At 71.2% G+C, this 55,344-nt stretch carries 51 protein-coding genes and 1 pseudogene (2 of these 52 cut by a window edge); 27 read left to right on the forward strand and 25 right to left on the reverse strand.

Going from position 1 to position 55,344, the window contains the following annotated elements:
* The 3 genes from bioD to VZL07_RS20520 form a co-directional block, all read left to right on the forward strand.
* On the forward strand, positions 1-43 hold the final stretch of the coding sequence (gene bioD / locus VZL07_RS20510; protein ID WP_426749242.1) for a dethiobiotin synthase. 641 nt of this gene lie to the left of the window's left edge; 43 of the gene's 684 nt are visible here — the last part of the coding sequence; its start codon lies beyond the left edge, outside the window; its stop codon occupies positions 41-43.
* A gap of 132 nt (positions 44-175) precedes the next feature.
* Positions 176-454 (forward strand): hypothetical protein, encoded by a 279-nt coding sequence (locus tag VZL07_RS20515; protein ID WP_426749243.1) that lies wholly within the window; start codon positions 176-178, stop codon positions 452-454.
* Positions 451-1,617, forward strand: a complete 1,167-nt coding sequence (locus tag VZL07_RS20520) for a pyridoxal phosphate-dependent aminotransferase (protein ID WP_426749244.1) — start codon at positions 451-453, stop codon at positions 1,615-1,617. The genes VZL07_RS20515 and VZL07_RS20520 overlap by 4 nt, the downstream gene beginning before the upstream one ends.
* Positions 1,618-1,629: 12 nt before the next feature.
* Here the strand turns inward: VZL07_RS20520 and VZL07_RS20525 are convergent, their stop codons facing one another.
* The 3 genes from VZL07_RS20525 to VZL07_RS20535 form a co-directional block, all read right to left on the reverse strand.
* Complete coding sequence (locus VZL07_RS20525; protein WP_426749245.1) at positions 1,630-3,060, reverse strand: ABC transporter substrate-binding protein; 1,431 nt, start codon at positions 3,058-3,060, stop codon at positions 1,630-1,632.
* Positions 3,060-3,878, reverse strand: a complete 819-nt coding sequence (locus tag VZL07_RS20530; protein ID WP_426749246.1) for a tetratricopeptide repeat protein — start codon at positions 3,876-3,878, stop codon at positions 3,060-3,062. The genes VZL07_RS20525 and VZL07_RS20530 overlap by 1 nt, the downstream gene beginning before the upstream one ends.
* 143 nt (positions 3,879-4,021) lie before the next feature.
* Entirely contained in the window at positions 4,022-5,815 is a 1,794-nt protein-coding gene (locus tag VZL07_RS20535) for a phosphoenolpyruvate carboxykinase (GTP) (protein ID WP_426749247.1), read from the reverse strand.
* Between the two features lie 190 nt (positions 5,816-6,005).
* Between VZL07_RS20535 and VZL07_RS20540 the strand changes: the two genes are divergently transcribed.
* Positions 6,006-7,889, forward strand: a complete 1,884-nt coding sequence (locus VZL07_RS20540; protein WP_426757337.1) for an SLC13 family permease — start codon at positions 6,006-6,008, stop codon at positions 7,887-7,889.
* A gap of 3 nt (positions 7,890-7,892) precedes the next feature.
* On the opposite strand, the gene VZL07_RS20545 is transcribed toward VZL07_RS20540, so the two are convergent.
* The 6 genes from VZL07_RS20545 to gluQRS form a co-directional block, all read right to left on the reverse strand.
* Entirely contained in the window at positions 7,893-8,516 is a 624-nt protein-coding gene (locus VZL07_RS20545; RefSeq protein WP_426749248.1) for a tRNA-(ms[2]io[6]A)-hydroxylase, read from the reverse strand.
* Between the two features lie 28 nt (positions 8,517-8,544).
* Positions 8,545-9,381, reverse strand: coding sequence for a GNAT family N-acetyltransferase (locus VZL07_RS20550; protein WP_426749249.1), 837 nt, complete (start codon positions 9,379-9,381; stop codon positions 8,545-8,547).
* Between the two features lie 40 nt (positions 9,382-9,421).
* Positions 9,422-10,078, reverse strand: coding sequence for an AgmX/PglI C-terminal domain-containing protein (locus VZL07_RS20555; RefSeq protein WP_426749250.1), 657 nt, complete (start codon positions 10,076-10,078; stop codon positions 9,422-9,424).
* 28 nt (positions 10,079-10,106) lie between these two features.
* The gene (locus tag VZL07_RS20560) at positions 10,107-11,945 is read right to left on the reverse strand and encodes a patatin-like phospholipase family protein (protein WP_426749252.1); all 1,839 of its coding nucleotides are present in this window, start codon (positions 11,943-11,945) and stop codon (positions 10,107-10,109) included.
* 184 nt (positions 11,946-12,129) lie between these two features.
* Positions 12,130-13,089 carry a hypothetical protein gene (locus tag VZL07_RS20565; protein WP_426749255.1) on the reverse strand — a complete coding sequence of 320 codons (960 nt, stop codon included), beginning with the start codon at positions 13,087-13,089 and terminating at the stop codon, positions 12,130-12,132.
* Between the two features lie 141 nt (positions 13,090-13,230).
* Positions 13,231-14,178, reverse strand: a complete 948-nt coding sequence (gene gluQRS, locus VZL07_RS20570; RefSeq protein WP_426749257.1) for a tRNA glutamyl-Q(34) synthetase GluQRS — start codon at positions 14,176-14,178, stop codon at positions 13,231-13,233.
* 168 nt (positions 14,179-14,346) lie between these two features.
* On the opposite strand from gluQRS, the gene VZL07_RS20575 reads away from it, so the two are divergent.
* The gene (locus VZL07_RS20575; RefSeq protein ID WP_426749259.1) at positions 14,347-15,201 is read left to right on the forward strand and encodes a metallophosphoesterase family protein; all 855 of its coding nucleotides are present in this window, start codon (positions 14,347-14,349) and stop codon (positions 15,199-15,201) included.
* Between the two features lie 34 nt (positions 15,202-15,235).
* Entirely contained in the window at positions 15,236-16,855 is a 1,620-nt protein-coding gene (locus VZL07_RS20580; protein WP_426749261.1) for an adenylate/guanylate cyclase domain-containing protein, read from the forward strand.
* Here VZL07_RS20580 and VZL07_RS20585 read toward each other — a convergent pair.
* Together VZL07_RS20585 and rlmN are read right to left on the reverse strand one after the other, a co-directional pair.
* Positions 16,845-17,228 (reverse strand): hypothetical protein, encoded by a 384-nt coding sequence (locus VZL07_RS20585; RefSeq protein WP_426749262.1) that lies wholly within the window; start codon positions 17,226-17,228, stop codon positions 16,845-16,847. The two genes, VZL07_RS20580 and VZL07_RS20585, sit on opposite strands and share 11 nt — an antisense overlap.
* Before the next feature lie 390 nt (positions 17,229-17,618).
* Positions 17,619-18,698, reverse strand: coding sequence for a 23S rRNA (adenine(2503)-C(2))-methyltransferase RlmN (rlmN, locus tag VZL07_RS20590; protein ID WP_426757338.1), 1,080 nt, complete (start codon positions 18,696-18,698; stop codon positions 17,619-17,621).
* A gap of 170 nt (positions 18,699-18,868) precedes the next feature.
* On the opposite strand from rlmN, the gene VZL07_RS20595 reads away from it, so the two are divergent.
* The 3 genes from VZL07_RS20595 to VZL07_RS20605 all read left to right on the forward strand — a co-directional run bounded on the left by VZL07_RS20595 (position 18,869) and on the right by VZL07_RS20605 (position 22,830).
* On the forward strand, positions 18,869-20,356 hold the full coding sequence (locus VZL07_RS20595; protein WP_426749264.1) for a glutamate--cysteine ligase: 1,488 nt from the start codon (positions 18,869-18,871) through the stop codon (positions 20,354-20,356).
* Positions 20,357-20,446: 90 nt separating this feature from the next.
* Entirely contained in the window at positions 20,447-21,865 is a 1,419-nt protein-coding gene (locus VZL07_RS20600) for a hypothetical protein (RefSeq protein WP_426749266.1), read from the forward strand.
* 200 nt (positions 21,866-22,065) lie between these two features.
* A complete protein-coding gene (locus VZL07_RS20605; RefSeq protein WP_426749268.1) occupies positions 22,066-22,830 on the forward strand; it encodes a TolB family protein in 765 nt (254 codons plus the stop codon).
* Between the two features lie 119 nt (positions 22,831-22,949).
* Here the strand turns inward: VZL07_RS20605 and VZL07_RS20610 are convergent, their stop codons facing one another.
* From VZL07_RS20610 to hemG, 3 genes and pseudogenes are all read right to left on the reverse strand, one after another.
* The gene (locus VZL07_RS20610) at positions 22,950-23,720 is read right to left on the reverse strand and encodes a LytR/AlgR family response regulator transcription factor (RefSeq protein ID WP_426749271.1); all 771 of its coding nucleotides are present in this window, start codon (positions 23,718-23,720) and stop codon (positions 22,950-22,952) included.
* Entirely contained in the window at positions 23,717-24,778 is a 1,062-nt protein-coding gene (locus tag VZL07_RS20615) for a sensor histidine kinase (RefSeq protein WP_426749273.1), read from the reverse strand. Before VZL07_RS20615 ends, VZL07_RS20610 begins: the two co-directional genes overlap by 4 nt.
* A 266-nt stretch (positions 24,779-25,044) precedes the next feature.
* Positions 25,045-26,453, reverse strand: a pseudogene (gene hemG, locus VZL07_RS20620) (protoporphyrinogen oxidase).
* A 79-nt stretch (positions 26,454-26,532) separates the two neighbouring features.
* On the opposite strand from hemG, the gene VZL07_RS20625 reads away from it, so the two are divergent.
* Positions 26,533-27,222 carry an SDR family oxidoreductase gene (locus VZL07_RS20625; protein ID WP_426749275.1) on the forward strand — a complete coding sequence of 230 codons (690 nt, stop codon included), beginning with the start codon at positions 26,533-26,535 and terminating at the stop codon, positions 27,220-27,222.
* Positions 27,223-27,234: 12 nt separating this feature from the next.
* On the opposite strand, the gene pdxH is transcribed toward VZL07_RS20625, so the two are convergent.
* Positions 27,235-27,897 (reverse strand): pyridoxamine 5'-phosphate oxidase, encoded by a 663-nt coding sequence (gene pdxH / locus VZL07_RS20630; RefSeq protein ID WP_426749277.1) that lies wholly within the window; start codon positions 27,895-27,897, stop codon positions 27,235-27,237.
* Between pdxH and glgA the strand changes: the two genes are divergently transcribed.
* The 3 genes from glgA to VZL07_RS20645 are packed head-to-tail and all read left to right on the forward strand — an operon-like array spanning position 27,898 to position 30,765.
* On the forward strand, positions 27,898-29,331 hold the full coding sequence (gene glgA / locus VZL07_RS20635) for a glycogen synthase GlgA (RefSeq protein WP_426749279.1): 1,434 nt from the start codon (positions 27,898-27,900) through the stop codon (positions 29,329-29,331). It begins immediately after the preceding gene.
* A 35-nt stretch (positions 29,332-29,366) separates the two neighbouring features.
* Positions 29,367-30,284, forward strand: coding sequence for a serine/threonine protein kinase (locus VZL07_RS20640; RefSeq protein ID WP_426749281.1), 918 nt, complete (start codon positions 29,367-29,369; stop codon positions 30,282-30,284).
* Position 30,285: 1 nt separating this feature from the next.
* A complete protein-coding gene (locus VZL07_RS20645; RefSeq protein WP_426749283.1) occupies positions 30,286-30,765 on the forward strand; it encodes a hypothetical protein in 480 nt (159 codons plus the stop codon).
* A gap of 4 nt (positions 30,766-30,769) precedes the next feature.
* Here the strand turns inward: VZL07_RS20645 and VZL07_RS20650 are convergent, their stop codons facing one another.
* Positions 30,770-32,116 carry a hemolysin family protein gene (locus VZL07_RS20650; protein ID WP_426749285.1) on the reverse strand — a complete coding sequence of 449 codons (1,347 nt, stop codon included), beginning with the start codon at positions 32,114-32,116 and terminating at the stop codon, positions 30,770-30,772.
* 54 nt (positions 32,117-32,170) lie between these two features.
* Between VZL07_RS20650 and VZL07_RS20655 the strand changes: the two genes are divergently transcribed.
* The 6 genes from VZL07_RS20655 to VZL07_RS20680 all read left to right on the forward strand — a co-directional run bounded on the left by VZL07_RS20655 (position 32,171) and on the right by VZL07_RS20680 (position 36,526).
* The gene (locus VZL07_RS20655) at positions 32,171-32,950 is read left to right on the forward strand and encodes a pilus assembly protein N-terminal domain-containing protein (protein WP_426749287.1); all 780 of its coding nucleotides are present in this window, start codon (positions 32,171-32,173) and stop codon (positions 32,948-32,950) included.
* Between the two features lie 103 nt (positions 32,951-33,053).
* Complete coding sequence (locus tag VZL07_RS20660; protein ID WP_426749289.1) at positions 33,054-34,049, forward strand: hypothetical protein; 996 nt, start codon at positions 33,054-33,056, stop codon at positions 34,047-34,049.
* A 71-nt stretch (positions 34,050-34,120) separates the two neighbouring features.
* A complete protein-coding gene (locus VZL07_RS20665; protein WP_426749290.1) occupies positions 34,121-34,357 on the forward strand; it encodes a PAAR-like domain-containing protein in 237 nt (78 codons plus the stop codon).
* A 270-nt stretch (positions 34,358-34,627) separates the two neighbouring features.
* Positions 34,628-35,128, forward strand: coding sequence for an imm11 family protein (locus VZL07_RS20670; RefSeq protein WP_426749292.1), 501 nt, complete (start codon positions 34,628-34,630; stop codon positions 35,126-35,128).
* Positions 35,129-35,141: 13 nt separating this feature from the next.
* Entirely contained in the window at positions 35,142-35,726 is a 585-nt protein-coding gene (locus VZL07_RS20675) for an imm11 family protein (RefSeq protein ID WP_426749294.1), read from the forward strand.
* A gap of 17 nt (positions 35,727-35,743) precedes the next feature.
* Positions 35,744-36,526 (forward strand): hypothetical protein, encoded by a 783-nt coding sequence (locus VZL07_RS20680; protein WP_426749295.1) that lies wholly within the window; start codon positions 35,744-35,746, stop codon positions 36,524-36,526.
* Between the two features lie 49 nt (positions 36,527-36,575).
* Here VZL07_RS20680 and VZL07_RS20685 read toward each other — a convergent pair whose 3' ends face one another.
* The 3 genes from VZL07_RS20685 to VZL07_RS20695 form a co-directional block, all read right to left on the reverse strand.
* Positions 36,576-37,358: a hypothetical protein gene (locus tag VZL07_RS20685; RefSeq protein ID WP_426749296.1), complete on the reverse strand. Its 783-nt coding sequence runs from the start codon at positions 37,356-37,358 to the stop codon at positions 36,576-36,578.
* A 92-nt stretch (positions 37,359-37,450) separates the two neighbouring features.
* The gene (gene aat / locus VZL07_RS20690) at positions 37,451-38,155 is read right to left on the reverse strand and encodes a leucyl/phenylalanyl-tRNA--protein transferase (RefSeq protein ID WP_426749298.1); all 705 of its coding nucleotides are present in this window, start codon (positions 38,153-38,155) and stop codon (positions 37,451-37,453) included.
* Positions 38,156-38,167: 12 nt separating this feature from the next.
* Positions 38,168-38,998 carry an LEA type 2 family protein gene (locus VZL07_RS20695; protein WP_426749299.1) on the reverse strand — a complete coding sequence of 277 codons (831 nt, stop codon included), beginning with the start codon at positions 38,996-38,998 and terminating at the stop codon, positions 38,168-38,170.
* 68 nt (positions 38,999-39,066) lie between these two features.
* Between VZL07_RS20695 and VZL07_RS20700 the strand changes: the two genes are divergently transcribed.
* The 8 genes from VZL07_RS20700 to VZL07_RS20735 all read left to right on the forward strand — a co-directional run bounded on the left by VZL07_RS20700 (position 39,067) and on the right by VZL07_RS20735 (position 47,015).
* Positions 39,067-39,705 carry a hypothetical protein gene (locus tag VZL07_RS20700; RefSeq protein WP_426749300.1) on the forward strand — a complete coding sequence of 213 codons (639 nt, stop codon included), beginning with the start codon at positions 39,067-39,069 and terminating at the stop codon, positions 39,703-39,705.
* Between the two features lie 112 nt (positions 39,706-39,817).
* Positions 39,818-40,009: a hypothetical protein gene (locus VZL07_RS20705; RefSeq protein ID WP_426749302.1), complete on the forward strand. Its 192-nt coding sequence runs from the start codon at positions 39,818-39,820 to the stop codon at positions 40,007-40,009.
* Between the two features lie 260 nt (positions 40,010-40,269).
* The gene (locus VZL07_RS20710; RefSeq protein WP_426749303.1) at positions 40,270-42,405 is read left to right on the forward strand and encodes a TonB-dependent receptor domain-containing protein; all 2,136 of its coding nucleotides are present in this window, start codon (positions 40,270-40,272) and stop codon (positions 42,403-42,405) included.
* Between the two features lie 38 nt (positions 42,406-42,443).
* Positions 42,444-43,115 (forward strand): HmuY family protein, encoded by a 672-nt coding sequence (locus VZL07_RS20715; RefSeq protein WP_426749304.1) that lies wholly within the window; start codon positions 42,444-42,446, stop codon positions 43,113-43,115.
* 27 nt (positions 43,116-43,142) lie between these two features.
* Positions 43,143-44,231, forward strand: coding sequence for a hemin-degrading factor (locus VZL07_RS20720; protein WP_426749305.1), 1,089 nt, complete (start codon positions 43,143-43,145; stop codon positions 44,229-44,231).
* Positions 44,228-45,127, forward strand: a complete 900-nt coding sequence (locus VZL07_RS20725) for a heme/hemin ABC transporter substrate-binding protein (protein ID WP_426749306.1) — start codon at positions 44,228-44,230, stop codon at positions 45,125-45,127. Before VZL07_RS20720 ends, VZL07_RS20725 begins: the two co-directional genes overlap by 4 nt.
* On the forward strand, positions 45,124-46,215 hold the full coding sequence (locus tag VZL07_RS20730; RefSeq protein ID WP_426749307.1) for a FecCD family ABC transporter permease: 1,092 nt from the start codon (positions 45,124-45,126) through the stop codon (positions 46,213-46,215). Before VZL07_RS20725 ends, VZL07_RS20730 begins: the two co-directional genes overlap by 4 nt.
* On the forward strand, positions 46,212-47,015 hold the full coding sequence (locus VZL07_RS20735) for a heme ABC transporter ATP-binding protein (RefSeq protein ID WP_426749308.1): 804 nt from the start codon (positions 46,212-46,214) through the stop codon (positions 47,013-47,015). The genes VZL07_RS20730 and VZL07_RS20735 overlap by 4 nt, the downstream gene beginning before the upstream one ends.
* 312 nt (positions 47,016-47,327) lie before the next feature.
* Here VZL07_RS20735 and VZL07_RS20740 read toward each other — a convergent pair whose 3' ends face one another.
* The 6 genes in view from VZL07_RS20740 to VZL07_RS20765 are tightly spaced (each overlapping or abutting the next) and all read right to left on the reverse strand, a layout consistent with a single transcriptional unit that may run on beyond the window.
* Entirely contained in the window at positions 47,328-49,247 is a 1,920-nt protein-coding gene (locus VZL07_RS20740; RefSeq protein ID WP_426749310.1) for a tetratricopeptide repeat protein, read from the reverse strand.
* Positions 49,248-49,883, reverse strand: a complete 636-nt coding sequence (locus VZL07_RS20745) for a hypothetical protein (protein ID WP_426749311.1) — start codon at positions 49,881-49,883, stop codon at positions 49,248-49,250.
* Entirely contained in the window at positions 49,880-50,380 is a 501-nt protein-coding gene (locus VZL07_RS20750) for a hypothetical protein (RefSeq protein ID WP_426749312.1), read from the reverse strand. The genes VZL07_RS20745 and VZL07_RS20750 overlap by 4 nt, the downstream gene beginning before the upstream one ends.
* Positions 50,371-53,640, reverse strand: coding sequence for a tetratricopeptide repeat protein (locus VZL07_RS20755; protein WP_426749313.1), 3,270 nt, complete (start codon positions 53,638-53,640; stop codon positions 50,371-50,373). Before VZL07_RS20755 ends, VZL07_RS20750 begins: the two co-directional genes overlap by 10 nt.
* Positions 53,637-55,268: a tetratricopeptide repeat protein gene (locus tag VZL07_RS20760; protein ID WP_426749314.1), complete on the reverse strand. Its 1,632-nt coding sequence runs from the start codon at positions 55,266-55,268 to the stop codon at positions 53,637-53,639. Before VZL07_RS20760 ends, VZL07_RS20755 begins: the two co-directional genes overlap by 4 nt.
* Positions 55,265-55,344, reverse strand: partial view of an outer membrane beta-barrel domain-containing protein gene (locus tag VZL07_RS20765; RefSeq protein WP_426749315.1) — the final stretch only. It continues 556 nt past the right edge of the window; the window shows 80 of its 636 coding nt (coding positions 557-636); its start codon lies off the right edge, out of view; it ends in the stop codon at positions 55,265-55,267. Before VZL07_RS20765 ends, VZL07_RS20760 begins: the two co-directional genes overlap by 4 nt.

A 55,344-nucleotide genomic window follows, 5' to 3' on the forward strand; every position in this document is an offset into this window, starting at 1 on the left:
CCACGCCGCGTTCCGCCGCGCGCTGCGGCCGCTGGTGCCCTGAACGCGCGGAGGCCGGAAAATCGGCCTCCGGCGCGTTTGTGCTCCAGGGCCAGTGCTACAGGTCGCGCAAGTTTTCGGGTCATGCGGCCGTGAAATGGACGTGCCGTTTGATCCGCGCGAGAACGCCTCACGAATGGCGGACATCATCGATCTCACGTTCCTCGCGGACGTCCGGCGGCTCTTCAAGAAGCTCATCGACCAGAGGGGGCTTTCTTACTTCCTGCAAAAGGAGGGGCCTCGGCTCTTCCACATCGAGCCCTCCAAGGTGGAGCTGGTGCTCCGGACGGCTCTGCGCACGCGCGACCCACAACTTCCCCGTCCCCACGAGAAGGCCATCGAGCACTGCCGCAAGGAGCTTCGCCGCGACCTCATTCGCCGTGTCGCGAACGCCATGCTGCAAACGGGCCTGTGAGCCGCTTCTCGACGCGGACCGACTTCACCCGTACGCTCAACCCGCTGGCGCAGGCGCTCGAGAGGCACCGCGCCAGCGGCCTGCGACTGCTGGACCTCACCGAATCCAACCCCACGCGTGTGGGGCTGCCCACGCCGGACCCGGCCGTGCTGGCCACCGAGGGCGCCTTCACCTACGAGCCCGATCCCCTGGGGCTCGCCTCCGCGCGACAGGCGCTGGTCGCGGACTTCGCCGCGCGGGGCGCCCGGGTCTCCGAAGCGCACCTGGTGCTGAGCGCCAGCACCAGTGAAGCCTACGGCTGGCTCTTCAAGCTCCTGTGCGAGCCAGGGGACAACGTTCTTGTCCCGGCCCCCTGCTACCCCCTCTTCGAGCACCTCGCGCGCCTGGAAGGCGTCCAGACGCGCTCCTACCCCCTGCCGCGGGCCCATGGCTTCGGCCTGGACGCGCGCGTGGTGGGGGACGCGGTCAACGACCGCACCCGCGCGGTGCTGGTGGTGAATCCCGGCAACCCCACCGGCCACTTCCTGCACGAGGGCGAGCTGGCGGTGCTGGCGGACGTGTGCGCGAGCTGGCGGCTGCCGCTCATCTGCGACGAGGTCTTCGCCCCCTTCGCCTGGGACGCCGAGCCGGGGCGGGTGGCCACCGTAGCGGGGCGCCCGCTGCCGATGCTCACCTTCACGCTCTCCGGGCTCTCCAAGTCCGTGGGGCTGCCCGGCCTCAAGCTGGCGTGGACGCACGTGGGCGGGCCCGCGGACCTCCGGGACGAGGCGCTGGCCCGGCTGGAGTGGATGGCGGATGCGTCCCTGCCCGTGGGGACGCCGGTGCAGAAGGCCCTGCCGGCGCTGCTGGCGCACGCGCCCGTCTTCCAGGCGGCGGTGCGGGAGCGGGTGCGGGGCAACCGCCAGCGCCTGCTCGCCGCGCGCAGGCCGGGCGCGCTCTGGGACGTGGTACCGGCGGAGGGCGGGTGGAGCGCGGTGCTGCGGATTCCCAGGGCGCCCGGTGAGGAGGCCACCTGCCTTGCCCTGCTGGACGCGGGCGTCCTGGTGCAGCCGGGGTACTTCTACGACTTCGGCGGCGGCGCCTTCCTCGTGCTGTCGCTGCTGCCACAGCCCGAGGACTTCGCCGCCGCCGTCGAGGTGCTCGCGCGGACGCTGGGGCCCTGAGGGCCCTTCACGTCACTGCGCGGGCGGGGTGATGAGCTGCACCGTCACGAACTCGCCGTTCTCCACGCGGAACAGCTCGTACTCGGACGGCGCCTCGCCCGTGGCGTCGAAGTCGAGGTTGCCGCTGGCGCCCGTCACGTTGATGACCTGGCCGTTGCGGATGGCGGCGCGAGCGCCCGCGAAGCCGTCCGTGCCCAGGTTGAAGTTCAGCGACGTGCCTTCCTCGCCCGGCGTCACCAGCGCCAGGCCGTCCGCCATGCGCGCGCCGGTGATGGGCTGCGGGCTGTTGACGTCGGGACCGGCGGCATACGCGGCGCCGAGCGCCACCAGGTACATGGCGTCATACGCGTGCGCGGTGAAGGAGTACTGGCCCGGGTCCGTCTGGTTGTAGGCGGAGCGGAAGCGCTGGGCGAACAGCTGATAGACGAGGTCCGGACGGGCCTGCGCCGGCGACGTGCCGTAGGCGCCCTCCACCAGCCCCGCGTTGGTCCCCAGCGCGGTGAAGAGGCCCCGGTCCTTGCCGGCGTCGGTGAAGAACCACCGCTGGTTGGTCCGTCCCGCGACGGCCGTCTGGTTGATGATGCGCGCGTTGTCCTCGGAGAAGCCGATGAGGACCTCGACGTCCGGCTGGCTGGTGGTGATGTGCTGCACCACGTTGGCGAAGTCGGTGCCGTTGCGGGTGTACTGGGCGGACGTCACGGTCCGCTGGGTGGCGTCGATGCGCCCCAGCGTCACGCCAAAGAGCCCCTGCCCGTAGGCATCGTTCACGTAGCTGATGCCGATTCTGGAGACGTCGGTGTAGAGCGGGGCGCCCTCCACGAGGAGGGACCCCTGGAGCAGGTCGCCGATGATGCGGCCCTGCAGCACGTCGGACGGCGCCGTTCGCCACACCAGGCCCGCGTCGGTGCCGTTCTGGTCGTTGATGGCGGCGATGTCGGGGCTGGTGCCGCTGTACGTGATCATCAGCACGCCAGCGGGCACGGTGAACGAGGACACCGCGAGCGCCTGGGCACTGCTCGAGGCGAAAATCATCGGCACCTGACGCTCGCGAATCAGCCACTGCGCCTGCTCGGCGGCGCGGTTTGGATCCGAGCGCGTGTCGCAGATGTGGAGGACGAACGGGCGGCCGTTGACGCCCTCTCGCTGGTTCACCTCGTCGAGCGCCAGCTTGATGGCGTTGAGCGCCTGCACCTCGGACTCGTCCGGGCCGTCGGAGGTGCTCAGCGGCACCGCGGCGCCCAGGGGAATGGCGTTGGTCGCGGTGGCCGGGCCATAGGTTTCGCCACAGCCTTCCGGCTGCGGCAGGCAGTAGCCGGCGGTGCAGACCTGCGCGGTGCCGCAGTCCGAGGACGTCTCGCACTCGGTCAGTCCACCGGCGGTGGTGAAGCTGCACCCGGCCATCAGCAGGGTGCTCCCCGTCATCATCAGTCCCAGCGCGCGCATCAGAAGCTCACCGCCATTCCTGCACCGGCGCCCTCGGGCGCCATCGTGACTCGCACCTCACCCGCGACCGGAGGGCCTTCCTTCGGATAGAGGATGATGGCGGTGATGACGCCGGCCAGGCCCACGCCGAAGCCGATGTCCGCCAGCAGCGCCCGGCTCCGCGTCTTGTCCGCGAACTCCTCCTTGGACGGCACGTTGGTGGCGGCGTCGAAATCATCGCGCGCGTCGCGCGCCTGCATGCCGAAGAGCACGCCCGCAACCACGCCCGCGACGCCCACGCCGCCCGCGGCGATGGCACCGATGCGCTGGCGCTTGTAGGACTTCAGCGCGTTCTGAAGCGCGGCCTCCTGCTGGCGGCGGCTCTCCTCCTCGGCGCGTCGGGCCGCCAGCGCCTCTTCCTCCGCCTGCCGCCGCGCGGCCTCCGCCTCCTCCTGGAGGCGCTGGCGCTCGGCGTTGGCCGCCGCCGTGGCCTGGTCTTCCTTCTCGATGATGACCCGCAGCCGGTCGATGCTGCGCGCGCTGCGCTTGAGCAGCGTCGGGTCCGTGCCGTCGGTGGCGCCCACGTACTGCTGGTACCAGCTCACCGCCTCGCGCAGGTCTCCCGCGTTCTCCAGGGAGATGGCGATGTTGTAGATGAGCCGCGGGTGAGGCTGGATTTCATGCGCCTTCTTCAGCGCCTCCGCCGCTTCCCGGTACTTGCCTGCCTGATACAGCCGCTCGCCATCCTTGATGAGGGCCGCTGCACTTTTCCCGCGCTGCGCGAACGCCGCGGGCGGCGCCAGCGCGAGAATCACCGACAACACGAAAGCCAGTCTCATGACCTGAGAGCCTAGCGCGGAGCGGTAGGAAGGTCGAAGAGCTGACCTTTACTTCCTGTGAAAACCAGCGAGGCCGCCTCCGCGCTCGGTGAGAGCGGGAAGCGGCCTCGGGGTGCTTCAGGGCGCTACAGACCGCCCGCGGCTCAGTGGTCCAGCCGCGCCATCAGCAGCTTGCGCTGGAGCATGAGGGCGTCGGGGGCCTTGGTGCCGAGCTGCTCGAAGAAGACCTCCTGGCTCCTGAGCTCGGCCTTCCACTCGTCCTCCTTGATGGAGGTGACCTCCGTCACCACGTCGGAGGTCAGGTCCAGGCCCTTGAGGTTGAGGCCCTCGTCGGCGCGCGGCACCCAGCCCAGCAGCGTCTCCTGGGTGGGGACGCGGCCGTGGACGCGGTTCACGATCCACTCCAGCACGCGCATGTTCTCGCCGAAGCCCGGCCACAGGAACTTGCCGTTCTTGTCCTGGCGGAACCAGTTGACCTGGAAGATCTTGGGCAGCTGCGCGATGTGCTTCTGCATGTCCAGCCAGTGCTGGAGGTAGTCACCCATGTGGTAGCCGCAGAAGGGCAGCATGGCCATGGGGTCGCGGCGCACGACGCCGACCTTGCCGGTGGCGGCGGCCGTCGTCTCGCTGCCCATGGTGGCGCCCAGGAACACGCCGTGGGTCCAGTTGAAGGCCTGGATGACCAGCGGGACGGTATTGGAGCGGCGGCCGCCGAAGATGATGGCGGAGATGGGCACGCCCATGGGGTCGTTGGCCTTGGGGCTCAGCGCCGGGTTGTTGGACATGGGCGCGGTGAAGCGGCTGTTCGGGTGCGCCGCCTTCTCCGTGCTGCCCTTCTTCCAGGGGCGGCCCTGCCAGTCGGTGAGCTCCTCGGGGACCTCGCCGTCCTTGCCCTCCCACCACACGTCGCCGTCCGGCGTCAGCGCCACGTTGGTGAAGATGGTGTCCTTGGAGATGCTGGCCACCGCGTTGGGGTTCGTCTTGGAGTTGGTGCCGGGCACCACGCCGAAGTAGCCGGCCTCCGGGTTGATGGCGTACAGGCGGCCATCCGGACCGGGGCGCATCCACGCGATGTCGTCGCCGACCGTCTCGATCTTCCAGCCCTTGTACTCGGCGGGCGGAATCATCATCGCGAAGTTCGTCTTGCCACACGCGGACGGGAAGGCGGCGGCGACATAGGTCGTCTCGCCCTTGGGGCTGGTGACGCCGAGGATGAGCATGTGCTCGGCCATCCAGCCTTCCTCGCGGCCCAGGTAGCTGCCGATGCGCAGCGCGAGGCACTTCTTGCCCAGCAGCACGTTGCCGCCATAGCCGGAGCCGAAGCTCCAGATGGTGTTGTCCTGGGGGAAGTGGCAGATGTAGCGGCGGTCGGGGTCCACGTCGCCGGTGCTGTGCAGGCCGCGGTTGAAGTCGTCGCTGTCACCCAGCATGTCCAGCGCCTGCTTCCCCATGCGCGCCATGATGCGCATGTTGAGCACCACGTAGATGCTGTCGGTCAGCTCCACGCCCAGCTTGGTGAAGGGGCTGCCGATGGGGCCCATCGCGTAGGGCACCACGTACATGGTGCGGCCCTTCATGCAGCCCGCGAACAGGTTGCCCAGCTTGGTGTAGGCCGCCTCGGGCTCCATCCAGTTGTTCGTCGGGCCCGCGTCCGTCTTGTTCGGCGTACAGATGAACGTGAGGTGCTCGACGCGCGCCACGTCGTTGGGGTTGGAGCGGTGCAGGTAGCTGTTGGGGCGCTTCTCCGGGTTCAGCGGGATGAGGATGCCCTCCTTCACCGCCTGGTCCGTCAGCCGCTTCCGCTCTTCCTCGGACCCGTCGCACCAGACGATGCGGTCCGGCTGGGTCATCTCGGCCATCTTGGCCACCCAGGCCAGGAGCGTGGGGTTTTTCGTGGGGGCCTGCTGGCCCTCCGCCGCAACTTGCGTCGAAGCCATGGATTCGTCCTTGTGGTTCATGTCTGGAGACAGGTCCCCAAACGTTCTGGAAGGGGGGCGCAAATGCAACCTGTGACCGGCCACTCACCGTGGTACCGAACAGGCCGCTCCTAATTCCACTTATCAGAGGCCGGGCATCCAGTAGTGGACGGCGCAGTGCGCCACGGGACTCGCCGTATCAGCGGAGCGAATACAGCTTGGGGCGGGCCTTATGACCATCGCCATCGTCCTGGGTGTCGTCGTCGTCGCGCTGGTGTTGTTCTCGTTCGACACATTGCCCATCGAGGTCAGCTCGCTCGTGGTGGTGTGCCTGCTGGCGCTCACCGGCGTGCTCACGCCCGCCCAGGCCTTCGAGGGGTTCAGCAACGACACGGTCATCTTCATCTTCACCCTGCTGGCGATGACGCAGGGGCTCGCCTCCACGGGCGTGGTGCAGTGGGTAGGCCAGCGACTGTCCTTCTTCGCTCGTTTCGGCCACGAGACGTTCGTCATGGCGATGATGGTGGCGGTGGCGGCCTTCTCTTCTGTCATCTCCAACACGGTGACGACGGCGGCATTCCTGCCGGTGGCCATTGGCGCGGCGCAGCGCGCCAAGGTGCCCAAGAGCAAGGTGCTGCTGCCGCTGGCGTACGCGTCGATGCTGGGCGGCACGATTTTCCTCTACGGCACGTCCACCAACCTGGTGATGTCCGCTGCCTTGCAGCGGGTGGGCCTGCCGGGCATCGGCGTGACGGAGCTGGCGCCGCTGGGGCTGCCGCTGGCCGTCATCGGCATCCTCGTGGTGGTGCTGCTGGCGCCGTGGCTGCTGCCCGCGCGCGAGGGGCATGGCGGCATGGAGGACTGGACGCTGCGCGACTACCTCACGGAGGCGGTGCTGCCTTCGGACTCGCGCTACGTGGGTAAGGAGCTGGGCGACATCTCGGAGGGCCTGGGGCTGCGCGTCATCGGCATCATCCGCGACGGCGGGGCCCTGCCCGCGGTGCCGGGCTACCAGCTGCGGGGCGACGAGCGGCTCCTCATCGAGGGCAACCGCGAGGCGATTCTGCGGGTGAAGGACCTGCGCGGCATCGAAATCCGCCCGGACGTGCGGCTGTCCGACGAGGAGCTGCGCGACAAGGACTCCCTCCTCATCGAGGCCAGCGTTCCACCGGGCAGCCCGCTCGTGGGGCGCAGCTTGAAGGAGACGCTGTTCGTGGAGCGCTACGGCATGGTGGCGCTGGCCCTGCATCGCAAGCCCGCCATCCAGCGCGTCACCAAGCTCCAGCTGCTGGGGCGCATCTTCGGGGAACGCTCGCTGTCCATGCTGCCGCTGTCGGTGGGCGACGTGCTGCTGCTGCGCGGAGCCCGCGCCAAGGTGGACGAGCTGGCGCGGGGCGGCAACCTGACGGTGCTGGGCGGCCACGAGTACCAGCCGCTGCGCTACGGCAAGGCGATGCTGGCGGTGGTGCTGTTCCTGGGCGCGCTGGCGGCCGGCTCGCTGGAGCTGGTGCCGCTGTCGGTGGCGGGCCTCACCGGCATGCTGTTGATGATTGCCACCGGCTGCGTGGACTCGCGCACCGCGTTCCGCGTGGACTGGCGGGTGGTGCTGCTCATCGGCTCCATGATGGCGCTGGGGCTGGCCATGGAGGTGAGCGGCGCGGGGCAGTTCCTCGGCGACCGCGTGGCGCGGCTGGGCGCGTTTGGCGGCCCGCGCATGGTGATGGTGCTGCTGATGGTGCTGACCATCCTCCTGTCCGCGCCCATGAGCAACCAGGCCGCCGCGCTGGTGGTGCTGCCGGTGGCCCTCAACGCCGCGCAGCAACTGGGCGTGGATGCCCGGCCCTTCGCCATGGCGGTGACGCTGGCGGCGAGCTGCTCGTTCATCACCCCGCTGGAGCCCAGCTGCGTGCTCGTCTATGGCCCCGGGCACTACCGCTTCACGGACTTCTTCCGCCTGGGCACGCCGCTCACCGCGCTGCTGGTGGCCATCCTCGCGGTGGCCGTGCCCTGGGTGTGGCCGCTGGAGAAGGGCACCTCTCCGGCGCCAGCGGAGCCCCGGCCGGCCGCGGGGGTGACGCCGGCCGCGGAGCCGTGACGCTCAGTGGATGGCGGCGCGCAGGCCCACGTCCACGACGACCTGCGCCTCGCGCTCGAGCATCCACTCCAGCCGCTCGCGCACCCCGGCCTCCTCGCCGCCGGACGCGGTGACGGCCAGCCGGTAGAAGAGGGACTGATGGCCGTCCTCGGACTGGGCCAGCTCGCCGTAGAAGCGCGCCAGCGCCGGGTCGGTGAGCCCCTCGGCCAGCAGGGACAGGCGCTCGCAGGAGCGGGCCTCGATGACGGCGGCCACCAGCAGGCGGTCCACGCGGCGCTCGGCGGCGGGCGTGCGGATGAGCTTCTGCAGGCCCTGGGCGTACGGGTCCCCCGCGTCCTTCGTCAGCGTGAGGCCCCGCGCCGCCATCAGGTCCAGCACCCGGGCCAGGTGGGCGCTCTCCTCGCGCGCCAGCCGGGCCATCTGCGAGGGCAGGCCCGGCAGGTCCGGGTAGGCCTGGAGCAGGGACAGCGCGTTGGCGGCGGCCTTCTTCTCGCAGTGGGCGTGGTCCACCAGCACCTCGTCGAACCGCTCGAGCGCCAGGGGCAGCCAGCGCGGGTCGGTGGCGGCGTGGAGGATGACGGGGCCCTCTCCAGAGAGGGGACGGCGGGAAGGCGTGGGACGGCTCATGCGCGCGCGGACTGTACGCGGCCCTTGGCTACTCCACCAGGACGAGCCGCCACGTGCGGCCGGCCAGGTAGCCGACCTTGCGGGCGATGCGGGCGGTGCTCTCGTCGCGCTCGTCGATGCGCAGGGTGAGCCGCGGCAGGGAGGACAGCAGGTGGCGGGAAATCTGGCCCAGGCACAGCAGGGCGTGGCCCTTGCGGCGCTCGGAGGGCAGCGTGTAGAGGCCCTCCAGCTCCGCGCCGTACTGGGAGCGGCTGCCGATGTCCACCTTGAACACCAGCGCGCCGTTCTCCTCCAGCACGTAGGTGCGGCGCTGGCGCACGCGCTGGATGACGCGGGCCTCGTAGCCGCGCGGGTCCTCGGCCAGCGGGTCGCGCTCGTGCACCTCGCGCACGTAGCCCTGGGCCAGGGGCAGCAGCCGGGGAAGGTCCTCCTCCTTCGCCAGCCGCAGCAGTGGGTTGGTGAAGGGGCCCAGGTCGTCCGCGGACACGCTGAACAGCCGCTGCGTGCGCGACAGGCGGGGCTTGCCCGGCGACAGGCTGCGCAGCAGCGCGTCCACCGAGGACTTGTCGCCCACGGTGGAGCGCAGCTTCAGGCGCGAGGCCAGCGCGTCCGCGATGACGCTGGTGGCGGTGGCGTCGCTGGTGCTGGGCACCACCAGGCCGCCGTCTCCGCCCACGAACACCGCGGCGGTGAGGGCCTTGTCATCGAAGCGCCCGTAGAAGGCGAAGGGCACCCTGCCACGGGGAGCGATGCCGAACTCCTCCAGCAACCCCAGCAGGTAGAGGTTGTGGACCGGGTCCTTCGACAGCAGCCCCCGAAGGGCTTCCGCGTCATGGGGACCGAGCTGTTCGACGGTGACGGGCATGAAGGGTCGGGGGCCCCGGCACCTTACGCAAAACCCGGCCCTACCGGCCAGTCTCCCCGGGCACGCGGAACTCGAAGGGGTAGACGACCGTCGCCTTCCCGCCGCCGAAGGGCGCCGGGAACCGGACGTCCAGCAGCGAGTCCAGCGCGCACGCCTGCACGAAGGGGTCGGGGATGGTGCTCGACACCAGCTCACCCGCGCTCATCACCCCGCCTTCCCGCCCCGCCTCCACGGTGAAGCGCAGCTTCACTGTCTGCGGACCGCGGTTGCGCTGTGCCGCGTCCTCGAAACATTGCTGCACGAGCGGAGTCACGGCCCGGATGGCGGCGCGGATGTCGTCGGTGTGGATGCGGCCGGAGGTGGACTCGATGACGGGCTCCACCTCCACCACGCGCCGCGGGTCGCCCGCGGGCGCGGGCGGGGCGGGCACCACGCTCTGGGGCGTGGGGAAGGAGGGCGGGGGCAGCACGGGTGGCGGCGTGGCGTCCGGGGGCGTCAGGCCCGGCGTGGGGAGCTGGCGCACGGCGGGCGGCGGCTGGGAGGGCGGCTCGGCGGCGGGCGCTGGGCCCGCCGTGGGCGGCGTGTCCTGGACGGGGCGGGTGAGCCAGTAGGAGAGGGCCGCGCTCAGCACGAGCACGCCCAGGCTCACTCCGGGAATGACGAGCCAGCGGATGAGGGACGACCGGTCGGACGACATGGGCCCTTGGAGGATAAGCCTCCAGAGCTCATTCGCACGAGCGCTGCTCGGGCTTGCCCTTCGTGCACTGCTCCAGCGGGGCGAAGTGCGCCTCGGCCTCCGCCACGGCCGCGTCCACCGGCTTCTCGCATTCCGAAGCGGCGAGGGTTCCCTGGATTTCGAAGAGCCGCAGCACCTCGTGGCAGCGCTGCTGGAAGTGCTTCACGCCCTCCTTGAACAGGGGCCGCATGACCTTGGGAGAGAAGCCGTAGCCGCTGGCCGTCTGGAGCTGCGAGTCCGGGCGGAACATCCACGCGGAGCGCCAGCTGGAGGCCACCTGGTCGAAGCGGGCGGAGCCCAGCCACATGCTGGTGGCGGCCTTGAGGGCCCCGGGCTCGCGCGGCACGAAGCCGGCGCCGGTGCGGCGGCAGAAGGCGTTGACGCTGGCGGTGTCGGCCACGTGGGCCAGGCGCTCCACGCAGACGTTGTACTCCGCGAAGCGGCGGCCCACCGCGGCCATCTCTCCCTGCTGCACCTCGCCCACGCGCGGCTGCGCGACGAACAGGTCGATGGTCCGCATCAGCACGCTGACGGCGTTCTCTGGCGGGTTCTCCGGCGACGGCTCCACGCCGCCGGTGGAGATGACCAGCACGCGCTCGGCGCCGCGCTGGACGGCCTGGAGCAGCGGCAGCCCGGAGCGCACGCCGCCGTCGTAGAAGGAGCCCTTCAGCCGGCCCGCCTGCGAGGGCAGCCACGGCACGGGGTCGGCGAGCACGGGCTCGACGATGGAGGCGACGACGCCGTTGATGAGGCCCTCGATGCGCTGCTGCTGGGTGGCGTTGGGCTCGAAGTTCGCCGGGTCCTGGTCGCTGATGCCGAAGACGTCCCCGGTGTCGAAGTCCACGGAGACGGCCACCAGCTCCGTGCCGTTGGTGAGCTGCTCGGGGACCACCGCCGCGCGCAGCTTGCCGTAGACGCCGTCGAACTGGACCAGGCCGCGCAGGTCCGAGGCAATCTTCCATATCCAGGTGTTGTTGACGCAGTAGAGGTCCGACTCCACCGAGCAGGTGTAGTTGCTGATGAGCAGCTGGCGCGCGGCCTGCTCGTGGCCGGGGGTGTGGAACAGGTCGACCAGGGTGCTGATGAGCGCGCCGGTGCTGGTGCCCGCGGCCAGGTCGATGCGCGCGTCGCCGCAGCCCTCCGGCGCGGGCTTGCCGCGGCACTGCTCCAGGATGCCGAGCAGCCGCCAGATGGCGCCCGCGCTGAAGGCGCCGTTGGCGCCGCCGCCGCTGAGGACCACGGCGTTGGACGGGCGGCCCAGCGTGCGGTTCCACTTGCGGGCGCTGACGTACTGCGCGGCGGACTCGGCGCCCTCGCGGATGCCGCGGGTGAGGACCTGGAGGGGCACCGTGTCATCCTGCGCGTCCCGCAGGGCGACCAGCGACGCGGCGATGCCCAGCGTGTTGGCCAGGAAGCGCGCGGCGTCCACCTCACGCGGTGAGGGGCGGGCGGGGTCCACCGCGTCCGGCAGCGGCGGCAGGCCCCACAGCGGCGCCTCCATGGCTGTCGCGAGGAGGCGCTCGTAGCAGGTGCTGTTGCTGCCCCCGGCCGTCTGCTTCAGACAGGCCAGTTGCTCGAGCAGGGGCTGGGGCGCGCTGCCCAGGGCGGACATCCAGCGCGCCGCCTCGGCGGGGTCGGCGTAGGCGTCCACCAGGTGGCTGCGGGTGAGGCGCGCCGCGCGCTCCTGGATGGGCACGGGCAGGGGCGCGGCCTGCGGGTCCCCGGGCGTGTTCAGCGCGTCGAGGATGTAGCCCGTGCGCAGGAAGCAGCCGCTCGAGACGGCCGCCAGCGCGGCCAGGCACAGCAGGGACGTCGTGCTCCGGTTCATGTGCATCCCCCCGGGTGGCGCGCCGGGCCCGGTGCCCGCGCGGGAGGCCGCCGGGTGCTCGTGCGCCCGCCGCCTCGTCGGAGCGGATGTTAGCGCAGGCCCGCATGCGGGCGTGGCCCGGAGTGTGCGGAAGGTGACGGCCGCGAGCCCTCGTGCGGGAGGGCTCGCGGCGCCAGCGCCGACCCTACGGGTACACCTCGCGGCGGGGGCCGGTGGGCTCGGTGGGGCGCGTGGGCGGCGGGGTGGTGATGACGGCGCCCTCGGCGGCGATGCGCTGGCGGCGGCTCACGCCGGCCGTGGCGCCGAGCACCGCGGCGATGAGGCCCAGCAGCAGCGACCCGAAGATGCCCCAGAAGACCCGGCTGGTGGGCTCCGCCGCCTGCAGCGCGCCCTGCTGGACCTGCTGGCCCACCTGGCCGACCTTGCCCCTGAAGGCGGTGAACTGCTCGCTCACCCGGTCCGCGACCTCCCCCGCGTCCTGGCGGGACAGGCGCGTGTTGTCCGCGATGGACGTGACGAGCACCTCCCGGTCGAGCTCGCCCGTGCGAAGGGCGGTGGTGAGGACGTCGGAGGTGGCGGCCTGGAGCTGGTTGGCGGTGATGGTCGGCTTGCCCTCCGCCTGGAGCCGCTGGTTGATGGGCCCCAGCGCGTCATTGGCGTCCAGCCCGAAGGCCTGCGCGGCCTGTCCGCCGCCCGAGATGGCGCCCGTCACCGCGGAGCCGGTGGCTCCCACCACCGCGCCGCCCGCGCGCAGCGCGGTGCCCAGCACCGTGGAGAGCAGCATGCTCAGCAGGGCGACGCTCACCAGCGTCGTCAGGCCCCACATCACCGCGCCGTGCAGCGCGCCGCCGCCCTTGTCCAGCCGGCCCGCCGTGCGCGCGGCCACGAAGCCGCCGCAGAACAGGGCGATGAGGGGCGCGATGATGCTCCAGATGCCCGTGCCGATGCCCGCCGCGCGGACGCTGGACGGGTTGTTGGGGTCCACCGACGACAGACCCACCGCCATGCCGAGCGAGTTCAAGAGAAGCCACAGGCCCATGGCGACGAAGGCGCCTCCAAAGATGGCACCCCAGCTCAGCTTGTAGGGATTGCCGGCGACGGCGGGGATGACGCCGGGCGCTTGGTTCTCGACGATGGCTGCCATGGTGCTACCCCTCCTGATGCCAATGAGCGCCCTCGGAGCGGAGGCGGCGCTCGCGTTCGCGAAAAACATGGGCATGGTCCGGAGGACGCACGGCCTCGCCCCGCCCGGATGCCTCCACGTGGAGGAGGGCGGAGTGGGGGCTCACCCCAGGCCGAGTGCTTCGCGGAGCGCGGCCTCGCCAGCGATGACGGGCGCGCGGGGCAGGGCCTCGGGGCGGAAGCCGTGCAGCAGCTCGGCCAGCGTCATGGGCCCTCCGTCGCCCAACCCGCTCCACGAGGCGAGCAGGCCCAGCACGCGCTCGGGGGGCACGCCGCGCTCGCGCAGCTCCGCGAGCGCGAAGGCGCCCTCGCGCTTGGCGAGCCGCTTGCCGTCCTCGCCCAGCACCAGGGGGACGTGGAGGAAGGCGGGCGCGCGCAGGCCCAGCGCGGCGTAGAGCTGGAGCTGCCGCGGCGTGGAGGACAGCAGGTCATCCCCGCGGAGGACGTGGGTGATGTCCGTGGCCGCGTCGTCCACCGCCACCGCGAGCTGGTAGCTGGCCACGCCGTCGTTGCGGCGCACGACGAAGTCGCCCACCACCGCGTCCACGTCCTGCGCGTAGGGGCCCTGCAGCCCGTCCTCGAAGCGCACCTCGCCGGGGCGCGCGCGGAAGCGGTACGCGGGGGCGCGGGTGCGGGCGCGCTCGGAAACCTGCTCCCGGGTGAGGTGCGCGCAGGTGCCGGGATAGCGGGGCCCTTCGTCGGACAGGCCATGGGGCGCGCTGGCGGCCCGCGCGATTTCCGCGCGCGTGCAGAAGCAGGGGTACACGAGCCCCTCGCGCTCCAGCTTCGCCTGCGCGTCGCGGTACACGTCGTCGCGCTGGCTCTGGAAGAGGGGCGTCTCGTCCCAGTCCAGGCCCAGCCACGCCAGGTCGCGCAGCAGGTCGTCCACGTGCTGGGGCTTGCAGCGCGCGCGGTCCAGGTCCTCGATGCGCAGCAGGAAGCGGCCCTGGGCCGCCCGCGCCTGGAGCCAGCCGAGCAGCGCGCTGCGGATGTTGCCCAGGTGCATGCGCCCGGTGGGACTGGGCGCGAAGCGCCCGCGCACGAGGCTCATGGGCGCCCCCCGGGAGCGCAGGGGGAGGGGACAGGCGTGCGCGCGGTGCGGGTCATCGTCGCGGGGGACGATAACCGACGCCGGGGAGCGCCGCAGTGTCCGGGGGCCGCTTCATCGACGCTCCCGTGCACGGGTGGTACCTTCGGCGGGGAATGGCGGACCCCGTCGATGCGCATCGCCCACTGCTCTGACGTCCACATCACCGAGGACTACTTCGCGTTGCCGCTGCACCGGCTGGGCTGGCGGCGCTGGGTGGCCCTGGCGGAGCTCACCGTGGGAGGCCGTGCCCGGCGGTACGCGCGCGCCCCCCAGGCGCTGGCGGCCATCGCGCGGGAGGCCCAGGCACAGCGGGTGGACCACTTCGTCCTCTCGGGGGACCTGACGGCCTATGCGCTGGAGGGGGAGTTCCTCGGCGCCCGGCAGGCCCTGGGCGCGCTGGCGGAGGACCCCCGGCGGTGCACCGTCATCCCCGGCAACCACGACGTCTTCACGCCGGGAAGCCACCGCACCGGCCGCTTCGCGCGCCACTTCGGCCACCTGCTGGAGAGCGACCTGCCCGAGTACCGGCGCGAGGGCGCCTTCCCCTTCGTGCGGCTGGTGGGCACCGAGGTCGCGGTGGTGGGCCTGCTGTCGGCTCGCGTCCCGTACTCGCCGGGCCTGTCCTACGGGGTCATCGGCCCGGCCCAGCTCGAGGGCCTGGCCGCGCTGCTGAAGGATGTCCGGCTGGAGGGCCGCGCCGTGCTGGTGACGGTCCACCATGCCCCGCTCAATCCGCGGGGACGCCCGGACCGCTGGCACCACGGCCTGCGGGACGCGGACGCGCTGCTGCGGCTGCTGCCGGGGCCGCGCTACGCGGTGCTGCACGGGCACATCCACCACCGCTACCACCATCCCGCCACCGCCGACCGGCCCCACGTCTTCGGCGCGGGCTCCTCCACCGAGGCCGGCCACGAGGGGTACTGGCTCATCGACGTGGTGGATGGGCAGGTGGCGGGGGGCCAGCAACACACGCCCGCCCTGTGACAGCGCCGCCCCGGCGGCGATAGAAGGGCAGTCCATGACGAACGTGCCGTCTCCTTCGCCCACCGACATCACCCTGGAGGAGTACAAGTCGCTGCGCGCCCTCCATCGCGCCGTGGATGACCTCCTGGAGGAGAGCCTCCGAGGGCGGGAGACGCTGACGCAGACCTTCCGGCGCTGCTTCCCGTCCGTCCTCGCGCTCACCGGCGCCAGGGCCGTGGCCATCACCACGCGCGACGAGGAGCTGGTGGAGCAGACGTGGAGCGAGGGGGACTGGGGCGGGCGCCATCCCGGGGCGCTCCTGGAGGGCCTCGCGAGCGTGCGCCGGCTGGGCGAGGACACGCTGGTCAGCCAGCCGCTGGACGTGGCCGGCACCCGCGTGGGCGCGCTCGGCCTGCTCTTCCCGGGCGACGCCACCGCGCCCGCGTCATCCGCGCGCCTGCTGCGCATGCTGGACTCGGTGGCCGAGCAGCTCGACACCGTGCTGTGCCTGGTGCAGACAGCGTCGGAGAAGCACCAGCTCATCCTCCAGTGCAACCGCCACCTGGCCAACCCCGTCTTCGAGGCGGGCATGGACCTGGCCGTGCTGACGCTGGCGCAGCGCATGCACCTGCCGGGCTTCCTCCTGCTGTACCGCGACGCGGTGCAGCCGCACGTGCTGCACTACCGCACCTACCGCGGCGGGCACCTGGAGTTCGAGAGCGGCGAGCAGCCCCACCCGGGACTGGAGGCGGCCATCCGCCAGCACGGCCCCCGGCTCCTGCAGGGGGAGGAGTCCGCGCTGCGGGCCCTCTTCACCGGCCGCACCACCGAGGCCGTGCTCATCTCCGGGGCCGCCGCGCATGGGCCGCTGGGGAAGATTGTCGTCTGGAACGACGACGGCTTCTCCACGTACACCATGGACCTCATCCGGGTGCTGGCCTCCACGCTGAGCCAGCGCCTCCAGGACTACCACCGCGAGCGCATCCACCTGTCGCAGTTCTTCCCCAACGACATCATCGACGCGCTGCTGCAGGACCCGGCCTATGCGCAGCACCTGCGGGCCCAGGACCAGGAGGTGGGCATCCTCTTCGCGGACATCAACGGCTTCACCCGCATCTGCGAGCAGGGCTTCGACAGCCCGCGCAGCATCGGCCGCTTCGTGGATGAGTGGAGCGAGCGCGCCGTGGGCTGCATCTGGGCGCACGGCGGCGTGTTCGACAAGATGGTGGGCGACTGCGTCATCGGCCTGTTCGGTCCGCCCTTCTTCCGGGGCAGCCCGCAGGCGCGCGCGCGGGCCGCGGTGCGGGCCGCGTGTGACATCCAGGCCTTCACCGCGTCGCTGGGCGCGCGCGAGGAAGTGGCCGCGCTGTGCGAGCGCGTGAAGCTGCCTGGCCTGGGCGTGGCCATTGGCGTCAACCTGGCCCATGCGAACTGCGGCCTCTTCGGCCCCAACCGCCAGTACACGGCCTTCTCCAGCGGCATGAACCAGACGGCCCGCCTCCAGTCACTGGCGGGCTTCCGGGAGACGCTGGTGATGGACACGGTGCACGCCGCGCTGGAGGGCTCGGACGAGCCCTTCTTCCGGGGCTTGCGTTTCGGTCCCCTGACGGAGACGCCAGTGAAGAACGTGGCGCAGCCGCTGCGCCACTACCGGCTGGAGCCGCTCACGCCTTGAGCGGCGGGCCCGCGTAGCGCCGTGAGAAGTGAATCCAGCGGCGCTCGTCCACCTCCACCTGCCATTCGGAGTTGGGCGTCAGCGGCAGCCGGTGCTTCAGGAAGCTCTCCAGATGGTCCGCCGCCTTCACGGGCGTGAGGCCCGGCGCGCGGAACGCGATGTGGAGGAACACGTCCAGCGTGGCCGCCACGTCCACGGAGGCGCAGATGCGCAGCGGCCCCACGCGGCGTTGATAGAGCGTGTTCTGCCCCGGCCACGTGGCCGGGTCCGTCCCTGTCCGCGTCAGCGACAGCCAGTTGTACGGCTCGAGAACGAAGTCGAGCAGCTCGCTGCTCGCCTCATCCACCGTCGCGTGCTCCTGGATGGAAAGCATCGCCCACCTCCCCGGGGAAGCCGATGGAAAGAATGTGCCCATGGCGAGGTCGCGTGCAAGGGGCACCGCCCGCAATCGACATGGCCGTCCGCTACCGACACGGCGCACGCCTCGGGGTGTACCGCTGGACCCTGACAGGTGTGCCTTCGCGTCATGCCGCGAGCCCGCGCGTCGCGCACACGAAAAGCGACGCCGCGCTGGAACGCACGAGGGGTGTGGGGTGTGGCGGCCATGCGAGCGTGAGCTGGGCTCGAGCGGTGCTCGGGGCTCTCGACGCTCGCGACAGTGCGCTCGTACCTCGGGCCCGGCTGGACGGCGGGCCCGTGCCCTCGTGCGGGCGCCTGCCTCGCGCACGTTAACGGACGCGTGCGCGCGGCGTGGACCGCGAATTCACGCGCTGGTGGGAAGTGAACGGCGCGAGCGTCGCTCCACGGCCGCCTTGAGCTGGCCGCAGCCCGCGTCGATGTCGATGCCACGCCGCTGGCGCACCGTGCTGGGCACCGCGTACGAGGCGAGCACGTCCTGGAACGCGCGCACGGACTCCGGCCGGCTGGGGCCGCCGTCGTAGCCCACCGTGGGGTTGAGCGGGATGACGTTGACGTGCGCGTCCATGCCGCGCAGCAGCTGGCCCAGCGTGTGCGCGTGCTCGGCCGTGTCGTTGCGGCCGGAGATGAGCGTCCACTCGAAGAAGATGCGGCGCTTGCGCTTCTCGCTATAGTAGCGGCACGCGTCCATCAGCTCGTCCAGGGGCCAGCGGCGCCCGGCGGGCACCAGGGCGGCGCGCTCCGCGTCCGTGGCGCCGTGGAGGCTGACGGCCAGCTGCACGGGGCGCTCTTCATCCGCGAGCCGGCGGATGCCGGGCACCACGCCCACGGTGCTGAGCGTGATGAAGCGCGGACCCATGGCGAGCCCCATCGCATCCACCATGACGTCCACCGCGGACATCGTGTGCTCGTAGTTGTGCAGCGGCTCGCCCATGCCCATGAGGACCACGTTGCGCAGCGTCTCGCCGGTGCCACGGAGGATGCGGTTGACGTGCAGCACCTGCCCCACGATTTCGCCGGGCGTCAGGTGGCGCGACAGGCCCATCTGCCCGGTGGCGCAGAACACGCAGCCCATGGCGCAGCCCGCCTGCGTGCTGAGGCACACCGTGGCGCGGCCCTTGAACCGCATCAGGACGGTTTCGATGGTCTGCCCGTCCTCCAATCGCAGCAGCAGCTTGTGTGTGAAGCCGTCGCTGCTGAAGGACTCGTGGTGCACGGCCAGGTGGCTCAGGCGCGTGTGCTCGCGCAGCGCCCGCACCAGGTCCGGCCTCAGGCCTTCCAGCGCGTCGAAGGAGTCCGCGTGCCGGCGGTACAGGGCGGTCCAGAGCTGGTCCCGGTGGTAGGGGCCGAAGCCCCAGCCGGAGAGCAGGGCGCCCAGCGCGGGCCGCGTCAGGTCGTACAGGTTGGCGAGCGTGTCGGACGGCATGACCAGGATGCCCAGATAACACACCCGGCTGGGGCGCACCCGGGCCCCGTGCCTCCCGTGGACATTGACCCTGCCCTCGGGGGCGCCTTCCGGCGGGCGCCCGGTGGCCGGGCAGGCAGGCTCCCGGACGCCGGGGCGGAAGCCGGCGGCGGTGCCTACCTTGAGCCGCCATGGGGATGGCCATCCATCAGGAGGAATTTCTTCCGGAGGAGCATGCGCGCTTCTCGCGCCGGCTCATGGAGAACCTGGAGGCGCTGCGCGCGCTGCTGGCGCGTCCGGGCTTCGGCGTCGGCCGGCCGACGGTGGGCGCCGAGCTGGAGCTGTGCCTCGTGGATGCCCTGGGCTTCCCGTTGCCGGTGAACCGTCAGGTGCTGGCGCGGACGGAGGACCCGCGGGTGACGCTGGAGCTGGACGCCTTCAACCTGGAGTTGAACCTGCGGCCCGGGCCCCTGGCGGGGAAGCCGTTCACCGCGCTGCGGAAGGAAATCGAGAGCGGCCTGGCGGCGGTGGGCCGGGGGGCCGCCACGCAGGGGGCGCGCGTGGCCGTCATCGGCATCCTGCCCACGCTGCGCGAGGCGGACCTGGGCAGCAGCGCGCTCACGCCCGAGTCGCGCTATCGCGCGATGTCCGCCGCCATCCGTCATCGGCGGGCCGCGCCCTTCCAGGTCTCGATTCGCGGGGAGGAGGCGCTGACGCTCACCTGGAATGACGTGACGCTGGAGGGGGCGAACACGTCGCTCCAGTACCACCTGCGCGTGGCGCCCCGGGACTTCGCGCGCACGTACAACGCGGCGCAGCTCGCCACGGCGCCGGTGCTGGCGGCGGCGGGGAACTCGCCGCTCTTCCTGGGGCGGAAGCTGTGGGATGAGACGCGGGTGGCCCTGTTCCGGCAGGCGGTGGATGACCGGGGCGAGCCCGGCGAGGGCGGCTTCCAGCCCCACGCGCGCGTGTCGTTCGGCCACGGCTGGGTGCGAGAGGGCGCCTACGAGCTGTTCGCCGAGTCGGTGGCGCTGCACCCGCCGCTCTTGCCGGTGTCCGGCGATGAGCCGGTGCGCGAGCGCGTGGCGGCTGGCGAGGTGCCAGGGCTGGACGAGCTGCGCCTGCACCAGAGCACCGTGTGGAGCTGGAACCGCGCCATCTATGACCCGAAGGACGGAGGGCACCTGCGCATCGAGTTCCGCGCGCTGCCGGCGGGGCCGACGGTCGTGGACATGGCGGCCAACGGCGCGTTCCTGCTGGGCCTCACGCTGGCGTTCGCGGAGCGCGTGGACGCGTTGCTCCCCGCGCTGCCCTTCGTCCACGCGTATGGCAACTTCATCCGCGCGGCGCGGCAGGGCCTGGACGCGGAGATGCTGTGGCCGGCCGAGTCCGCGCCGAGCCCGCAGCGTCTCCCGGTGGCGGAGCTGGTGCCGAGGTTGCTGGCCGAGGCGCGAGAGGGCCTGGTGCGCGCGGGCGTGGACGCGTCGGAGGCGGACACGCTGCTCGGCATCATCGAACGACGGGTCGCGCTGCGGCGGACCGGCGCCATCTGGCAGCGGCAGGTGCTGTCCCGGCTGGAAGCGCAGATGCCCCGGCAGGACGCGCTGGCGGCAATGCTGGAGCGCTACCTCCACCTCGCCGAGTCCGGCGAGCCTGTCCATACGTGGCCGGTCGAGTAGGCTTTCGCCAGGGGCTCCTGCGTGAGCCCGCCTGAATATCCGGCCGCCGGAGACGTCACCGGACTTGCGCGACCTGCTTCGATACGACCCATGGCCCGGCTTCTCCTTGTTTCGTTGTTGGTTCTGTGTGCCTGCAGCACCCTGCGGGGCCGAGCGGACTCCCTGGCGGAAAAGGGCCTCTATGTGGAGGCCGCCGCCATCTACGACGACCTCCTCCGGCAGAGTCCGTATGATGCGGAGCTCCTCCAGTCGCGTGACGCGCTGCGCTCACGGGCGCTGTCGCAGCTGCTGAGCGACGCGCGGCAGGCCCGCCTGGAAGGGCGGGACGAGGACGCGGAGGCGCGGCTGCTGCGCTTTCTCGACCACCGGAGCCAATGGAACGCCAAGCTGGATGGTGGCCTGGAGAGCTCGCTGCTGGAGGAAGTGGAGGGCACGCGCCGTCACCTCCAGAAGCTCATCGGCGCTCCCGCCCAGAAGGGGCATGCGCTCACGGCGGAGCAGGCGTTGCTGCGCAAGCAGCCGCTGCTGGCGCACCGCGAGCTGGCCCGCATCGCCCGCGACATGGAGTGGGTGGTGCTCCAGAGCGGCAAGACGTCCTGCCAGCGGCTGAAGGACATGAGCACCGACGACAGCCCTCACTGGCGCGAGCTGGTGTTCCGCTACTGCGGCCACTGGCGGGAATACGCACCCAGGCCCGCCGCCGTGCCCGAGCTCTTCGGCCCACCGTCGTGGACGGGCCGCGTGGAGGGCCTGGATGACGCGCAGCAGGCGCGGCTCGAGGCCCGGCTCACCCAGGCCTTCGAGTCCTCGCCCTGGTTCGCGCCCGGTGCCCCGGAGCGGCCGGTGTTCACCCTGGAGGGGCGCTTCACCACGGAGCGCGACAGCCACCAGGTGGCGCTGACCGCGCCGTGGACGGAGAGCGTGCCGTACACGGACCATGAGGACCGCACGGAGGTCATCGAGGAGCCCTACGAGGCCGAGGAGGAGTACACGGACTCGGACGGCAAGACGAAGACGCGCAAGGTGACGAAGTACACCCGGCACACGCACACCTACTCCGTCCCCGTCACCCGCTACCGGCAGGTCCCCCGGACCTTCGAGTACCACGCGCTGCGGCTGTCGCAGGCGCACCACGTCGCGGTGTCGTCGTCCGCGGTGCTGGATGCGCGGCGCGGGCCCTTCACCGTGGCGTTGCAGGACCAGCTCTCCGAGTCCGGTCACGAGCACGATGTCACCTTCCATGAGGGCAACGTGCGCCCCGAGCGCCCGCGCTTCACCGCCGCCGAAACGTGGCTGGAGGCGAAGGTGGAGGCCCTGGGGGCGGCCTTCTCCCAGCAGCTCGTCACGCACTGGCGAGAGTCCTACTGTTCCACGCCCTCACTCACATTGGACGAGGCCGCACGGTGTGCGCGCGCGGGCGTCGCGATGCCCGTACAAGCGGTCCGGGTCCTCTCGGACATCCTTGGCGCGGATGCGACCCAGGTGCCCGCGCTCTTCGCTTCGCCATGACGCGGTGTGTGGCTTGGCCGCGTCCGGTCGGCGGGTAGCATTTATGACGGTCCGGATTGTTATGGTGTTCTGACCTGGAATACCCGTGAGCGCGGACTGTAAAACCAGCCAACCCCGCGCTGGTAGGTGGATTCCACCCAGAGGACCGTATGCATCCGACCGACGTCCGCTGCCGTACCCGTTGGAACCTTGCGATGTGGATGACTTCTTCGCTCGTGCTCGCCGCGTGCGGTGGGGCGGACGGGGAGTCGCTCGTGGATTCGGAGTCGCAGGCCGTGGCGTCCCAGTCGGTGGTGACACCATCCACCGAGGATGCCGATCGCCGCATCATCGTCTACCAGACGACCTCGCTTCAGCTCATGCGCGTGGACCACAAGGGCACGTCGCACCTGGTGGCGCAGCGTACCGGCGAGCCCGCGATTTCTTCGGATGGCAAGCGCGTGGCGTACGCGAAGCTGCCGGACTCGTACCGCGCCGGAGACCCGGTGCGGAGCTCGGAGCTCCACGTGCTCAACGTGAGCTCGGGCAAGTCGGAGCAGGTGACGCAGGGCTTCGACGACAGCCAGCCCGTGTGGACGCCGGATGGAAGCGTCGTGCTGTTCCAGTCCACGCAGCGCTCGGGCGTGCCCTCGCTGTGGCGCGTGAAGAAGAACGGCAAGGACCTGACGCAGGTGACCAACAAGGGGAGCCGCTCGGAGATGAGCTCGGCCCACATCCCGAACCCGGCGCTGGGTGGCACGCTCGAGTGGGACGCCGACCGGCGCATCATCGTCTACACGACGACCAGCCTGCGCCAGGGCGAGGACGGCGAGGTGCGCGTCATCGCCTTCGACAAGAACTACGACGTGGCGTCGGCCTACAGCCTGGGCCGGGGCTTCGCGCCGGAGTGGACGGAGCGGGGCACCGTCGTCTACTCGCGCAACGAGGGTGGCCGCGTCGTCACCATCGAAGCGCGCGTGCCGTGAGCAGGTAATCGGCGCGCCCGTGCGCCAGGTGTCGGGCACGGGCGTGTGAGTGGAAGGGACGCCTGCGCGGCAGCACCGGAGCGCAGGCCCAGCATGCGCCGCAGCTCCCGCGCCGAGGCTCAGCCCTCGTCCTCGACGCCGCGGCGCAGGCCCAGCATGCGCCGCAGCTCCCGCGCGGATTGACGGCTCACCTCCACCGCATGCCCACGAAGGGTGCGCGCTAGATAGCCGCCTGTGTCCAGCGGCTCCAGGCGCGCCACGTGCGTGAGGTTGAGCAGCGCGCGCCGGTGGACGCGGTGGAAGTGCTCCGAGGGCAGCTTCTCCACCAGCTCGTTGAGCGTGAAGTCGGTGAGGAAGTCGCCCTGCGTGGTGAACACCGTCACCAGCTCGTCCTCCAGCGACGCGTGGGAGATGGTCTCCGGGGCGACGAGCACGATGCCCTGCCGCGTGGGAATGGGCAGCCGTCCCAGACTCCGAGGCGCCGAGGTCGCGGCCTTCGCCGTCCCACCCGCCGGAGTCGTGCCCGGGCCGCGTGAGCGCGCGCGCTCCAGCGCCTTCTGGAGCCGTGCGGGCTCCACGGGCTTGAGCACGTAGTCCACGGCGCCATGCTCGAAGGCCTGCACGGCGTGCTCGGCGTGGGCGGTGCAGAGGATGACGCGAGGGCCGCTCTCGGGCAGCAGGGCCAGGGCATCCAGGCCGCTGAGGCCCGGCATGTGGATGTCGAGCAGCACCACGTCCACGCCACCGGCGCGCACGGCGGCGAGGACGGCGTCCGCATCGGCGGCCTCGCCGCAGACCTCCGTATCCGGGAGCGCGGCCAGCAGGCGGGACAGGCGCTTGCGCGCGAGCAGCTCGTCGTCGGCGATGAGGACGCGAAGCGGGGCGCTCACGTGAGGACTCCAGGTCGGGGGCCCGTGCGGGGCAGGGTGACGGCGACGCGGGTGCTCGCCTCGCCACTGGCGAGCACGAGGCGGGCGGCGCCGCCATAGGCCAACGCGAGGCGGCGCTCCACGGTGGGCAGGCCGGCGCTCCCCTCGCGCGGGCCGCGGGAGATGCCGGGGTTCTCGATGGCGACCTCCACCTCGTGGCCCTTCACGGTGACGTCCAGGGACAGGCGGCCGCGGTGCCCGGCGGCGGGGCCGTGCTTCACGGCGTTCTCCGCCAGGGGCAGCAGCACCAGCGGCGGGACGGGGACGTCGCCCACGCCCGCGGGCACGTTCAGCTCGAGCTGGAAGAGGTCGGGGTCGCGGAGCAGGTGCAGGTCGAAGAGGGTGTGGATCAGCTCCAGCTCCTGGGCCAGGGGCCAGGTGGCGCTGCGCACGCCCGCGAGCACCGAGCGCAGCATGGTGGACAGGCGCAGCACGGCGGCCTCGGCCACGGCGCCGTCCTCGCGGCACCACTCCGCGATGGCGTTGAGCGTGTTGAAGAGGAAGTGCGGGTCCAGGTGGCTGCGCAGCGCCAGGAGCTGCGCCTGCTCGGCCTCCAGCGCGAAGCGCGCGGCGCGGGCACGCTCGCGGCTGAGGCTCTCCTCGAAGCCGATGTCGCGTCCCAGGCCCCAGCCGCCCACGAGGAAGAGCGCGCCGCACACGGCGAGGTTGGTGGGCTGGGTAAGGAAGGTGGGGCCCATGCGCAGGAGCTTGGGCACCACGAAGCCCGACGTGAGCACCACGCCGCTGCCCACGGTGGCGTAGAGCAGGAGCCGGATGCCGCCGTGGCTGAGGTCCAGGCCCTCCGGGAAGAGGACGCGGTAGGAGACGGGCGCCACCGCGACGAAGAGCAGGCACATCAGGAGGCCCAGGCCGAGCGCGGCCCCCATCGGCTCGTGACTGAAGCGCACCTGCGCCGCAATGAGCGCGGCGGACACGACGAGGATGGGCAGCAGCCGCCGGGGCTCCACGAGGGCCCGCAGGGTGGCGCGGACGATGGAGCCTTCCGACGTTTCCAGCATGCGCCCGCGGAAGCCTACTCCGCCGGGCGCGTCATGGGGCGGGCCGCTCCTCCAGCTCCGTCTCGAAGGCGTCGAGCAGCATGCTGCCGGCGAGGACGACGGGGAAGAGGACGATGGCAACGACGACGAGGACGGGAGCGGGGAGGGGCATGGCGGGGGACTCCTGACTCCAGGAAGCATGCACCGCCAGTCTGACGCGCTTTCCTGGTCTTCGCTGACGCCTCCGGCCCGAGCGGTCGCTCCCGGACAACGAGCGGTCGCAGTCGCTATTTCCGAACGGTTTCCTCGCCCAGCAGGGCATCCGCGAGCTGCGCCGCGTTACGGATGCAGTCGTTGAGGCCGATGCCCTTGTACGCGTTTCCCGCGAGGTGCAGCCCGGGCCAGCGTTGGAGCGCCGCGTCGATGCCGGCCATCCGCTCCAGGTGCCCCACGTTGTACTGGGGGATGCCGCGCGGCCAGCGGAAGACCTGCTGGAAGGTGGGCTGCGCCGTCACGCCCGCCAGCGCCCGCAGCTCCGCGAGCGCCAGCGCCGCGAGCGCCGCCTCGTCGCGCTCCACCAGATCCGGCTGCCGCGCGCCGCCCACCATGCAGGTGTAGAGCACGCGTCCGCCTTCGACGCGGAAGGGGAAGGTCGTGGACGCGTGGATGGCGCCCAGGAGCTGGCGCTGCTCCGCGAAGGGCACCAGGAAGCCGAAGCCGTCCGGCGCGGGCAGCGTCCTCGCGTCGAAGCCCAGGTGCACCACCGCGATGGGCGCGTAGTCGATGCGGGCCACCTGCGCCGCGAGCGCGTCATCCAGCGGGCGGAGCAGCTGCGCCGCGACAAACGCGGGCACCGCCAGCACCACGTGGGACGCGGTCAGCTCCGCGCGGCGCCCGTGCTCCTCGACCATCAGCCGCCAGCCGCCGTCCACGCGTGTCAGCCCGTCCACCCGCGCGCCCACGTGCGCCGCGTCTCCCAGCGCGGAGGCCAGCGCGTCGATGAGCACCTGGAGGCCGCCGTCGAAGGTGCTCAGGGCGCCGCTCAGCTTCGGCGCGTCCCCGGCGGGCAGCGCCTCGCGCTGGGCCTTCTGCGTGCGGATGGCGCCCAGGATGAGGCTGCGGTGCTCGCGCTCCAGCGTCACCAGCAGGGGGAAGGTGGCCGCGACGCTGAGCCGCTCCACGTCGCCCGCGTAGATGCCCGTCTGCACCGCGTCGAGCAGCACCTGGGTGGCGGTACGTCCGAGGTGACGGCGGCCGAACGCGGCCAGGGATTCATCCGTGCCTTCCGGGGCGCGGCGGGAGAGCAGCTCGCCCACAACGCGCAGGCGCGCGCCGAGCGGAAGAATGTCCGATGCGAGAAACGCGGGCGGCGAGGATGGCACCGACCGGAGTCGGCCTCGCGTGTAGACATAGCGACGCTTCGCCGCGGGGTCGGCGACGCGGATTCGACCTTCCAGGTTCAGCGCCGCCGCGAGCTCGCGCGTTGCGGGCTCGCGGTCCAGGAAGCTGTTGGGCCCCTGTTCCACCAGGTAGCCTGCGCGCGCATGCGTGCCCACCGCGCCTCCAAGACGGGCGGAGGTCTCCAGCAGCACGGCATCCGTACCGCGCGACCGCAAACGGTGCGCGATGGCCAACCCCGAAATCCCACCTCCCACGACGGCGACAGTCATCCGTTTGTCCTCGACATGTGGTGCATCCGGTTACCAGCGTGCACTCCCCAGTCGTCAACAGGCGTGTTTTGCCAGCGCGAGGCATTCAGCGCGTTAATGCCATGCATGCGCTACGTCATCACCGGAGCGAGCAGGGGGATTGGTTTCGAATTCGTCCAGCAGCTCGTGCTGCGAGGCGATACCGTCGAAGCCGGGGTCCGGTCACCCGAGGGTGCACGGCGACTGGAGCCCTTGAAACAAGTCGCGGGCAACCGCTTGCGCGTCCATGCGCTGGACGTGGGAGACGACGCCAGCGTTCGCGCGTTCGCCGCCAACGTGTGCACCAGTCCCGTGGACGTGCTCATCAACAACGCCGGCGTCGCCGGCTCGTGGTGTGCGTTGAGCGACGTGGACTACGCGGACATGACCCGCACGTTCACCATCAACGCCCTGGGGCCGCTGCGCGTCACCAGCGCCATCCTGCCTGGCTTGCGGCGAGGCGCCATGCGGCGGGTGGCGCACGTCACGTCGCGGATGGGCTCGCTCGCCTCGAACACCGACGGCGGCGCCTACGCGTACCGCATGTCGAAGGCCGCGCTGAACATGGCCGTGCGCACCATGTCCATGGACCTGCGCGCGGAAGGGTTCGTCACCGTGCTGCTCCACCCTGGCTGGGTGCGGACGGACATGGGCGGCCCGGACGCCACGCTGCCGGCGCCGGACTCGGTGCGCGGGATGTTGCGCGTCATCGACGGGCTGAGCCCCGAGCACAGCGGCCGCTTCTTCGACTACCAGGGCGTCGAGGTGCCCTGGTAGCGCGGCGCCCCGTCAGGGGTAGAGCATCTGCGTGCGCCAGCCGCCGTCCTCGCGCAGGTAGACGTGCCGGTCGTGGAGCCGGCTGGCCCGGGCGTGCCAGAACTCGATCCGGTCCGGCACCACGCGGAAGCCGGACCAGTGCGGCGGGCGCGGGACGGCCTGGCCCGCGTACTTCTGCTCCACCTCCGCCACGCGGGCCTCCAGGTCCTCGCGCGAGGGCAGCGGCTGGCTCTGCAGGCTGGCCCACGCGCCCACCTGGCTGCCGCGGGCACGGCTCTGGAAGTACGCGTCCGCCTCGGCGTCCGACACGCGCTCCACACGGCCCTCCACGCGGACCTGCGTGTCCAGCGGTTGCCAGTAGAAGCAGAGCGCCGCGTGTGGATGCGCTCGCGCCTCGCGGCCCTTCCGGCTCTCGTGGTTGGTGTAGAACACGAAGCCGCGGGCATCGAAGTCCTTGAGCAGGACGACGCGCGCGCTGGGACGCCCGTCATCCCCCACGGTGGCGACCACCATGGCGTTGGGGTCCACGGGAATGGCCTGCTTCGCCCGCTCGAAGAGCTCCGCGAAGCGCTGGATGGGGTCTGGAGGAATCATCACGCGCCGCAACATATGGGGGCGGGGGCGGCCGTGCACCTTCGCCGTTGACTCGCCCGGCGCACGCGTCAATGTGCGCACATGAAAGTCCTCTTCATCTCCTCGGAGGTGGCCCCGTTCTCCAAGACGGGGGGCCTGGGGGACGTGGCCGGCGCACTGCCCGCCGCGCTCGCCTCGCTGGGCCATGACGTCAAGGTCATCACCCCGCGCTACCGCGACCTGCGGGACGCGGAGCGGCTCGCGCCCACCGGGCAGTCGCTGCTGCTGCGCTTCCCCTTCGGCGAGCTGTCGGGGCCCATCCTCTCCGTCCGCGTGGCCGAGCGGCTGGAGGTGCTCTTCCTGGAGAACGAGTTCCTCTTCGGCAACCGCCACGGCCTCTACGGCGACGCGTGGGGCCCCTTCTCCGACAACCACCGGCGCTTCGCCTATCTCTGCGTGGGCGCGCTCCAGGCGGCGCAGCGGCTGCGCTTCATCCCGGACATCGTGCACGCCCATGATTGGCAGACGGGGCTGGCGCCCGTGGCCCTGCGGCGCGGCTTCCAGGCCGGGCCGCTGGCGAACGCGCGCAGCGTCTTCACCATCCACAACCTCGCCTACCAGGGGCAGTTCTCGAAGGACGTGATGGGCGACCTGGGGCTGCCCTGGGACTTGTTCACCGCCCACGACGGGCTCGAGTTCCACGACGCGGTGAGCTTCCTCAAGGCGGGGCTCGTCTTCTCCGACGCGCTCACCACCGTGTCCCCCACCTACGCGAAGGAAATCCAGACGCCGGAGCAGGGGGACGGCCTGGACGGCCTGCTCCGCCATCGCGCGCACCGGCTCCACGGCATCCTCAACGGCATTGACACGCACGAGTGGAACCCGGAGACCGATGCCTTCCTCCCGGCCCGCTACAGCGGCACGGACATGGCCGGCAAGGCCGTGTGCAAGCGCGAGCTGCTGGCGCGCTTCGGGCTGGAGGACACCGCGGCGCCGGTGTTCGGCTTCGTCAGCCGGCTGGCCTGGCAGAAGGGCGTGGACCTGCTGCTGGAGGCCCTGCCCACCGCGCTCCGCGCGGACATCCGCGTCGTCGGGGTGGGCAGCGGCGACGGCCCCCTGGAGGAAGGGCTGCGGGCGTTGCAGGCCCATTTCCCGAAGCAGGTGGCCGTCCACCTCGGCTTCGATGCCGGGCTGTCCCACCTGGTGGAGGCCGGCGCGGACTTCTTCCTCATGCCCAGCCGCTACGAGCCGTGCGGACTGAACCAGATGTACTCGCTGCGCTATGGCACGGTGCCCATCGTCCGCGCCACCGGAGGCCTGGTGGACACGGTGGAAGGAGGGCTGGACGGCAACGGCATCCTCTTCGAGGCCTTCCACAAGGCCGCCCTGCTGGCGGCCATCCGCCGGGCCCTGGCCCTCTACGCGGACCCGCCGCGCCTGGCCGAGTTCCGGCGCCGGGGCATGGCGAAGGACTTCTCCTGGGACGCTTCCGGCCGCCGGTACCAGGCCCTCTTCCAGGAGGTCGCTGCGGAATAGTGGGTGCGGACGGAAATTCGCAGTAATGTTGTGCCGTGGCGGATGCTCCGGACCTGGGTGGTTACGAAGTGGTCGGCCGGTTGGCGGTGGGCGGCATGGCGGAGGTGTACCAGGCGAGAGCCCGGGTCACCACACAGCGCTCACCGGGCGAACCGGACGAGATTGTCATCAAGCGACTGCACCCGTCGTTCCGGAGCGACACCGCGTACGTCAAATCCTTCGTCGACGAGGCGAAGCTGACCGTCCGCCTGCGCCATCCGAACATCGTCCGCACCTACCGGCTGTTCAAGGCGGGGCCGGACTACCTGATGGTGCAGGAGCTCGTGAGTGGCCGGACGCTCGGCTACATGCAGGAGCTGCTGGTGAAGGCCGGCGCGGCGATGCCGCCCGAGTCGGCCTGCTACATCGCGTGGTGCCTGCTCAAGGCGCTGGACTACATCCACCGGGCGAAGGTGGGGGAGAACGGCGCCACCATCGTCCACCGCGACGTCAACCCGGCCAACCTGCTGCTGGGCGTCAACGGTGACGTGAAGCTCACCGACTTCGGCGTGGCGGAGGTGGAGGGGCTGATGCGCGGCGACTCCGGCGCGCTGCGCGGCACGCTGCCATACATGAGCCCGGAGCAGGTGCTGGGCCTGCCGGTGGACGCGCGCACGGACCTGTACGCGGTGGGCATCATCCTCTGGGAGCTGTGGGCCGGCCGCCGCCTCTTCGCGGGCGAGCACGAGGCGGAGCTGATGCACAAGGTGCGCGACGCGCGGGTGCCGCTGCTGTCGTCGGTGTCGCCGGAGCTGCCGGACTACGCGGTGCAGGTGGCGCGCAAGGCGCTCTTCGCGGACCGGGCGCGGCGCTTCCAGACGGCGGCGGAGTTCCTCAAGGCGCTGGAGTCCCTGGCGCGGCGCGCGGGCTGGCCGTTGACGGTGGATGCGCTCCAGCCGCTGCTGGGGGGCTGAGGTGCGCTCGCGCCGGGCAGTCATCTGGGGACTGCTGGCCAGCGGGTTGCTGTCCGGGTGCCTGGGCTCGGTGCCCTTCCGGCCGCGCGCGTATGACGAGGCGGTGCGCGTGGTGGGCTTCCAGGTGGACTTCCAGCCGGACGGCACCGGCGTGCTGGACCTGGACCTGGAGGTGAAGAACCCCGCCTCCGACGCGGCCACGCTCGCCGCCGTGGACTTCACGCTGCGGGTGGACGGGCGCCGGGTGGCGGTGGGGATGCAGCAGGTGGCGGCGCCCCTGGCCGCGGATGGCCGCGCCCCGCTGCGCGTGCTCTTCCCGCTGGCCAGCGCGCGGACCCCGGGCGCGACGGAGCCGGTGCGCCGGCGCGTGCAGGTGGAAGGCGGCGTGGTGCTGCGCTTCGGCGGCACCGAGCGGCGGGCGCCCTTCCAGGCCGAGCGCGTGCTGCCGCTGACCTGGGTGCCGCCGCTGGAGGGCGGCTGAGGCCTCAGCTCTTGATGGAGGCCTGCTCCTCGCGGCCCTGCTCGCGCGACAGGCCGTCCTTGGTGGTGATGCCCGACTTCACGCGCGTCATCCGCACGCGGTCGATGCGAGGGCCTTCCTTGGAGGCGACCACGAACTGCCAGCCGCTGTAGGCGAAGCGCTCGCCCACGTCCGGCAGGTGGCCGGCCATGGAGGAGAGGAAGCCGCCCAGCGTGTCGAAGTCGCCCTCCGGCAGGGGGAAGCCGAACGTCTGCGTGAAGGCGTCCACCTCCAGCGCGGCGTCCACCAGGAAGCTGCCGTCGGCGAGCTTCTCCACCTGCTTCTCCTCCACCTCGAACTCGTCGCCGATGTCGCCGACGATTTCGCGGAGGATGTCCTCCAGCGTCACCACGCCCATGAAGCCGCCGTACTCGTCGACGACGATGGCCATGTGAATCTTCTGCTTCTGCATGTCCCGCAGCAGGTCGCCGATGGGCTTCATCCACGGCACGAAGTGCGCGGGGCGGATGATGTCGTGCAGGACGATGAGCTCGGGGTGCTGGAGCAGGGGGATGATGTCGCGCGCGTGCAGCACGCCGATGACGTGGTCCACGTCGTCCCGGTACACGGGGATGCGCGAGTGGTTCTCCTCGGCCAGCAGGCGCAGCAGCTCTTCCGGAGTGACGGTGATGTCCACCGTGACGACCTCGGTGCGTGGCACCATGACGTCGCGGCAGCGCTTGTCGGACAGCTCGAAGATGGAGCGGATGAGCTGCGGGGCGCTCTTGTCGACCTCGTTCTTCGCGGCCTGGGCGGCCAGCAGCTTCTCCAGCTCCTCCAGCGGAGGGGGGGGCGGCTCGAAGCGCAGCGTGCGGCCGAAGGTGCGCGCCATCAGGTTGAGCACCACCATGGCCACGCGCATGGGGGGGTACAGCACGGCCACCAGCAGCGACACCAGGCCTGACAGCCGCAGCGCCCAGCGCTCCGGGTTGCCGTTGGCGAGCCCGCGCATGGTGACGTCCATCAGCGTGGCCAGCACGCCCACCAGGAGCGCGCCCGCGGTGACGGTGGCCAGCTGCAGCCAGGCCGTCTCGCCGTAGCGGCTGAAGTCCAGCATGCGCGGCGGGACGAAGGCGCCAATGGCCGCCGCGAGGAAGCCGCTGAGCACCATGCCCAGGCGGAGCGCCGTGGCCACGGGCTCACGGTCTGTCTTGTGACGAAGCACCCGGCGGGTCGCGCGGCCGGGCTGCGCGTCCGCCAGTTCCTGTGCGCGCAGGTCGGACACGCCATAGAGCGCGGACTCCGCGGCGGCGACGAGTGCCCTGACGAAACACAGCGCCAGGCAGGCGACCCAGAGGGTCCAGGTAGGCATAGAGCCACGTTCTTATCCCGTGCTAAGGGTCCACACCACTGCGCTGGAGCCCTGATGTCCGCTCGCATGTACGCCGTTGGAGCACTCCTGGCCCTGCTACTGCCGGCGTTCGCCGGTGCGTGGCCGGTGGACCTGGTCGTCCCCCTGGAGCCCGGGAAGGAGCGCTTCCACAAGCTCGACACCGTGGACTGGGTCCAGGTGGCGGACGCCTCCGTCGCGGAGGCGGAGCTGCTGACGGGGAGCAACGAGCTGTTGCTCACCGGTCAGAAGGAGGGGCGCACGCTGCTGCTGCTGTACGCGGGCGGCCGCTTCGCCGTGTGGCGTCTCGTCGTGGGCTCGCCGCCCCCGGAGGACCCCGCACCGCGGCTGGCGGCGGCGCGCAAGGCGTGTCCGGATTTGAACGCGACGAGCGGCACGGAGCGCTCCCTGAGTGCTTCCGTGAAGGACTCCGCGTGCAGGCGGGCGTTGCTGGAGCTGTTGAAGACGGACGCCTATGTGGCGCGGGAGCTGGAGCTGACCTTCGACGTGAGCGTCCTCCAGGAGCAGCTCGGGTCGCTGGGCGAGGGGCTCCAGCCGCTGGGCCTGGAGGCGCGCTACAGCGGCGCGGGGGTGGTGGTGTCGGGCTCGGCCACGGCGGAGAATCACCGCAAGGCCCTGTGGGAGTTGTTCCACCGCTCCGTGGGCCGCGTGCCGCTGGACGACCAGATTCAGGAGGTGAAGCCGCCCGAGCCCACCGACGCGGGGACGCTGGACGCGGCCACGCCGGTGGCGGCGCCGGAGCGCGAGATTCCGGTGGAGGTGCTGCCTCCGCCGAAGAAGTCGCGCAAACGCTGAGGCCTTCGCCTTGGCGTGCCGCCGGCATGCGGTATGAGGGGAGGTCCCTGACCTCGTCGCGGCGCGCGTGACGGCCGCGGCCTCTTCTTCGAGGAGGAGCCCGATGCAGCTGGCAGTCCGGTTGACCACGCAGGCGTGGGTGTGGACCCTGGCGCTGCTGATGCCCCTGGCGGCGCCCGCGCAGTTCGATGAGGTGGACTCGTTTCCGCCCGCCGAGCCCGAGCGCGGCTGCCCGAAGCGCCCGGATGTGGTGCCCTTCACGGCGGGCAACCTGGTGGGGCTCGGGGGCATCGGCTGGCTGGCGCATCAGGCCGTCATCCCCGAGTCGAAGGACCGCTACTTCAAGGAGTTCGAGCGGGACCGTCCGGGCGTGAAGCCCGTCCCCGAGGAGGACGTCCGCAAGCTCGGCGCGCCGGACCCGTCCGTGCCGCTGTGGGTGTTCGGCAAGGCGGATGCGGCACCCTGCCGCGCGGCGCCGGTGACGTGGTGGGCGGTGCGCATGGGCACGGACGCGGACCGAAAGACGTACCTCATGGCCGAGCTGAAGGTGGAGTGCGAGGTGCTGCCGCCGGGCCGCCTGTCCGGTACGCCGGTGGCGCTGCGCCAGAAGGACGCGCCCACGGGCTGCAAGCTGCGCCGCGCCGATGACAGCTCCACCAGCGAGGACGGCCGCGGGCTGCCGCTGGACCTGTCGGACGTGGTGCCCGAGCGCACGTGCGAGGCGCCGGAGTGCACGCGCAAGTGGGAGATCTTCAGCAGCCGGTGGGACGACGGCAGCGCCGTGTTCGACATCGCCGCCTCGTGGATGAAGCGCGACGGGAAGAAGGACCCCTGCGAGTGGGCCACGGAGGACTACACGGCGCTGCTGCTGCGGCGGGCCGGGGCGCTGGTGCCCGTGCCCCTGCGCTCCGGCGGTGCCTACTTCGGCGCGCTCTACGACAGCACGGGGCTGCGCACCGTGCTCAGCCGCAACCTGGGCGTGCTCAACGTCCATGACGCCGCGAAGCCGAAGGCGGCGCCGAAGACGGTGCGCTACGGCAGCCCCACCGAGGAGGAGCTGGCGAACGCGAAGCGGACGCTGTCGCCGTGCAAGCAGTAGAGGCGTCGGGTTTGAGCCCCGTGAGCGAACCGGGAGATGATCTCCACTCGTGTGCCCTGAATGGGGGAGTCATGGCCAATACGGTGGGCGTCAACAAGATGTCCGTGGAGTTTCCAGATGCCTGCAAGGCGCCCAGCCTGGCGGGCCCCATCCCTCTGTCGTATGCGAACGTGGCGCGCTCCGCGGATGCCGCCCAGGGCAGCAAGTCGGTGACGGTGGAAGGGAATCCCTTGTGCTTGAGGGACTCGAACTTCAGCAACAGCACGGGGGATGAGGCCGGAATGGCGGGGGCGTCGTCTCTGGCCTGACCAAGCCTCAATACGGAGCTGTCTCTCCGGCTCAATGGCATGTTCAAGCACAACCTGGCTCGAAAGGGCGCTGTTTGGGCCGCGGCCAAGGAGGAGGCGAAGAAGAGCAAGTCCAGGAATAAGAAGACAGGGCCCGCTCCTGACGGACACCTGGACACCAACGCGCCGCAGAATGGGGGCTGCTGATGCTTATGAACTATTTGGAAGGCGGAGTCCGCGGATGGCGCGGTCATTGATGCATTGCCTGAGGGCAGCCCCGAAAACTGGAAGATGCACAAGGGTGAGCGGCTGGAACGGCAGTTTCCACTCGGGGGGAAAGTCTCCTTTTCAGATCACTTCCCCGAACGACGGAAATTGTATGACTTCGTCCGAAACACGCTGGGGGTGCTGCTGGTCTCCTCACGGGTGCATGAGGTCCTGAGGGAAGCGCGCGTGGATAATGTGGAGTTCCTGCCGGTTTCCATGTGTGATCATCAGTGGAATCCAGTGTCGGAGGATTACGGAGTCCTTAATGTGCTGGGTTCTCAGGAGGTGATTGATATGGAGAAGTCCAAGTACAGGATGGATCGCATTACAAAGAAGGAGATTGCCCGTCTGAGCAACCTGGTGGTGGCTCATGAACGGCTGGATCCCAATGTTGGGCTGTTTCGCGCTCGAAACATGATGGAACTCATCCTGATGTCAGAACATGTCCATGAGGCTTTTCTGGCAGCAGGTTTGACGGGCTTCCGGGCGCATCCTGCCGAAGGCTTTAGCGACATGTTTGCATGAGTCACCCTGGCCGATGAACTACTGGGTATTGAGGGCTGAGTCGTCCGATGGGGCCATCATTGATGCTTTGCCCAAGGACAGTCCGACCAATTGGAAGTTCAGCACTGGCGAGCCACTCGCACGGGGCTTCCCTGCTGGGGGAAAGGTGTCGTTCTCGGACCACTTTCCGGACCGGCGTAAGCTCTATGACTTCGTGCGAAACACCGTCGGTGTTTTACTGGTGTCATCACGTGTGAAGAAGGTAATGGAGGACCTGCAAGTCGATAACTTGGAATTCCTTCCGGTGACCATGTGCGACCACCAGTGGAGTCCGGTCGCTGAGGGGTATGGAATCCTCAACGTGTTGGGCTCCCAAGATGTCATTGACTTGGAAAAGTCAGATTGTGACATCGACCCAATAACGAAGAAGGAAGTGACTCGGGTCGGCAATCTGGTTCTGACCCAGGGAAAGATCGACCCGAAGGCCGACATCTTCCGCGCCCGGAACATGATGGAGCTCATTCTCATCTCGGACCGGACCAAGAGTGCCTTCGAGCAGGCGGGACTGACGGGCTTCCGGGCTCATCCCGCTGAAGGCTTCGACGACATGTTCGCCTGAACCGGGGAGGAGGCAGCGTGGCAAAGCTTGCGGCCCTGCGGGAGGACTCCGGGCGGGCCATTCCGCAGTTGATGCGTCAGGTCGAGCCCACCGCGAGCCGGGACGTCCTCGTGCGGACCGTGGAGGAGCTCTGCCTCCACTTCCACGTCGTGGCCGTGGCCACCCTGCTCGTGGATGGCAACCCGCAGGGCTTCTTCCTGAACCTGTGCCGCGCCGCCGAAAACTGGAGGCGATTGCTCACGCATTGCCGCCTCAAGCAGTGGGCACTCCCTGCTTCACGCTACATGGAGCCGCTGCTCGGCGCCGTCGCGGCAGGACACTGGACGCTCGCGCGACAGGTCGCGGAGCTCTCCGAGTCGCGATGGCTGCCAGACGAGGAGTACCGCTCAGAGCACGCGCGTGCCCAGCTCTTCCATGCGCTGGTCTCGCCCGGCACCCGGGACGCCGTCATCCCAAGGGTGGAGGCGTTGGAGGCACTGGAGCTCGAGACAGAGTCGGACCGAGTGGCCTGCGCCCGAGCCCTGCTCGATGGCGACGCAGAAGCCTTTTCCGAGGCGTTCAAGCACGCGGTGCTCGTGCACGGCGAGGACATCGAGAAGCGCGCGAAGCTCTTCACGACTCCCGTGACGCGCTTCGCGCCCAAGCGAGCCATCTGGTTGGAGGGCCTCGCCTGGCTCAGGCTCTCCGAGCGCGCGGGCATTGCGGCCTACGACGAGCACTTCCGGTACTGCCCGCCGCTGGCCCGCACGCCCATGACGTCTCATTACGCCGGGGACTGGGTCGTTTCCCTTGGCCCCTGAGCGCCGCGGTGCGCCCCCGGCCGTCCGTGGCGCCTCCCGAGTGGGGCGGCTACAGCTCCTGCGACTGCTCCACCTTGCGCCGCTCGGAGCGGACCGCCAGCTCCTTGGACAGGTAGGGCTTCATCCTCACGCTCTGGTACTGGAGGGTGAGGCTGCGCTGCCCGGGCTCCTGCCGGCCGGTGAGCAGCAGCTCCGTCTCGGCGTCCTTCCACGTGTTCTGCAGCTCGTAGTCGATGGCCGCCAGCGTGACGTCCTCCCGCGCGTTGGCCTCCCACTGCCGCTCGACGGAGCCCACCGGCGGGGTGACGGGCCGGACACCCGAGCGCGCCGCGTGGTAGTTCGCCGAGGCCTCCGAGAGGTTGTTCGCCATCTGGACCAACGCGAGGTGGTGCGCAGCGTCGAGGGCTGAGTCACTCCGGGAGGCCGGCTTGCCGTACTTCAGGGTCAGGAGCTCGTCCAGCGCCCCGAAGTTGCCGCGAACGGCGCCGGACGTCTGGAAGTGCAGTGTGACTTCGGCGAGCTGGCCGTCGGCGAACACGTAGTCGATGACGGCGAGGCGGCCCGCCACGGTGCCGAGGGTGCGCAGGTCCCCCCAGGCATTGTGGGCGACGGCACCTGGCGCCACGGCGAGGACCTCCTCCCGCGTCATGCCCCACCGGGTGGCCTGGAAGCCCGTCTTGCTGCGGTATGCCTGACGGGCGCCCAGCTCGCGCTCCTCATCCGCGAGCCGGATGGCCGAGCGGCGCTCGACGAGCGCCTGGTGCTTCGCCGACGTCCCGCAAGCGGTGGTGACGAGACAGAGGGGCAGCAGAAGGGTGGGGCTCCAGCGCATGGGGCGGCTCCTCGGGCATAGGGGTGTCGCGGTGACGTCCCGCCGCTCCAGATATTCAAAGGGCCGCCCCGATTTCCGAAAGCGCTGGACGCTCAGGGGTTTGAAGTCACACCTTCCGTCCACTTCCCGCGCCGCGTGGGCTCCTTCAGGGCCCGGGCGAGCGCCGTGAGGAAGCGCCTGCGGGGCCAGTTCTCCGCGCCGAAGCGGGCCAGGTGCTCCGTCTCCACCTGGCAGTCGACGAGCTGGAAGCCCCAGTCCCGGAAGCGCTCCACGGCCGTGACGAAGGCCACCTTCGAGGCGTCCGGTGCCTGCGCGAACATGCTCTCCCCGAAGAAGGCCGCGCCCAGGGACACGCCGTACAGGCCGCCCTTCAGCTCGCCCTCCGCCCACGCCTCCACCGAGTGCGCGAAGCCCGCCTCGTGCAGCGTGACGTAGGCCTCCAGCATCTCCTCCGTAATCCAGGTGCCCGTCTGGCCGGGGCGCGGCACCCGGCTGCACTCGGTGATGACGCGCCGGAAGGCGGTGTCGTAGCGAACCTCGTAGACGCCGCGGGCCATGGTCTTGCGCAGGGAGCGGCCCACATGGAGCGTGTCGGGCGTCAGGACGAAGCGCGGGTCCGGCGAGTGCCAGAGGATGGGCTCGCCCTCGCTGTACCAGGGGAAGATGCCGCGGGCGTACGCCGCCAGCAGGCGCTCCGGGCGCAAGTCACCTCCCACGGCGACCACGCCGCTCTTGTCGGCGCGCTCCGGAGGAGGAAAGAGCTCCGGGTGCTCGTCACTCAACAGATAGATGGGCACAGGTGTGCCACTCTACCGGGAGACGTTCAGCTTCACCTCTCCCGTCAAGGAGTAGGGGACCCGCAGCAGGGGCCCCGTCACCTCGCCCGTCACGCCGTAGGGCAACAGCCCCTTGGCGATGAGCGCCTTCACCTCCGGGCCCCAGGTGTCCTTCGTCACCGCCAGCTCCACGGGGTAGACGCCGGTGGCGGCGGCGTCCACGGTGTCCGCCTTCGCCAGCGTGCCGCTGTCCAGCGTCTTGCCGGCCACGGTGGCCGTCCACGTCAGCCCCTCCAGCTTCAGCGGGAAGGGGTTGGGGTTGCGCACGCCCAGCCGGAGGTTGAGCTGCACCTCCTCGTTCGAGTAGCGCGCCCCGTCCAGCTCCTCCACCACCACCGTGGGCAGCCGGGGCACCCGCGCCGCGCGGCTGGCCGCGAAGGGAATCGCCTCCTCCCGGTCCCCCGAGCGCACCACCAGCGTGCCGCGCAGGGCCAGCAGCAGCGTGCCGCCCTGGCTGCTGAGGCGCGCCAGGTCCTCCGGGCTCTTCACATAGGGCGCGCGCTCCTCGAAGGAGACGTCCGCGGGGGCGCCCGGCGTCAGCGGCACGTCCAGCTTCGCCGTGCCCGTCTTCACCACCTGCCCGTCGGCGACGAGCTCGTACTCCGCGCGCTCCACCACCCCCTGAGCGGGGCTGGCCACCTGGGCCTGGTAGCGCAGGGTGGCCTCGGTGAGGCCCTGGGAGGTGACGAGCGTCTCCTGCGTGGTGAGGACCGCGGGGCCGGCGGAGCGGACGGGGGCCGAGGCGCACCCGGCACACAGGGACAGCACCACGGCCAGTCGGAACATGGGCGAGGGCAAGCGCATGACGCTAGACAATGTGGCCACCCCCGGAAGCCCCCTCAAGGGCTTTTCCGCTAGACTGTCCACCACCTGTGGCCCGACGCCGCCCCAACTTCAACAAGACGCTCCGCTCCCTCATCCGGGACATCGCGGCGAAGATGCCGGAGTTCGGGCATGTGAAGGCGGGCCGCATTCTCGTGGTGGCCGGAGAGGCGCGCCGGGCCTCCCGGGGCACCGTGAAGCCCCTGTGCTTCCGCGGCGGCAAGAGCACGGACCGCACCGGGCGCCGCAAGCCCATCATCCGCATCCGGGGCAAGCGGATGCTGTACTGCATCACCCTGCGGCCGCTCTTCTTCCGGGGCTCCACCGCCCAGGCCCGCGTGGAGACGGTGATTCACGAGCTGTTCCACCTGTCGCGCCGCTTCGACGGCACGCTGCACTCCGGCCGGCGTCATGCCGTGCTCGGCCGGAACTTCTCTCGCAAGCTCAAGCCGCTGGTGCGCCGCTACCTCAAGCTGTGCCCCCCGGAGCTGCTGGCCGCCATGGCCCACTCGGGAGAGGTCCGCATCCTCCAATGGCTGGAGCGGCCCGGCCACGCCTATGTCCCCGGCACCCACCGCCGGGTGCGGAAGGTCTACACCGAGGACCAGCTCTACTCCGGCGTGGCGCGCATGGTGACGCCCAAGGTCCGTCTCGCGCGCGACACCTCCGCCCGCCCCAAGGTTCACTGAGCGGCAGTCTCTCCCTGCACCCGCGTTCGCATGGGAACGGTTTTTTCGCCAATCGTTTGACTTTGAGAATCAGTATCAATATCGTCACTGCCGTTTCGAACCAGGAGCGGTGATGCGCGACGGTTGCCACGGTCAAGGCGGGGCGGAGGAGCTGCGCTGCATGTGCGGCAGCCTGCTGGCGCGGTTGGTGCCGGAGGGCGTGGAGCTCAAGTGCCGCCGCTGCCACCGGACGCGGGTGGTGCCCCTGGAGCGGACGCCGCCGGATGGCGGTGGTGGTGCGCAGGTGAGCGGCCAGGGCCGCTGACGTGTGAGGAGTTCCCGGGCGGCAGGCCCGGGTGCAGTGAGGTCTGTTTCCTGAGGCCCGAGGCCATTGAGCCCAGCGCCCTACAGGGCCTTCCGCGAAAGGCCCCCCGGCCTTGCGCCGGAGGACGCAGCATGTCGTGGCGTGGGTGTTTGCTCTTCGTGGCCTGTGCCATGCCGTGGACGGCATGGGGCGGTGGCAGTGAAGCGCCTGCCGGTGGGGCGGCTTCCCGCGAGGTTTCCACCAAGGAGGCCTCGCCTGGCGTGCAGGCGACTCAGGAGGGTGTGCCGCTGGCACCGGGCGACGCGCAGCCGGCTCAGCGCGTCCAGCCCGCCGCTCAGGCGGCCCAGGCGGGTGCCTCGCCGGGCGTGACGCCTGATGCCCAGCCGGTCCAGGCCGATGCGCAGGTCGTTTCGTCCGACGCGCAGCAGGCCACGTCCGCTGCGCCGCCGGAGGCCCCGCCTGACGCGCAGCAGGCCACGTCCGCTACGACGCAGGAGGCCCCGCCTGACGCGCAGCCAGCCCCATCCGCTGCGCTGCCCGAGGCTCCGGCGAGCGTGGAGGAGCTCCCGGAGGCGCGCACGGTGGTGACGGCGTCGCGCTCGCCGGAGCGGCTCGAGGACTCGGCGGTGGCCACGGAGGTCATCACCCGCTCGGACATCCTGGCCAGCGGCGCGCGCGACGCGTCGGAGCTGCTCTCCGCGCACCCGGGCCTCCAGGTGGTGCAGACCTTCGCGGGCTCGACGGTGCAGCTCCAGGGCCTGGCGCCGGAGTACGTGCTGGTGCTGGTGGACGGGGAGCGCGTCGCCGGCCGGGTGGCCGGAAGCGTGGACCTGTCCCGCCTGTCCACCGAGGACATCGAGCAGGTGGAAATCGTGAAGGGCCCCTCGTCGGTCCTCTACGGCAGCGACGCGGTGGCCGGCGTGGTGAACCTCATCACCCGGCGGGCCCGCCGTCCGCTGGGCGCCGAGCTGCGCGCCTCCTACGGCTCCATGCAGCGGCTGGAGCTGGACGCCACGGGCGAGGCGAAGGGAGACAACTGGGGCCTGCGCCTGAGCGGCGGGCTCGCGCGGCGGGACGCGTACCACCGGGACCCGACGAGCATCGGCACCACGGGCAGCAGCCTGGATGGCATCGATGTCTCCGCGGGCGGCGACCTGCGCATCAGCGAGGGCACGGCGCTGCAGGCCAACGCCACCTATGCCCGGCGCACGCAGCGCGGCGTGGACCTGGGCGTGACGGGCGCCATCTTCGACCGCGCGAGCCGGGACGACTCGCTCTCCGCGCGCCTGTCTCCCTCGTGGAAGCTGTCCAATGGCGCGACGCTGCGTGTGGACGGCGCGTATGCGTGGTTCAACCGCCGCTACCTCCGGGACCAGCGCCGCTCCAACGCGCTGGACACCATCGAGGACACGCGCGAGCAGCAGGGCCGCCTCGGCGCGCAACTGGACGCGAAGGTGGGGGACTCGCATGCCTTCGTGGCGGGCGCGGAGCTGCTGGGCGAGTGGCTCCAGGCGGACCGGCTGGACGAGGACGGCACGGGCCAGCGCGGCCGCGTGTCGGTCTACGTGCAGGACAACTGGACGCTGGTGCCGCGCCTGAAGCTGACGCTGGTGCCGGGCGCGCGCGTGGACACGGACACGCAGTTCGGCACGGCGGTGACGCCCCGACTGGCGGCGCGCATGGACCCGGTGTCGTGGCTCACGCTGCGCGGCAGCTACGGCTGGGCGTTCCGGGCGCCGGGCTTCCAGGAGATGCTGCTCGACTTCGAGAACCCCACGGTGGGCTACATGGTGCGCGGCAACCCGGACCTGCGTCCGGAGCGCTCGCGCAGCTTCAACCTGTCGGTGGAGTGGAAGCCCGGGCAGTCGTCGCTCTTCTGGGTGAGCGCCTTCCAGCACAACCTGCGGGACATGATTGGCGTCTCCACGGAGATGTCCGGTCCGCAGCAGCTCTTCACCTACGTGAACGTCGCCCGGGCGCGCGTGCGTGGCGGTGAGGTCGGCGTGCGCCAGCAGCTTCCCGGCCGCATCTCCGCGGAGCTGGGCTACACGCTCACCGACGGCCGCTCCGAGGACACGGGCCTGGCGCTGGAGGGGCAGGCCCGTCACCGGCTCACGGCGCAGGCCACCTGGCGTCACCGCTCGTCGGGGCTGGAGGCCTGGGTGCGCGGCGCGCTCGTGGGGCCGCGTCCCTTCTACCCGGACACGGACGGCGATGGCGTCGCCAACCCGTACGAGGCCCGCACCTACGTCACCGTGGACGCCCGCCTGGGCTGGCGCATGAGCGAGGAGCTCCAGTTCTTCGTGCTGGGCACCAACCTCGCCAACGCGGGCAACCCCACGGACCTGCCCATTCCTCCTCGTGCCGTCCAGGCCGGCATCTCCGCCCGGCTCTGACGCTTCCTTCCCAACTCACCCGCTCTCAAGGAGCCATCATGTCCCGATTCCCTTTCCATTCCTCGTTCCTGGGCCGCGCCGCCGCCACCCTGCTGCTGGCCGGCTCGCTGTCCGCTTGCGGCGATGACCTCGAGCTGCCCCCCGATGAGACGGAGAACCCCGACCCGCAGGCGGGCACCCACATGGCGCATGTGGACAACGGTGACGGCTCCTACACCACCACCGTGAACGCCACGAGCAGCGCGGAGTGGATTGGCCTGGACCTGGACGAGGGCGCGCAGGTGAGCGCGACGGAGGACGCCGTCTGGGACCTGGCCTTCATGCGCTTCAACGTCCGCACCCGGGGCGGGGTGAGCGGCACCGGCGACGTGGCGGTGGCGGTGCTCACGGAGACGGACTTCGAGCAGGTGACGCAGGCGCCGGCGGATGGCTACGTCGCGGATGCCGAGGATGGCCCGGACCGCGGTGAGGACCCGGACAGCGCCTTCCAGATGGGCGATGGCTGGTACGCCTATGACATGACGACGCATGCCCTGACGGCGCGTCGCAATGTGTACGTCGTCCGCTCGGACGCTGGCGACTACTTCAAGGTCGCCATGCAGTCCTACTACGACGACGCGGGTACCCCCGGGATGCTGTCTTTCCGCTGGGCGAAGGTGCCCGGCCCTGCCTCCGGCGGAAGCGCCGTGGCCCAGCCTTCGCAGTACTGAGCTCCTCTCCACTTCCAGGTGTCCACCATGATTCAGACCGCGAACTCTGAAATCGTCACCGAGCCCTCTCGACTGCGCCAGCGCTGGCAGGCGCTTCGTGAGGAGCAACCCCGTACCCGCATCCGCGACGCCGCCGAGCAACTGGGCGTGAGCGAGGCTCAGCTCCTCGCCACCGGCCTGGGCGACACGGTCGTCCGGCTGGACCTCCGGCTCGACGCGCTCCTGCCGCGCATCGAGACGCTGGGGCGGGTGATGGCCCTCACCCGCAACGCGCACGCCGTGCACGAGAAGCGCGGCACGTGGCGCAACCTCGAACTCCACGGCAAGCAGGGGCTGGTGCTGGACGAGGAGATTGACCTGCGCCTGTTCTTCTCGCGCTGGACCTTCGGCTTCGCCATCCGCGAGCCGCACGGCGACGGCATCCGCCGCAGCATCCAGTTCTTCGACGCGTCGGGCATGGCCATCCACAAAATCTACGTGGAGGAGGCCGGGCGCGAGGAGACGTTCGACGCGCTGGTGAAGGAGTTCACCCACGCGGACCAGTCGCCCGTGCTCGACATCGTCCCGGCCAAGGCCGCGGCGGCGCCCAAGCCCGACAGCGAGATTGACGCGAACGGCCTGCGCGAGGGCTGGCGCGCGCTGCAGGACACGCACGAGTTCTTCGCCCTGCTCAACCGCTTCAGCGTGGCGCGCACCCAGGCGCTCCGGCTGGCGGAGCCGGAGCTGACCACCGCGGTGGCGCCGAGCGCGCTGACGTGGGTGCTGGAGAAGGCGTCCGCCACGGCGCTGCCCATCATGGTTTTCGTGGGCAACCCCGGCTGCATCCAGATTCACACCGGCCCGGTGAAGAACGTGAAGCCCATGGGCCCGTGGATGAACGTGCTGGACCCGGGCTTCAACCTCCACGTCCGCGCGGACCATGTCCACTCGGCGTGGGTGGTGCGCAAGCCCACGCGGGACGGCGTCGTCACGTCGGTGGAGCTGTTCGATGAGGCGGGGGACAACATCGCGCTCATCTTCGGCAAGCGGAAGCCGGGACAGCCCGAGTCGCCCGAGTGGCGGGCCCTGGCGGAGGAGCTGGCCACGGCGCTCCCCGCGCGGGAGGTGGCGCGATGAGCCGCTCGCGTGGATTGTCGGTGCTCTTCCTGGCGGTGGCCTCGCTCGCGCACGCGGCGGCGCCGGCGCCCGCGAAGCCGCAGGCCGCTGCAGCCGTGGCGCCCGTGAGCGCGGCGAAGCTGGTGACCATCGGTCCCGCCGTGACCGAGACGGTGTTCGCCCTGGGCGCCGGGGGCCAGGTGGTAGGCGTGGACGACACCAGCCTCGCGCTGGAGGTCGCCCGGAAGCTGCCGAAGGTGGGCTACCAGCGGGCGCTCTCCTCGGAGGCCATCCTCGCGCTGGGGACGTCGCGGCTGCTGGCCTCGGAGGAGGCGGGACCGCCGGGCGTGCTCGAGCAGCTCAAGACCGCGGGCGTGGACGTGGTGGTGCTGCCGAACAAGCACACCGTCGAGGCCACCCACGAGCGCATCCGGACGGTCGCGAAGCTCCTGGGCAAGGTCGAGCAGGGTGAGGCCCTGGTCAAGCAGCTCGACGCGGACCTGCGCAAGGCCACCGAGCGGACGGCGGCGCGCAAGGAGGCGAAGCCGCCGCGTGTCCTCGCGCTGTACGCGCGCGGGGCCAACGTCCTCATGGTGGCGGGGAAGGGGACGGCGGCGGGCGAGCTCGTCACGCTGGCGGGTGGCGTGAATGCCATTGCCGGCTACTCGGGCCACAAGCCCCTGACGGCGGAGGCGGTGGTCGAGGCGGCGCCGGACTTCATCCTCATGCCGGCCAGCTCCCTGGAGCCGATGGGCGGCGAGGCGGGCCTGTCCCGCACGCCGGGCCTGTCGCAGGTGCGCGGCTGGCGCCTCATCACCGTGGATGACGTCCACTTCATGGGGCTCGGCCCCCACCTGGGCCAGGCGGTGAGCCGCCTGCAGGATGGGTTCGCTTCGCCGGCACGGGGCAGCAAATGAGTGCGTCGGGGATTGCGCCCGTCTCCGCCACCTACCCTTCCCGGGAGCAGCACCTCCCGCCAGCGGCTCCACGCCCGTGGCTGCTGCTGACGGTGCTGCTCCTGGCGGTGGTGCTCCTGTCGCTCGCCGTGGGCGCGGTGCCAGTGCCTCCCCTGGCGCTGGCGGGCAGTCTGCTGGACCTGGTGGGCCTGGACATCGGGCACCAGCTCGAGTCCGTGCAGCAGGCGGTGCTGATGTCCATCCGCCTGCCGCGCGTGGTGCTCGGCATCATGGTGGGCTCGGTGCTGGCCACCTGCGGCGCGGCCCTCCAGGCGTTGTTCCGCAATCCGCTGGTGGAGCCCGGCCTGCTGGGCACCTCCAGCGGCGCGGCGCTGGGGGCGGTGACGGCCATCGTCATGGATGTGACGCTCAGCGCCCATCTGGGCTCGCTCCGGATGCTGGCTGTCCCCGGGGCCGCCTTCCTCGGTGCCCTGGGGGCGACCCTGCTGGCGCAGCGGCTGGGCGCGGGCGGCGGTCGCACGGAGACGGCCCGCATCCTCCTGGCGGGCGTCGCCGTCAGCGCGGGCGCGGCCGCGGGCATCGGTCTGCTCACGCAGATGGCCACGGACGCGCAGCTCCGCTCCATCACCTTCTGGAGCTGGGGCAGCCTGGGCGGCGCGTCGTGGGACGTGGTGGGCGCGGCCACGCTGCCGCTGCTCGTCGCGCTGGCCCTGCTGCTGCGCGAGGCGCGCACCCTGAACCTGCTGCTCCTCGGGGAGCGCGAGGCGTGGCACCTGGGCGTGGACGTGGAGCGGCTCAAGCGCCGCCTCATTCTCGCCGCCGCGCTGGGCGTGGGCGCCGCGGTGTCCGTCTCCGGTGTCATCGGCTTCGTGGGCTTGCTGGTGCCCGCGCTGCTGCGGCTGGCGCTGGGGCCGGACCACCGTCGGTTGCTGGGGGCCTCGGCGCTGCTGGGGGCCTCGCTGCTGGTGGGCGCGGACCTGCTGGCGCGCACGGCGGCCATCCCCGCCGAGCTGCCCGTGGGCGCGCTCACGTCCGTGCTGGGCGTTCCCGTCTTCATCGCGCTGCTGGCGCGAAAGGGGGCCGCATGAGCCTGGAAGTCCGAGGCGTGGAGGTCTGGCGCGGCCGGGGCCGGACCTTGGGTCCCCTGGACCTGTCCGTCCAGCCTGGCGAGGTCCTCGCCGTCGTGGGGCCGAATGGCGCGGGCAAGTCCACGCTGCTGTCGGCGATGACGGGCGAGCTGCGTTGCACGGCGGGCGAGGTGCTGCTGGAGGGGGTTCCACTGGAGCGGTGGCGTCCGCTGGAGCGGGCGCGGCGGCTGGGCGTGCTCCCCCAGGAGTCGTCGCTGGGCTTCGGCTTCACGGCGCTGGAGGTGGCGCTGCTGGGCCGCAGCCCCCATGCGAGCAAGCGGGAAGGCAGTGCGGACATGACGGCCGCCGTGGCCGCGCTCGACGCCACCGACACGCGGCACCTGGCGTCGCGCTCGTACCTCACATTGTCCGGGGGCGAGCGGCAGCGCGTTCAACTCGCGCGGGTGCTGGCGCAGCTCTCCGAGCCGGTGGAGTCCGGACACCGCTACCTGCTGCTGGACGAGCCGACGGCGAGCCTGGACCTGGCCCACCAGCACCTCGTGCTGGAGGCGGCGACGCGCTTCGCCCAGGAGGGCGGCGCCGTCCTCGCCGTGCTGCACGACCTCAACCTCGCCGCGCGCTATGCGCACCGGCTGGCCGTGCTCGCCGAGGGCAGGGTGGTCGAGGTGGGCGCGCCGGCGAAGGTCCTGTCTCAGGAGTTGGTGGCCCGCGTCTTCGGGCTGCGGGTGCAGGTCGTCGACTGGCCGGGTTCGCCCGGCCCCCTGGTCATCCCGGAGGGCCGCGCGCCGCTTCCGACCTGAGCGCTGGTTTCAGCTCCTCGCGGGAGACGTCCTGCGCGCCCGGTGCCCCTCCACACCTTGCGCGATGGGAAAGGACCTCTCCCGCGGGGAGCGCCGTCCGCGCGCTCACGCCTTGCCAGGCGCGCCGCGCCAGCAGGCGGTGGGACGGCCTGGGCCTCAGCCATGTCCGAACAGCAAGCGCGTGGACCGCCTCGGGGAGGCCGAGCCATGACCGAGGCGGGGCCCGCGAGTGGCTCACGGCGGGGGGGCGTCAAGCGGCTCCGTTACCGAGCCCCCGCCCGAGCCATGGCCACGGCAGGACCTGCGAACGGCCTACGGCGTGGGCGCGGACGCCGTCAGCCGGCTCAGCGCGGCCTTCGCGTCCTCGTGGTCCGGCTGGAGCTGCACGGCCATCTTGTAGGCAGCGCGCGCCTCGTCGAGCCGCTTCGTCGCCTCCAGGAGCTGGCCCAGCGCGTTGTGCGGCTCGGCGAAGTTCGGGTCCGCCTGCACGGCGCTCCGGAAGGACTTCTCCGCGCCCTTCGTGTTGCCCTGCTGGTACAGCGTGTGGCCCATGTACAGCAGGCCCAGCGCGTGGCGCGGGTCCACGGCCAGCACGGACGTCAGCACCTTCTTCGCCTTCGCGCCGTCACCGCCGCGCAGGTAGATGAAGCCCAGCTCCGCCCGGGCCTCCAGCTGCGCCGGGTCCTTGGCCACCACCGCCTCGAGCTCCGACACGGCCAGGTCCGGACGCCCGCGGCGGGAGTGCACGATGCCCAGGCGCGCCAGCGCCGCCGTGTCGGCCTCCTCGCCCTCCTTCGGCTTCAGCATCGCCTCGGCCGTCACGTAGTCGCCCATGGCGAGCAGCAGGTCCGCGAGCGCCAGCTTCGCGCCGCGATTGGCCGGCTCCTCCTGGAGGAGGGCCTCGTAGAGCGGCCGGGCCTTCGCGCCCACCCGCTTCTGCGCGTACACGTCCGCGAGCGCCAGCCGGTTCTCCGGCGTGGGGGCCAGCTTCACGGCCTCCTCGTACTCGGCGATGGCGCCGTCCAGGTCGCCCTTGGCGCGCAGGGCCTCGCCATACGCGGCGCGGGCGCTCGCGTCCTTCGGGAAGGCCTCCACGGCCGTCTTCAGCGTGGCCACCGCCTCGTCCGCCTTGCCCAGGCTGAGCCAGGCGCGCGCGAGCCCCTGGTACGCCTCGGTCGTCTTCTTCCCGTCCTCGGCGCTCTTCTCGATGGCCTTCTTGAAGGCCTCCACGGCCTGCTTCTTCTTGCCCTGCGTCAGGTACAGGTGCCCCAGCTGCGTGTAGGGCCCGCTGGAGCGGCGAGGCTCCAGCACCACCGCCTTCTCGAAGGCCTTCATCGCCCGGACGTTGTCGCCGAGCTGGTAGTACGCCAGCCCCAGGTTGAACTGGGCCTCGGCGAACTTCGGGTCCGCGGCGATGGCCTTGAGGAAGGCCTCGGTGGCCTTGCGCGGGTCGCCCTTCTCGTTGAGCGCCACGCCCAGGTTGTTGTGCGCGCTGGCGTGCTTGGGGTCGGCGGCGAGCGTGCGCTGGTACTCGGCGATGGCGCCGTCCAGGTCGTTCTCCCGCATCAGGAGCACGCCCAGGTTGTAATGGGCCTCGGTGTCACCCAGCTTCTGCCGGGTGGCCTCGCGCAGCGTCTCCTTGGCCTCGCCGTTGAGCCCCTTCTCCGCCAGGGCCTTGCCCAGATTCACGCGGGCCACGTTGAGCTTCGGGTCCAGCTTCAGCGCCTCGCGGTACGCCTCGATGGCGTCGTCCGTGCGGTTGGCGCGCTGCAGGGCCTCGCCCAGGTTGAAGCGCAGCTCGGCGTCCTGGGGCGACAGCTCGGCGGCCACCGCGTACTGGCTGATGGCCACGTCCCGCTCGTCCAGCACGCGGGCCAGCAGTCCACGCTCGGCCCGGAGCGTGGGCTCCTCGGGGAAGGCGGCGATGGCGGTGTCCAGCACCACGCGCGCCTGCTGGGCGTCTCCGGACAGGCGCAGCGCGCGGGCCAGGGCCAGCTTGGGCGGAACGAGGTCCGGCTCCTGGGCCACCAGCTTCGTCAGCGGCGCCACGGCCTTCTTCGGCGTGTTGAGCGCGAGGAAGGCGGTGCCCAGCCGGTAGAGGGCGTCCGCGTCGTCGGGAGACTCCGCCAGCCGCGCGCTCTCCACGGCGGCGGTGCGCTCGAGGGCCGCCGTGTCGGGGCCGGCGGCCTGCGCGGTGAGCAGCTGGAGCACCAGGAAGCTGGCAGTCGTCATTTAGAGGTTCTCCACGTAGGGACTCGCGCGCGCGTCGAAGGTCTTCTTCGCGAGCGCCGCCTTCTTCGCTTCCCACGCCTCCCGCGCCGTCTTCTCTTCCTTCTCGTCCCCGGCGAGCTCGGCGCGCTCCTCCTTCACCTCCGCCTTGCACTCGGAGACCTGCTCCTCGAACTCCTTCTGCTCCAGCCGCTCGCTGCCCTCGACCTTCGCCTTCCGGGCGGCCAGCAGGCGGGCCAGCTCGAACTCCGCGAAGGCGCAGCGCAGCGCCAGGCGCTCCACGTCGCGCAGGCCCACGCTGAGCCGCTGCTTGGCGCGCAGGTACTCCACGCGGGCCTCGGCCTCGGCGATGGCCAGCTTCGCCACCTCGCGGGAGACCTCATCCGTGGCGCGGTCCACCTCGTCCTCGGCGGCCTCCAGGCGGGAGCGGGCGCGGCGGATGTGGTCGCGGGCGCGGCCAATCTCGTTGTCGGCCTCGTCCACCTTGTCGATGGCGAGCGCGAGGTTGTTCTCCGCCTCCAGCAGCTCGATGCGCGCCTCGTACGGGAGCTTCTTCTCCATCGAGTCGGGCACGCGCAGGTTGTAGCTGGGCCCGCAGGCGGTGAGGAGGGGAAGGGTGAGCAGGACAAAGCGCTTCATGGAACCGTCGCCTCGAAGCTTCCGAAGATGGTGCGCCCGGAATAGGGGTGGGTGCCGTTGACGAACGTGACGTGGAACTCGCCGGAGATGCGTTGCCCCTGCTGGCTGGGGAGGGCCTTCACCTCCAGCCCGCCCACCCGGAGCGCCGGGAAGGTCCGCGCCGGCTCGTCCAGCACGTTGCGGCCCACGGCGCCGCGCTGGGCGCCGTTCGCCAGGACTTCCGCCAGGTCGACGTCGAGGTAGCCGGTGTAGCCCTCCGGGAGCATGTCCTCCACCTGGGCGCTGACCTTCAGCACGGTGTTGGTGCCCGTGCCCTGCTGGGTGAGGAAGCTCACGGACAGCTCGCCCTCGGCGAGCTGCGCCTCCGCGCGGTCGTAGCGCAGGTCGAGCAGCGACGTCACGCTGCCCTCCAGCCGGCCGCCCTCGCCGCCACAGGCGCAGAGGGCGGCGGCCAGCACCGCGCCCGACCACGATGCACGCGAGGGCCTCACTTGCATGCCTTCCACCCGCCGTCCACGTCGGTGCCCGTCAGCGAGGCCACGTCCTTGAGCACGGCCAGCTCGCGGCGGGCGCCATCCACGTCGCCGAAGCGGCAGCGCAGCGCGGCGAGGTTGAGGCGGGCCTTGCCGAAGGTCGGGTCGGAGTCCATGGCCCGGCCATACGCCTCGCGGGCGCCCATGGGGTCACCCATGTGGAGCAGCGCCAGGCCCAGCGCGGAGTGCGCCGAGGCCCGCGTGTCCTGCAGCTCGGTGACGCGGCCCAGGGTGAGCTGCGCCATGCCGTACTGGCGCGCGTCCAGGTAGGCCAGGCCCAGGGCCTCCAGCGCCTCCGCGTTGAGCGTGCGCTCGGCCTTCTTGCGCAGCTCCTCCAGCGACGCGGGCTGCGTGGGCGTGCCCGGCTGCGGCACCGGCAGGGCCGCCGTCTCCGTGCGGGCGCGGCAGCCCACCACCGCGGCGCTGAAGACCTCCAGCGACTCGGCGCGGGACAGGCACGCCTTGAAGGCCTCCTCCGAGCGCGCCTTGAGCGGCGTCACCTGCTCCTTCACCGCGGCCCGGAACTGCTGCGCCTCGGCGGCGGACAGGCCGGCGGGGACGGCCGTGCCTTCCACCACGTCCGCGATGTGGCCGTACGCGAGCGCCAGCCGCCACAGCGAGGCCACGGCCCACTCCGGGTAGCCCAGCGACGCGGCCTGCGTGTAGATGCCCTCCAGGCTCTGGAGCGCGGCGACCTTCTCCTCCACCTGCTCGGCCGGCAGGTCCTTGTAGCCGCGGTAGAGGATTTCGCCCAGGTACCACAGGCCCTTGGCGGCCTCCTCCGTGCCGCCGTTGGGGCCCTGCACCGCGGTGGTGAGGGTGGCGATGAGCGCGTCGGCGGGCGCGGTGGGGGCGGTGACGGACTGCACCTCCGCCAGCACGGCCGCCGCGGCGGCGCTGTGGCGGTCCAGCTTCAGCGCGGCCTCGGCCGCCGTCTTCGCGCGGGCGTAGTCCTTCTGCTTCAGCCGCGTCTCCGCGAGCATGACCAGCACCTCGGCCTTGCGCGCGCCGGCCATGTCGGCCGCGGCCTCGAAGTCCCGCGCGGCCTCCTTGTACTCACCCAGCGCCAGGCGCAGCCGCGCGCCCGCCAGCCACCCGTCCACCGCGGCGAAGTCGCTGCCCAGCTTCTGGCCCACCTGCTCGAACCAGCCCGCCGCCTCGCCGAACGCCGCGGCCTCCGCCGCGTGACGGCCCAGCGTGAGCAGCACGTCGGACAGGTACTGGCTCTTCGGGTAGTCCTGCACCAGCTTGGCGCCCAGCTCGCGCTCGGCCTGCATGTCACGCTTCTCGCGCGCCGCGGTGAACGCGCCGTAGAGCGCCTTCTCGCCGATGTCGGAGTTCTTGTTCTCGTCGGCGACCTTGACGAGGCCCTGGATGACGTCGCCCGTCTCCTGGGCGCTCTGGAGCGCCAGCTCGTCCAGCGCCTCGGCGCGGCTCTGGGTGAGAATCTTCTGCACGTCCGCGCGGAAGCTGGCGGGCAGCGGCGCGCCGAGCAGCTTCTTGCCCGTCTCGTCCAGGCCCTTGAAGTCGTTGAGCTGCCGCAGGCTGTCCAGCGCGAGGTTGCCCGCGACGGGGGCGTCCTTGTGCTGCGGGTGGCTCAGCGCGAAGGCGGTGAAGAGCTCCGCGGCCTTCGGGTACTCGCCGTCCTCGTAGTAGGCACGGGCGATGTTGAACTTCACCACCAGGGCATTCTCGCTCCGGGGGTAGCGGGACACGAAGTCCGCGCCCAGCAGCTTCATGGCCTGGCGCGCGTCCGCCACCTCGAAGGCGTTGCGCTTCTGCGCCTCCTCGGGCTTGAGCGTGGAGAAGTGCGCGAGCAGCGCGGCGTTGAGGGCCTCCTCCTCACCCTTGGCGTCCTTGGCCTTCGCCTGGTAGCGCGCGAGCTCCTCGAACTGACGCGCGGCCTCCGGGTAGGCGTTGGCGGCGTAGAGCGCGTCCGCGCGGTTCTTCATCATCGTGCGCACGTACTTCTCGGGCCGGAAGAGGCCCAGGTACGCCTGATAGGCCTCCGCCGCGCTCAGGTAGAGCGCCTTCTCGTTCTTCTTCTGGGCCTCCACGTGGAGCAGGGTGGAGAGGTCTCGCGCCATCTCCTCCAGCTCCACCAGGTGCTTCTTGCGCTCGGCCTCCGCCAGCTCGGGGTCCGTCTTGCTCTGCACCGCGGCGCGCACCAGGATGCGCAGGTCCTCCGGGTCCGGCAGCACCTTGCCCTTGGCGGCCTTGATGGCGTCGTAGAGCTTCTGGCCGCGCTCCAGGTCCAGCTCCGGGTCGTGCTGGATTTCCATCAGCTTGCGCAGCGAGGGGATGGCCCACTCGTACTGCTGCTTGATGAAGTAGCGGTTGCCCAGCTTGTCCAGCGCGAGCGCGTAGGTGGCGCGGCTGTCGCTGAGCTTCTCGAAGTAGTTGAGCGCGCCCTTGGGAGGCTTGGCCTCGGTGTAGCTGTAGACGAGGTCCAGCAGTGCCTCGCGCTTGACGTTGAGCGCCTTCTTCACGTCCACGCCGGGCAGCGGCGCGCTGGCGGCCGCGGCCTCGAAGAAGGTGACGGCCTCCGCGTGCTTGGCCTGGTTCACCCGAATCCAGCCCATCTTGTAGCGGGCCAGGTCGTGCACCGGCGAGGGCGGGGCCTCCAGAATCGCCTGGTAGTGCTTCTCCGCCTCGACGAGGTCGGCCTTGTCGAAGAAGTGGTCGCCCAGAATCTGCTCCGCCTCCAGGCGCAGCGGGCTGCCGGGGAACTTGCGCGTCAGGTCGCCGAGCGTCTTGAGCATCTCGTCGAACTGACCCAGCTCGCGCTGCTCGTGCGCCAGGTAGAACGTCACCTGGTCCCCGTCCTTGAAGTCCGGGTACTCGCGCAGCAGCCGGTAGTACATCTGCACGGCCTTCTGCTTCAGCAGCCGCGTCTCCGGGGACACGATGGCGCCGCTGGCGCCCTCCGGCCGGGACTCGGCCTGGAGGTAGTACACGTAGCGGCTCTTCTCCACGTAGAGCTCGGCCAGCCGGAACTGGAGGTCCGGCAGGTAGGGCGCGTTGCGGCTCTTGGAGATGAGGCGCTCCGTCTCGCCGATGGCGCGGTCCACCTTGAAGATGTCGCGCTTGAGCTTGGCGATGAGCTCCTCGCGCTCCTTGGCCTTGGAGACGATGGGGTTGACGCCCGGGCCGGGACGTCCGGCGCCACCCGGGGCGGCCGCGAGCAGGGCGGCGGCAATCAGGCCCGTCAGATGGCCGGTCATGGCGTCTCCTCGATGCAGCGGCTGTCGATGCGGACCCGGTAGGAGCGCAGCTCGTCGTTCCAGTACTCGCCGTCGAAACGGTAGGCCGTTTGCGTGGGCGACAGAATCTGCTCGTCCTCCGGCGCGACAATCCGCGCGCCCTTCTTCACGCGCTCGTACAGCTTCAAGCCCACCTCGTACTCCATCAGGCGCACCTGCTCGGCGGCGCGCAGCAGCGTGTCCGCTTCCTGGCGGACGGCCTCGGCCAGCCGCGCGTCATGGACGCGGACCGCCTCGGCGCGGGACAAGTCGTACAGCTTCGTCAGGTGCGAGAAGAGCCGGTCGCCGAAGCTGCCGGCGTAGCGGCCCAGCCGCTCGCCCTCCAGCTCCAGCGTCTCCAGGAAGCGCGCGGCGCGCTGGGTGCTTCCATGGGCGTTGGCGGCGCGGCGCAGGCGCACGTCCTGGGTGAGGTCCTCGCGGTTGCGCACCGCCTCCAGCGAGTCCGCGAAGCGCCGCGTCAGCTCCTTGGCGGCGCGCTTGGCGGGCAGGTAGTGGCACAGGTCGCGGTAGATGAGCGCGCGCAGCAGGTACTTGTCCGGCAGGAACTCGTCGCGGAAGGACGGCGCGTCCAGCGTGGTGAGGATGCCCAGCGCCGCGCGCAGCTCGCCCAGCTTGTAGCGCGTCCACGCTTCCTCCAGGTAGAGGCTGGCGCGGCCCGGGTCCAGCGGGGGCAGCTTCACGCGGTCATACGCCTCCAGCGCGCCCTGGAAGTCCTTGCGCTCGTAGCGCAGGCGCGCCACCGCGAGCGCCGCCTCGTTGCGCGCCTCGCGGGTGAGCTTCTCGTCCTCGGACAGGGCGAGGAAGTCGGCGATGATTTCGTCCGTCGGCTCCTTGATTTGCTTCAGGCGGGTGACGAGCAGCGCGAACTTCGCGCGGCTGGCCTCGGCGCTCTTCTCCGGCAGCTTGGAGAAGTGGGTGTTGGCCCAGCGCTCGTTGCCCACGCGCAGGTCCACCAGGCCCTGCTGGTAGTGCGCATAGGCGCCCGTCTCCTCCGGCAGGAAGCCCAGGTCCAGCGCGCCGAACACCTGCTCGTCAATCATCACCTCGTCGTGCGGCCGGTCCGTCAGCGACTTGAGCGCGTCCAGCGCGCGCGGCAGCACGTTGGGGTTGGAGCGCTCGCGGGCGATGCGCGCCAGGTATGAGGCTCCCGCGTGCGTCAGGCCCAGGTCGATGAGGCTGCGCGCGAGGAAATACTGCGCCCAGGCGTAGTTCTCGTCCGTCTTCGGCGCCGCCTGCAGCCAGGCGTAGAGCGGCCCGGCGGCGTCGCGGGGATTGCCGTCGAAGTAGTCCTGGAGGGCCTTGTCGAAGACGGCCGGATCCACCTTCTGGGGCACGGAGGGCGGGGCTTCCGCCGCCGTGGCGCCCGCAGCGGGCTTGTCGGCGGTGGGCGCCGTGGCCGTCGAGCCCTGGGCGTCCGCGCCGGCCGGAGCCGGGGCCCCCTCGGTGGGCGTGCCCTGCGCGGGCGCGGCGGTGCCCGAGGGCGCCGGGGACGTGGGCTGCGCGCCGCCCTCCGACTGAGCGGCGGCGGGCGCTGGGGACACGAGGAGCGCGGCGCTGGTGAGCGCGGCGATGAGCGAGCGGGATGTCATTCCGTGGCGCCGAAGTTGAACGCGGTTCCGAGCTGGATTTGCGGCACCTGGATGATGCGCGACGCGTTGGTGAACA

This window comes from Pseudomyxococcus flavus (assembly GCF_050038885.1).
In the GTDB taxonomy this organism is placed as follows: domain Bacteria; phylum Myxococcota; class Myxococcia; order Myxococcales; family Myxococcaceae; genus Myxococcus; species Myxococcus flavus.

Excerpts from the sequence above, each read along its gene's own strand:
- VZL07_RS20515 (WP_426749243.1), top strand. The coding sequence starts at position 176 with ATGGCGGACATCATCGATCTCACGTTCCTCGCGGACGTCCGGCGGCTC.
- VZL07_RS20525 (WP_426749245.1), bottom strand. The coding sequence starts at position 3,060 with ATGCGCGCGCTGGGACTGATGATGACGGGGAGCACCCTGCTGATGGCC.
- VZL07_RS20530 (WP_426749246.1), bottom strand. The coding sequence starts at position 3,878 with ATGAGACTGGCTTTCGTGTTGTCGGTGATTCTCGCGCTGGCGCCGCCC.
- VZL07_RS20535 (WP_426749247.1), bottom strand. The coding sequence starts at position 5,815 with ATGGCTTCGACGCAAGTTGCGGCGGAGGGCCAGCAGGCCCCCACGAAA.
- VZL07_RS20545 (WP_426749248.1), bottom strand. The coding sequence starts at position 8,516 with ATGAGCCGTCCCACGCCTTCCCGCCGTCCCCTCTCTGGAGAGGGCCCC.
- VZL07_RS20550 (WP_426749249.1), bottom strand. The coding sequence starts at position 9,381 with ATGCCCGTCACCGTCGAACAGCTCGGTCCCCATGACGCGGAAGCCCTT.
- VZL07_RS20555 (WP_426749250.1), bottom strand. The coding sequence starts at position 10,078 with ATGTCGTCCGACCGGTCGTCCCTCATCCGCTGGCTCGTCATTCCCGGA.
- VZL07_RS20560 (WP_426749252.1), bottom strand. The coding sequence starts at position 11,945 with ATGAACCGGAGCACGACGTCCCTGCTGTGCCTGGCCGCGCTGGCGGCC.
- VZL07_RS20565 (WP_426749255.1), bottom strand. The coding sequence starts at position 13,089 with ATGGCAGCCATCGTCGAGAACCAAGCGCCCGGCGTCATCCCCGCCGTC.
- gluQRS (WP_426749257.1), bottom strand. The coding sequence starts at position 14,178 with ATGAGCCTCGTGCGCGGGCGCTTCGCGCCCAGTCCCACCGGGCGCATG.
- VZL07_RS20575 (WP_426749259.1), top strand. The coding sequence starts at position 14,347 with ATGCGCATCGCCCACTGCTCTGACGTCCACATCACCGAGGACTACTTC.
- VZL07_RS20580 (WP_426749261.1), top strand. The coding sequence starts at position 15,236 with ATGACGAACGTGCCGTCTCCTTCGCCCACCGACATCACCCTGGAGGAG.
- VZL07_RS20585 (WP_426749262.1), bottom strand. The coding sequence starts at position 17,228 with ATGCTTTCCATCCAGGAGCACGCGACGGTGGATGAGGCGAGCAGCGAG.
- rlmN (WP_426757338.1), bottom strand. The coding sequence starts at position 18,698 with ATGCCGTCCGACACGCTCGCCAACCTGTACGACCTGACGCGGCCCGCG.
- VZL07_RS20595 (WP_426749264.1), top strand. The coding sequence starts at position 18,869 with ATGGGGATGGCCATCCATCAGGAGGAATTTCTTCCGGAGGAGCATGCG.
- VZL07_RS20600 (WP_426749266.1), top strand. The coding sequence starts at position 20,447 with ATGGCCCGGCTTCTCCTTGTTTCGTTGTTGGTTCTGTGTGCCTGCAGC.
- VZL07_RS20605 (WP_426749268.1), top strand. The coding sequence starts at position 22,066 with ATGACTTCTTCGCTCGTGCTCGCCGCGTGCGGTGGGGCGGACGGGGAG.
- VZL07_RS20615 (WP_426749273.1), bottom strand. The coding sequence starts at position 24,778 with ATGCTGGAAACGTCGGAAGGCTCCATCGTCCGCGCCACCCTGCGGGCC.
- VZL07_RS20625 (WP_426749275.1), top strand. The coding sequence starts at position 26,533 with ATGCGCTACGTCATCACCGGAGCGAGCAGGGGGATTGGTTTCGAATTC.
- glgA (WP_426749279.1), top strand. The coding sequence starts at position 27,898 with ATGAAAGTCCTCTTCATCTCCTCGGAGGTGGCCCCGTTCTCCAAGACG.
- VZL07_RS20650 (WP_426749285.1), bottom strand. The coding sequence starts at position 32,116 with ATGCCTACCTGGACCCTCTGGGTCGCCTGCCTGGCGCTGTGTTTCGTC.
- VZL07_RS20655 (WP_426749287.1), top strand. The coding sequence starts at position 32,171 with ATGTCCGCTCGCATGTACGCCGTTGGAGCACTCCTGGCCCTGCTACTG.
- VZL07_RS20660 (WP_426749289.1), top strand. The coding sequence starts at position 33,054 with ATGCAGCTGGCAGTCCGGTTGACCACGCAGGCGTGGGTGTGGACCCTG.
- VZL07_RS20665 (WP_426749290.1), top strand. The coding sequence starts at position 34,121 with ATGGCCAATACGGTGGGCGTCAACAAGATGTCCGTGGAGTTTCCAGAT.
- VZL07_RS20670 (WP_426749292.1), top strand. The coding sequence starts at position 34,628 with ATGCACAAGGGTGAGCGGCTGGAACGGCAGTTTCCACTCGGGGGGAAA.
- VZL07_RS20675 (WP_426749294.1), top strand. The coding sequence starts at position 35,142 with ATGAACTACTGGGTATTGAGGGCTGAGTCGTCCGATGGGGCCATCATT.
- VZL07_RS20685 (WP_426749296.1), bottom strand. The coding sequence starts at position 37,358 with ATGCGCTGGAGCCCCACCCTTCTGCTGCCCCTCTGTCTCGTCACCACC.
- VZL07_RS20695 (WP_426749299.1), bottom strand. The coding sequence starts at position 38,998 with ATGCGCTTGCCCTCGCCCATGTTCCGACTGGCCGTGGTGCTGTCCCTG.
- VZL07_RS20705 (WP_426749302.1), top strand. The coding sequence starts at position 39,818 with ATGCGCGACGGTTGCCACGGTCAAGGCGGGGCGGAGGAGCTGCGCTGC.
- VZL07_RS20715 (WP_426749304.1), top strand. The coding sequence starts at position 42,444 with ATGTCCCGATTCCCTTTCCATTCCTCGTTCCTGGGCCGCGCCGCCGCC.
- VZL07_RS20720 (WP_426749305.1), top strand. The coding sequence starts at position 43,143 with ATGATTCAGACCGCGAACTCTGAAATCGTCACCGAGCCCTCTCGACTG.
- VZL07_RS20725 (WP_426749306.1), top strand. The coding sequence starts at position 44,228 with ATGAGCCGCTCGCGTGGATTGTCGGTGCTCTTCCTGGCGGTGGCCTCG.
- VZL07_RS20730 (WP_426749307.1), top strand. The coding sequence starts at position 45,124 with ATGAGTGCGTCGGGGATTGCGCCCGTCTCCGCCACCTACCCTTCCCGG.
- VZL07_RS20735 (WP_426749308.1), top strand. The coding sequence starts at position 46,212 with ATGAGCCTGGAAGTCCGAGGCGTGGAGGTCTGGCGCGGCCGGGGCCGG.
- VZL07_RS20740 (WP_426749310.1), bottom strand. The coding sequence starts at position 49,247 with ATGACGACTGCCAGCTTCCTGGTGCTCCAGCTGCTCACCGCGCAGGCC.
- VZL07_RS20745 (WP_426749311.1), bottom strand. The coding sequence starts at position 49,883 with ATGAAGCGCTTTGTCCTGCTCACCCTTCCCCTCCTCACCGCCTGCGGG.
- VZL07_RS20750 (WP_426749312.1), bottom strand. The coding sequence starts at position 50,380 with ATGCAAGTGAGGCCCTCGCGTGCATCGTGGTCGGGCGCGGTGCTGGCC.
- VZL07_RS20755 (WP_426749313.1), bottom strand. The coding sequence starts at position 53,640 with ATGACCGGCCATCTGACGGGCCTGATTGCCGCCGCCCTGCTCGCGGCC.
- VZL07_RS20760 (WP_426749314.1), bottom strand. The coding sequence starts at position 55,268 with ATGACATCCCGCTCGCTCATCGCCGCGCTCACCAGCGCCGCGCTCCTC.